The sequence below is a fragment of the Campylobacter sp. JMF_06 NA1 genome (assembly GCF_027737785.1).
Lineage (GTDB): Bacteria > Campylobacterota > Campylobacteria > Campylobacterales > Campylobacteraceae > Campylobacter_B.
In genome coordinates, this window is sequence record NZ_JAOVUA010000006.1 from 56,888 (window position 1) to 110,631 (window position 53,744).

General features: G+C 42.0%; 38 protein-coding genes (1 of these 38 cut by a window edge). 20 read left to right on the plus strand and 18 right to left on the minus strand.

Annotated elements, in window-relative coordinates; translation table 11 throughout:
* On the minus strand, nt 1–590 hold the 5' portion of the coding sequence (locus tag OFO07_RS07015) for a DUF4198 domain-containing protein (RefSeq protein ID WP_270871434.1). It extends 166 nt beyond the left edge of the window; 590 of the gene's 756 nt are visible here — the first part of the coding sequence; it begins with the start codon at nt 588–590; the stop codon falls past the left edge of the window.
* Between the two features lie 166 nt (nt 591–756).
* Between OFO07_RS07015 and serS the strand changes: the two genes are divergently transcribed.
* The 3 genes from serS (at nt 757) to lepA (ending at nt 11,353) form a co-directional block, all read left to right on the plus strand.
* Entirely contained in the window at nt 757–2,010 is a 1,254-nt protein-coding gene (gene serS, locus OFO07_RS07020) for a serine--tRNA ligase (RefSeq protein ID WP_270871435.1), read from the plus strand.
* 748 nt (nt 2,011–2,758) lie between these two features.
* Nucleotides 2,759–9,463, plus strand: a complete 6,705-nt coding sequence (locus OFO07_RS07025) for a hypothetical protein (RefSeq protein WP_270871436.1) — start codon at nt 2,759–2,761, stop codon at nt 9,461–9,463.
* 99 nt (nt 9,464–9,562) lie between these two features.
* Nucleotides 9,563–11,353, plus strand: a complete 1,791-nt coding sequence (gene lepA / locus OFO07_RS07030; RefSeq protein ID WP_270871437.1) for a translation elongation factor 4 — start codon at nt 9,563–9,565, stop codon at nt 11,351–11,353.
* A gap of 298 nt (nt 11,354–11,651) precedes the next feature.
* Here the strand turns inward: lepA and OFO07_RS07035 are convergent, their stop codons facing one another.
* The 3 genes from OFO07_RS07035 to OFO07_RS07045 form a co-directional block, all read right to left on the minus strand.
* On the minus strand, nt 11,652–12,461 hold the full coding sequence (locus OFO07_RS07035) for a transporter substrate-binding domain-containing protein (RefSeq protein ID WP_270871438.1): 810 nt from the start codon (nt 12,459–12,461) through the stop codon (nt 11,652–11,654).
* A 132-nt stretch (nt 12,462–12,593) separates the two neighbouring features.
* Nucleotides 12,594–13,523 carry a ribose-phosphate pyrophosphokinase gene (locus tag OFO07_RS07040; RefSeq protein ID WP_270859651.1) on the minus strand — a complete coding sequence of 310 codons (930 nt, stop codon included), beginning with the start codon at nt 13,521–13,523 and terminating at the stop codon, nt 12,594–12,596.
* A 57-nt stretch (nt 13,524–13,580) separates the two neighbouring features.
* Nucleotides 13,581–15,335, minus strand: a complete 1,755-nt coding sequence (locus OFO07_RS07045) for a DNA polymerase III subunit gamma/tau (RefSeq protein WP_270871467.1) — start codon at nt 15,333–15,335, stop codon at nt 13,581–13,583.
* 94 nt (nt 15,336–15,429) lie between these two features.
* Between OFO07_RS07045 and OFO07_RS07050 the strand changes: the two genes are divergently transcribed.
* From OFO07_RS07050 to OFO07_RS07075, 6 genes are all read left to right on the plus strand, one after another.
* Nucleotides 15,430–15,975, plus strand: coding sequence for a YajG family lipoprotein (locus OFO07_RS07050; RefSeq protein WP_270871439.1), 546 nt, complete (start codon nt 15,430–15,432; stop codon nt 15,973–15,975).
* A gap of 7 nt (nt 15,976–15,982) precedes the next feature.
* Nucleotides 15,983–16,594: a ComF family protein gene (locus tag OFO07_RS07055; protein ID WP_270871440.1), complete on the plus strand. Its 612-nt coding sequence runs from the start codon at nt 15,983–15,985 to the stop codon at nt 16,592–16,594.
* A 79-nt stretch (nt 16,595–16,673) separates the two neighbouring features.
* Complete coding sequence (gyrA, locus tag OFO07_RS07060) at nt 16,674–19,325, plus strand: DNA gyrase subunit A (RefSeq protein ID WP_270871441.1); 2,652 nt, start codon at nt 16,674–16,676, stop codon at nt 19,323–19,325.
* Nucleotides 19,318–20,349 carry an aspartate-semialdehyde dehydrogenase gene (locus tag OFO07_RS07065; protein WP_270859647.1) on the plus strand — a complete coding sequence of 344 codons (1,032 nt, stop codon included), beginning with the start codon at nt 19,318–19,320 and terminating at the stop codon, nt 20,347–20,349. Before gyrA ends, OFO07_RS07065 begins: the two co-directional genes overlap by 8 nt.
* 77 nt (nt 20,350–20,426) lie before the next feature.
* Nucleotides 20,427–21,452, plus strand: a complete 1,026-nt coding sequence (gene hemE, locus OFO07_RS07070; RefSeq protein ID WP_270871442.1) for a uroporphyrinogen decarboxylase — start codon at nt 20,427–20,429, stop codon at nt 21,450–21,452.
* Nucleotides 21,449–22,342 carry a radical SAM protein gene (locus tag OFO07_RS07075; RefSeq protein ID WP_270871443.1) on the plus strand — a complete coding sequence of 298 codons (894 nt, stop codon included), beginning with the start codon at nt 21,449–21,451 and terminating at the stop codon, nt 22,340–22,342. Before hemE ends, OFO07_RS07075 begins: the two co-directional genes overlap by 4 nt.
* 106 nt (nt 22,343–22,448) lie before the next feature.
* Here OFO07_RS07075 and OFO07_RS07080 read toward each other — a convergent pair whose 3' ends face one another.
* Nucleotides 22,449–23,552 (minus strand): MBL fold metallo-hydrolase, encoded by a 1,104-nt coding sequence (locus tag OFO07_RS07080; RefSeq protein WP_270871444.1) that lies wholly within the window; start codon nt 23,550–23,552, stop codon nt 22,449–22,451.
* Between the two features lie 100 nt (nt 23,553–23,652).
* On the opposite strand from OFO07_RS07080, the gene OFO07_RS07085 reads away from it, so the two are divergent.
* Nucleotides 23,653–24,855, plus strand: coding sequence for an NAD(P)/FAD-dependent oxidoreductase (locus tag OFO07_RS07085; RefSeq protein WP_270871445.1), 1,203 nt, complete (start codon nt 23,653–23,655; stop codon nt 24,853–24,855).
* 57 nt (nt 24,856–24,912) lie between these two features.
* Here OFO07_RS07085 and OFO07_RS07090 read toward each other — a convergent pair whose 3' ends face one another.
* From OFO07_RS07090 to OFO07_RS07150, 13 genes are all read right to left on the minus strand, one after another.
* Nucleotides 24,913–25,599, minus strand: coding sequence for a tetratricopeptide repeat protein (locus OFO07_RS07090; RefSeq protein WP_270871446.1), 687 nt, complete (start codon nt 25,597–25,599; stop codon nt 24,913–24,915).
* A gap of 75 nt (nt 25,600–25,674) precedes the next feature.
* Complete coding sequence (locus OFO07_RS07095) at nt 25,675–26,157, minus strand: TlpA family protein disulfide reductase (protein ID WP_270871447.1); 483 nt, start codon at nt 26,155–26,157, stop codon at nt 25,675–25,677.
* Nucleotides 26,147–26,815 carry an ABC transporter ATP-binding protein gene (locus OFO07_RS07100; RefSeq protein WP_270866803.1) on the minus strand — a complete coding sequence of 223 codons (669 nt, stop codon included), beginning with the start codon at nt 26,813–26,815 and terminating at the stop codon, nt 26,147–26,149. Before OFO07_RS07100 ends, OFO07_RS07095 begins: the two co-directional genes overlap by 11 nt.
* 1 nt (nt 26,816) lies before the next feature.
* Nucleotides 26,817–27,953, minus strand: a complete 1,137-nt coding sequence (locus tag OFO07_RS07105; protein WP_270866804.1) for an ABC transporter permease — start codon at nt 27,951–27,953, stop codon at nt 26,817–26,819.
* On the minus strand, nt 27,940–29,184 hold the full coding sequence (locus OFO07_RS07110) for an ABC transporter permease (RefSeq protein WP_270871448.1): 1,245 nt from the start codon (nt 29,182–29,184) through the stop codon (nt 27,940–27,942). The genes OFO07_RS07105 and OFO07_RS07110 overlap by 14 nt, the downstream gene beginning before the upstream one ends.
* Complete coding sequence (locus tag OFO07_RS07115) at nt 29,184–30,566, minus strand: Fe-S-containing protein (protein WP_270871449.1); 1,383 nt, start codon at nt 30,564–30,566, stop codon at nt 29,184–29,186. The genes OFO07_RS07110 and OFO07_RS07115 overlap by 1 nt, the downstream gene beginning before the upstream one ends.
* A 539-nt stretch (nt 30,567–31,105) precedes the next feature.
* A complete protein-coding gene (locus tag OFO07_RS07120) occupies nt 31,106–31,627 on the minus strand; it encodes an iron transporter (protein WP_270859954.1) in 522 nt (173 codons plus the stop codon).
* Nucleotides 31,624–33,642, minus strand: coding sequence for an FTR1 family iron permease (locus tag OFO07_RS07125; RefSeq protein ID WP_270871450.1), 2,019 nt, complete (start codon nt 33,640–33,642; stop codon nt 31,624–31,626). Before OFO07_RS07125 ends, OFO07_RS07120 begins: the two co-directional genes overlap by 4 nt.
* A gap of 243 nt (nt 33,643–33,885) precedes the next feature.
* Nucleotides 33,886–34,911 (minus strand): c-type cytochrome, encoded by a 1,026-nt coding sequence (locus OFO07_RS07130; protein WP_270871451.1) that lies wholly within the window; start codon nt 34,909–34,911, stop codon nt 33,886–33,888.
* Nucleotide 34,912: 1 nt separating this feature from the next.
* The gene (locus OFO07_RS07135) at nt 34,913–36,172 is read right to left on the minus strand and encodes a cytochrome b (RefSeq protein ID WP_270871452.1); all 1,260 of its coding nucleotides are present in this window, start codon (nt 36,170–36,172) and stop codon (nt 34,913–34,915) included.
* A 10-nt stretch (nt 36,173–36,182) separates the two neighbouring features.
* Nucleotides 36,183–36,698 carry a ubiquinol-cytochrome c reductase iron-sulfur subunit gene (locus OFO07_RS07140; protein WP_270871453.1) on the minus strand — a complete coding sequence of 172 codons (516 nt, stop codon included), beginning with the start codon at nt 36,696–36,698 and terminating at the stop codon, nt 36,183–36,185.
* Nucleotides 36,699–36,878: 180 nt separating this feature from the next.
* Nucleotides 36,879–39,992 (minus strand): cytochrome c biogenesis protein, encoded by a 3,114-nt coding sequence (gene ccsA, locus OFO07_RS07145; protein WP_270871454.1) that lies wholly within the window; start codon nt 39,990–39,992, stop codon nt 36,879–36,881.
* 470 nt (nt 39,993–40,462) lie between these two features.
* Entirely contained in the window at nt 40,463–40,945 is a 483-nt protein-coding gene (locus OFO07_RS07150) for a CreA family protein (RefSeq protein ID WP_270871455.1), read from the minus strand.
* Nucleotides 40,946–41,019: 74 nt separating this feature from the next.
* Here OFO07_RS07150 and OFO07_RS07155 point away from each other — a divergent pair, with 74 nt between their 5' ends.
* The 10 genes from OFO07_RS07155 to OFO07_RS07200 all read left to right on the plus strand — a co-directional run.
* Nucleotides 41,020–42,384, plus strand: a complete 1,365-nt coding sequence (locus OFO07_RS07155; RefSeq protein WP_270871456.1) for a phosphomannomutase/phosphoglucomutase — start codon at nt 41,020–41,022, stop codon at nt 42,382–42,384.
* Complete coding sequence (gene cmeU, locus OFO07_RS07160) at nt 42,384–42,620, plus strand: CmeU family protein (RefSeq protein WP_270871457.1); 237 nt, start codon at nt 42,384–42,386, stop codon at nt 42,618–42,620. Before OFO07_RS07155 ends, cmeU begins: the two co-directional genes overlap by 1 nt.
* A complete protein-coding gene (locus tag OFO07_RS07165) occupies nt 42,613–43,623 on the plus strand; it encodes an alanine racemase (RefSeq protein WP_270871458.1) in 1,011 nt (336 codons plus the stop codon). Before cmeU ends, OFO07_RS07165 begins: the two co-directional genes overlap by 8 nt.
* Nucleotides 43,620–44,339 (plus strand): LemA family protein, encoded by a 720-nt coding sequence (locus OFO07_RS07170; RefSeq protein ID WP_270871459.1) that lies wholly within the window; start codon nt 43,620–43,622, stop codon nt 44,337–44,339. Before OFO07_RS07165 ends, OFO07_RS07170 begins: the two co-directional genes overlap by 4 nt.
* Nucleotides 44,340–44,948, plus strand: coding sequence for a hypothetical protein (locus OFO07_RS07175; protein ID WP_270871460.1), 609 nt, complete (start codon nt 44,340–44,342; stop codon nt 44,946–44,948).
* Nucleotides 44,945–45,757, plus strand: a complete 813-nt coding sequence (locus OFO07_RS07180) for a TPM domain-containing protein (protein ID WP_270871461.1) — start codon at nt 44,945–44,947, stop codon at nt 45,755–45,757. The genes OFO07_RS07175 and OFO07_RS07180 overlap by 4 nt, the downstream gene beginning before the upstream one ends.
* 48 nt (nt 45,758–45,805) lie before the next feature.
* Nucleotides 45,806–46,402, plus strand: coding sequence for an IMPACT family protein (locus OFO07_RS07185; protein WP_270871462.1), 597 nt, complete (start codon nt 45,806–45,808; stop codon nt 46,400–46,402).
* A gap of 96 nt (nt 46,403–46,498) precedes the next feature.
* The gene (locus tag OFO07_RS07190; RefSeq protein ID WP_270865166.1) at nt 46,499–47,065 is read left to right on the plus strand and encodes a PAS domain-containing protein; all 567 of its coding nucleotides are present in this window, start codon (nt 46,499–46,501) and stop codon (nt 47,063–47,065) included.
* A gap of 850 nt (nt 47,066–47,915) precedes the next feature.
* A complete protein-coding gene (locus OFO07_RS07195; RefSeq protein WP_270871463.1) occupies nt 47,916–48,209 on the plus strand; it encodes a GIY-YIG nuclease family protein in 294 nt (97 codons plus the stop codon).
* 546 nt (nt 48,210–48,755) lie between these two features.
* Nucleotides 48,756–53,744 (plus strand): hypothetical protein (locus OFO07_RS07200; protein ID WP_270871464.1); only part of this gene is annotated, 4,989 nt, incomplete at its 3' end.

Consider the following 53,744-nt stretch of genomic DNA (forward strand, 5'->3'; position numbering starts at 1 on the left):
AGGGCCTGCGTGATATGGTCCTCGCTAGGGGCTTTTAAGCCGCTTTTATTATAGTGCTCGACCTCGACTTCTACCCCTTTTGCGGGCTCGTTTTTGTATAATACTGTCCCGCAAAACGAGTTGCCCGCATACAGCCCAAATGGGCGCGTAAGTGGCACGATTTCGGCTTTTAGCCCCACTGGCTCGTCCCAGCCCTCGCCGTATCCGTAAGCGTCGATTATGGTTTTTGTCTGGTGGCGGATGAATTTTTCCTCGGCTGGTTCAAAGTAAGGCTTCGGATCGAAGTAAAATTGATAAACGCCCGGTTCTTTTACCTCAAATTCGGCTGTGAAATAAGCGTTTTCGCCCTCTTTTTGCGCTTTTAAATTTTGCAAAAACGGCTTTTTCTCGCCATTTACCCAAATTTCAGCCACATTTGGAATTTCTAAATTCATGCGATTTTGCTCGAAAGGGTGAGTGAATTCATAAACCAAATTTAGCTTGTTTTTGCTCTCATCTTCGATAGTATCACTATCTGCCAAAACTACGCCAAAGTGCGCAAATGACGCTGTTGCGGCGCAGGTTAGAAGGGATAAAATTTTAAATTTCATATTCGCTCCTTGTGAAAAATTTTAGTTTCGTAATATTACAGAATTTTGCTTAAAATAACACTAAAAATTTTTAGATATTATAAAATTTCGCTTAAATTTGCCCACTTTATATTTTTAAAGTAAAATTTCGCTAAAATCCAAAAATTTTTATTTCACGGAGAAAGATATGATAAATTTACGACTAATCGAAACAAATTTTGACGAATTTAATAAAAAACTAATCGCCAAAAAAGTCCCCGCAGACACTCTAAAAAGCCTACTTGACGCTTATAATGAGTTAAAAGAAAAAAAGACAAATTTAGAAAATTTGCAAGCCGTGCAAAATGCCAAAAGCAAAGAAATGGGTATCATAGCGAGACAAGGTGGCGACATGAAAGCCCTAAAAGCCGAACTTGACGCAAACAAGGCAAAAATCGCAGAACTCAGCGCAGTGGTTGTCGAGTGCGAAGAAAAGCTAAATAGTGTGGCAGCCGTCGTGCCAAATATCATCGATGATGATGTCCCATTTGGCGCAGATGAAAACGAAAATGTATGCGTAAAAACCGTGCTAGAACCGCGTAAATTTGACTTTACGCCAAAAGAGCATTTCGAGCTTGGCGAAAGCCTTGGTTGGCTAGATTTCGCTCGTGGCGTGAAGCTTAGTGGTAGCCGTTTTACCGCACTTCGTGGCGTGGGCGCGAAGCTAAATATGGCGCTGATAAATTATATGATTGATTTTAACAATAGTCGTGGTTTTGAGCTTGTAAATATGCCGTTTTTGGTGCGCGATGAGATACTTTATGGCACGGGACAGCTACCGAAATTCAAAGACGACCTTTACAAGGTCGATGATGACGAGCTAAATCTGTATCTCATACCTACGAGCGAAGTTACGGCGACGAATTTATTTAACGATGAAATCATCGAAAGCGCGAATTTGCCGATAAAGCTTACGAGTTACAGCCACTGCTTCCGCAAAGAGGCAGGGAGTGCTGGGCGCGATACTAGGGGTATGATTCGTCAGCACCAGTTCGAAAAGGTCGAGCTTGTGGCGATTACACGCCCACAAGATAGCGAAAAAATGCTTAATGAAATGGTAAGCTGTGCTAGTGATTTGCTTGCGTCTTTGGGCTTACCACACCGCCACATGGTGCTTTGTAGCGGGGATCTTGGTTTTAGTGCGGCAAAAACGATTGATTTGGAGGTTTGGCTTCCAGGACAAAACAAATACCGAGAGATTAGCTCGATTTCAAATTGTCGTGATTTTCAAGCAAGACGCGCGAAAATTCGCTATAAAGATGAAAATAAGAAAAATGCTCTCGTGCATACGCTAAATGGCTCATCTTTGGCGGTGGGTCGGACATTGATAGCTGTCATGGAAAACTACCAACGCGCCGACGGCACTATCGAAATTCCAAAAGTTTTAGAAAAATATATGTAGGTTTTGGCTTTTCGCAATGACACATAATCTGTCACCCTGAAATACTGCGCCGAAATCTTATCGACATTGTAAGCGAAGTAAAATTTACTTTATTTTGTCATTGCGAGCGAGTGTAACGACGAGGCAAAACAAGCGTAGCGCTCGGCGTTAGCCGATGTTTCCTTGAAAACAAGCGTAGCGGTGGCGTGCGTAGCTGGGCAGGTTTGGACGAGCCGTAGGCGAAGTCAATCTACGACTTAAAATTACCGAACGCTAAATTTGCTGTCATTGCGAGCGTAGCGAAGCAATCCAGGGAAATTCAAATAAATTTTAATTCACAGAAAAATTTATTGAAATTTAAAATTCATAAAATTTTTGTAATTCTCCATAAATTTTACTGGATTGCTTCGACGGCGTTGCCGTCTCGCAATGACACGAATTACAGCGTCTGGTAGTTTATGCTCGTAGATTGCTTCGATTTTCTTACGAAAATCTCGCAATGACAGATTAAACAAATTTTACGCTCGCTATTGTCATTGCGAGGAGCAAAGCGACGAAGCAATCTACGAATTCAAATCACCGAACGCCAAATTTGCATTTTTTCGTTTGTAAATTTGCGCGCAAATAAATTCGCCCAAATAACAAAAATAAAAAATCCGCTAAATGCCTTGATTATTCACATTTTTAAAGGTTAAATTTATATTTATTTTAAGCGATTTAGTAATAAAATAGAGAAAATTTTTACACATAAAATGATGGAGGTCATATTATGAAAAAAGAAAAGGTATTTAGCAGGGCGTTATCTGCTATGTTGATTTTGTTTGGAGTTAGCGTTGGCGCGTTCGGTGATGATATTAATTTGGACGAGTTAGATGATACGCACTATGCCAAGGAATTTCCTGTTGATGTTAAAACAATCCATCCAGTTATTCCAAATAATGGCAAGATTCCTTCTGATGCCGCTGGTGAGCATATAGGTATCATACTATACGGCGGAAGGGGAACGAGAGTTGAAAGGGAGCCTACTAGGGATCCAAATAAAGATAAACCTACACTGAAAGATACAACATTGTTTGGTGGTATTTTGCCTTGTGATACCGATTTTAATGGTGCATATACAAGAGAAAATGGCAAATGTAAGGGTTCTAACCAAAATGATTGGTATGGCGAAAATGGTAAAAAGCAAGTAGTCAATTTCTCCACTATGGAGATTGGCTCTTATGATATTAGCCACACTCAGCAGTTAAGGTTCGGTGGAGCTGGTTCTTATGTATTTGGAGATATTGTTACAGCAGGAAGTCCTGTTTTAGAGCCTATGAAGCGACCATTTATTGCTCTAAAAAGCGGCGATATACTTGATCCCAAACCTGATAATTCATGGAAAGCCAAGTTTATTAATGATGGTGCAGTGCCTGGAACTAAGGGAAGCAACAGCACCACAGATACTATTAAACTTCCAAAAGGTGTTAAAAAAGAAGACATAACCTTTGCTCGACTTTATTGGTTTGGCAATCTATTTCCAGACAATAGTTTGACAGATAGTTTTGGTAATATGAATTGTGATGAAAACGATAAAGCAAAAGCCGCAGGAAAAGGGAAACCTTGTAATAGACTGCCAAAAGTTCTTGAAATTGATGAAATAAAAGGTTACCAAGATGTAAAATTAAAGGTCGGAAACAAAGTTTATGATCTTACTGTCGATAAGACACAAAAAGACAAGATTAATGCAATAGAAAAAAATGGCGGTGTTTGCCAAGGAATTTTTTCTTATAACTCATCTTTTTTTACCACACATGCTCAAAACCAAAGATTCAATATGAACTATATCTGTGCTATTGATATCGTTAATGAAGTAAGGGAAAATTTCATAGACGGCACTACAAATCTCGATATCAGTGTAGGAAATGTAAGAGCTACGAATATCAATCCAACTCACGATTATCCAGGTGATCAATCTGGTAACCAAGTGTGGTCAAGAGCGGATGCTAACGATGCCCATACTTACGAAGGTGGCTTTATGGACGCCATGCAAGCTAACCACCAGTTGCCTTTTGGCGGTTGGTATGTAGCGTTAGTCTATGATAAGACTATGAAAGCCAGAGAAGAGGCAAAACAAACAGGGTTGTTGACGCAAAAAGAGCTGGATTTGTATTACAAAGCTAAAAATGTTACTTTGTATGATGGCTATGGGGAGATTCAACCAACTGGTGATGTTCCAGATGTTACGGTCGATTTTACATTAAGTGGTTTTTATACTCCGGAAAGTGGTCCGGTGCAAGGTAAGATAATCTGGGCTTCTGGTGGTGCTGAGTGGGGTTATATGGATGACGAAGAGAATGCGATAAAAGAGGGTTTATATGTATCAAGAGAACCAGGTAAATTTAATATGGAGGATAAGCCTGAATCAAGACTAAGAAATCCGTCTAATCCGTTTAGAGGAAGTCCGCTTAACGGAACAAAATCAAAGTATAATGTCGGCGATGATGGTAAGTATGTATTTGAGGGTTATACGATTGAAGATTCAACTTCTGGCATTAAAAATCGTAATGGAAACTATAATCAAGGTTTCGATTTAGATGAATACGATATTTCAAGCACTAGCGAGAGTAAATTTCTTAAAAATGGACAAAAATCTTTGTCGTTAAGGGCATATGTAAGAAAAGTCAAATTTCGAGGAAACAGTGGTTGGCACGAACGCGCCTTTATCCCGTTTATCGGAATGTCTGTTGATTTATATATTCCACAACTATGCTATGAGCAAAAAATGTATGATACGGCTGGTTGGCTGGGATTTTATAACGAAGATGGCACACCTAAGAATAATGTCGGAAAAGTAGAGGATGTAACTGTCGTAACTGGCGAGAATTTGTATTATAGAACCGAGATTAGAAATAAAAAAAGTGATGAAGGTAATGTTGCAAAAGGTGTATGGGTGAGAGTAGATACTGGTAGAAGCAATACCTATGTGCCAAATTCATCTGGTATAAACAATGTCCCAGTAGAAGGTGCTAGTCTAGATGGCAGAAGGGAGTTTAGGTTCTTGCAAGATAATACACTTGGTGCATACTCTACTCAGGCAAAAAGAGCTGCTGGTGGAACCCCTGATGTAACTGATACGGTATATGCAGGAAAACAGCTAAATTCTTTAAGAGATAATCAGCTTAAATTTTATGTAGGTCGTGGCGCTGGTAGTTTATCAGGAACTGAGCCAGTCGGTGGTGAGCTAAAAATAGGCGAATCTGTATTTTTGGAATACAATGCTACGGTTGGTAGGACATTTACATATACGCCTATCCGCTATACAGTGGGATATACTATGGAGATAGCTGGTCAGCCAGTAGTAGGACCTACTGCTATAATGAATCGTTGCAAAGAGGGAGAAAAAAATGTAAAAATCGTGCTTCTAAATGGTCTTAAAGTGGTAAATCAAAATTTCAAAGATCATTGCGAGGGCAAAGATAAGTGCAGTGATACTGATAAAAACAAAACTCTCGCCCAAGACGATAGATTATTTACTCAAATAGCCGAGTCGCCATTTAAAGTAAATATGATATTTAAGCCAGATATCAATGATATCTTTGATGAGTATTGTGTCAGCAAAGACGCAGATGGTAAATGTAACTATGAGTCAAAGGATTTTGATATATGTGCGAACTACGAGAAGCTTTTTGAAGAAGTTAATGGTAAATGCCGCGCAAGGAGGTATAAAAAAATAGGTAATGTATGGGGAATGTGTGTGCCAGGAGATAAGCCTGGTGAATGTAAGACTGGTGATCTTGACGGTAGCTTGCAAGACTTCGAGCTTCCTGGTGATTTGTATCTTTCGGCTATCAGAACTGGCAGTGGTTGTAAATACATAACCGATAATGACAAGTTACCATTTAAGGTAAATGGCGAGAATGAAAGGTTATTTAACTACAAAACAGGATTTAAAGAGGAACAAACAAGAACAGGGAAAAAAGTAGTTCCACTCGAAAAAATTGAGTTTGAAGATGCTTTCGGTGGTGTTACATTTATGTTTAGTTATAGACCTAGGGGTCTAACTCTTAACAATGACTTTGATAAGCTCGATATGAATGCTACTGCACTATATAATTATAATCCAGTAGATAATCCAAATGCCGAAGCTGAGCTGATAACAAATTCAACAGAGTATTATAAGAGATATCAAATCGAGAGCTTGTATGAGAAATATATAGATAAAGATGCGAATATACCTGATAGTGTCAGGGCTATTTTGGACGAGTATAATTTAGATAGATTTAGGATTAGGCTATCTGAATATCGTGCTAGGACAGTAGAGGAAGCCCAAGCTAAAAAACGCAGATTAGAGTTAGCGTGGCTTGCGGATACTATGACAGGCAATACTCCGAGCGAGGAAAGAGCAGAATTTGAAAAAGAAAAAAATGCTGTTGTAGCTGAGCTGGATAGTGCGAGATCATATTTCGGAACTGAAATGTCGCCAGATGGGTCTTTCCATGTATGCGATAGTGATCACTTTGTAATCAGACCTGCATATTTCGAAGTCGATATGGATAAAACTAGCAAATATGCTAAACTGGTCGATCCTGATAAAGACGGTGATATCACTGAGGCTTTGGCTGGTAGTCACACTAGTGATTTACGCGTAGGTGGTAAATATTCAGATAATGATGATGTATTAACCGAAGTATTTTATGCAAGAAGCTATAAAGGTAACCCGGTGCCTAACTATAATGCAGTCTTAGGTGGCAATTTAGGCGAAAAAAGATTTGCTCAAAGAAACAGCTATACGATTAAATCATTAAGCGTAGATGAAGCAAATGCAAATGTGGCATTTAGAGAGCAAAAAACATACCTAAAACCGTTTATCTCTAATGATTGTTATGGAGTTGTATCTGGTCAGGCTTACTATGTAGAAAAAGAATTGCAAGATAGAACCGGTGTCAAATCTACACTTGGCACAGAGTGTAATACTCGCTCACTTTACTCTGGCTTCAAATTTGAGGACGGAAAATATACGATAGATGATTTGACTATGTTGGTGAAAAAACAAAAAGAGACTGACGAGATAGATAATGATTTCGGTAAAATAGATACTGGTTGTAAAGTCAATGGCAAAGATTTTTATACTAATTATGACAAAATTTGGGATAAAGATGCTATTTCTTTGCTTGCAGATTTTGGTGTAAAAAGTGTAAATCTCTCAGAGGGTGCTGCTAAGATAGAAAGCAGATTTGGCACAAATGATTTAATAGTGCAAGGTAAATTGGCGCCAAATGAAAAAGCAGATGTAGCGGCAGTATTGACTACCGAAACGCTATATTCTGATGCAAGTAAATCTAGCCTAAAAGGTCAAATTTTTAACTACTACAATGTCGGTGATGTGCTAGTAAATGTTTATGACAACTCATGGACTGATAAAAATGGTGATCAAACCTATGATGAGAGAAAAGACGGCGATGATAAGTATTGGGGAACTAAATGTATCATCGACTCTGCTACAAATAAACCTGATAGCACAGGTAGAGTAGGTTGTGATATCAGTATAAAACGAGCCGAGAAAAAAGATAGCAATGAGAGCTTGGGATTGGTTTTGAGATATAAACCAGATCGCATTGAGATATCATCTATCGGATTGCAAAACGGCTTAAATGGAGCTGGTTGGAAGTTTGTCGAAGATGGTGAACTCAAAAATGCAAGTAGCTACGATGCTAACGCTTCTGTGCTTGCAGGTAATTATACAAATGGTGTTGTTTCAAACCTAAATCAAACCCGCTTTACATACTTTAACTCAGTAGAAGTTGAAGATGATGTAACGATAGATTATTATGGTGATAATAATGTCACTATAACCCTTGCGGACTCAGATAAAAACAAAGCTGTTACTAGCCAGTTGAGCGAGTTGGCTATGATAAAGGCAAATGCTAAGGTATATTTGAGTGATGAAGTATATAGCGATGTCATTGCTACACTTTATGACGGAAGAGCATACGAAGCAGAATCAGGAAAGGCCATGCAGCCATTGTGTGGTTTCGCTAGCGATATGGAGCTTAGTGTAGGATTTGATTACGATTGTGCTACAAACTCTACCGATGCTCGTTGTATCAAAGGACAAACCGCATTGACTACTCCTAGCGAGATAGATTATAAACCATATCCAGACAAACCTAATTTTGAGGTCAAAATTCCTAGTGGAACGCAGTATTTTAACGATGATGTTTGTATAGCTAGCGCAAATTATGATAGTAGATGTTATAAATTTAATACCAAAAGTCAAGGCGCAGCTGGAACGAGATCAGAAGACGCTACTGATAGAAAAGCATTTCCTTTAAGTGCTGCGATTAGCTTCTATACTGATAAGAGTTTAAATAGTGGTTTTATCCACAAAAAAGATTCTAATGGCAATAAAACTGGCGTGTATTTGAATCCAAAACAACCAGATTTCATCTTGATGTCTCGTGCGTTTAAAGAGGGTCAAACACCTAGTGCGACTATCTTTTTTAACTTCGATAGAATGCAAAAAAGTCCGCATTTGCCTTTGGTGATTTATCCGACTGATTTTAGTCTAAGCAATTTTAAATTTATAGATGATAAAGCATCTATGTTGCCGGCTAAATTCAAGAAAGATTATGCAACTATACCTTATGCAACTACCGAGATTTCATCTGCTAAACAGCCAATGGGTGGCGTTAGAGAGATGAAAGTCGAGAATTTCGCTGATTATGCAAAAAGTCTTGGTGGTGTTGCAGCCTTGCCTAGTGGAACTGGCACCTATGCATATTTCATATATGGCAAATCATACGATGTAGATAATGGTAGCGCTATCAAACGCCCATCAGTAAAAACTAATGAAAAAATAGATATTAAAGAGGCGTTGTATTGTCCTAAGAGCGAAGGCGATTGCTCTACTTTACTAGCTCCTAATACTACTTATGAGCTTTTAAAACCTAGCAGCAATATATTTAAAGCCCTTAAAGATGCGAACGAATATGAAACTATGGGGGGAGGTTTTGTTATAAACAAGCTTTCCACAATTGACGCTAGCAATATAGCCGATGTTTTTGTGTCTAGGTATGCTACTAGTAAGGCAACCATAACACCTTCTGGCAAAAATAATGGAGAAAAATTTAAAGACGGAGTTCAGACTATATCTGTTACTTCTGCTACCAGAGGAAGCGATACGATTAGGATACTAACAAATCCATGGCTTATTTATACGCCAGATAATGGAGTTCATGGCTATAAAGTATATATAGATGACGCACCAAGCGATTCAGAGTATGCTTATAGATATAGTGGTGTAAGACAATACTATAATCCTATCGAGGTTAGATTTAGACTTGATGGCACTTGGGGCGGTGAAGGCACTATCAAAGGTGGCGAAGATAATGTAGGTAACTTCGTCGGTGGTAATGATACTAGTGCTTCTGGAGATAGCGTCGAAAGTAATGATGAAGGACGATCATACCGCAACAACCGCATTAACTGGTAACTTTCACACCAGTTAAAATTTAAAGCCTAGCCTTGGTGCTAGGCTTTTTTAAATTTAATCAAATTTAAAAAAATAGTAAAATTTAAATTAGGAAGACATTTGAAAAATATACGAAATTTCAGCATTATTGCCCACATAGACCACGGCAAAAGCACCCTTGCAGACAGACTAATCAGCGAGTGTAAGGCGGTCGAAGATCGTCAAATGAGCTCGCAAATCATGGATACTATGGATATCGAAAAAGAGCGCGGTATCACTATCAAGGCCCAATCCGTGCGCCTAGAATACGAGCTTGGTGGCGAAAAATATGTCCTAAATCTCATCGACACCCCAGGCCATGTGGATTTTAGCTACGAAGTGAGCAGAAGTCTGGCTAGCTGCGAGGGCGCGATACTTGTCGTCGATGCCAGTCAGGGCGTGCAGGCTCAAACTATCGCAAATGTCTATATCGCACTCGAACACAACCTAGAAATTATCCCTGTGCTAAACAAAATCGACCTTCCATCGGCAGATCCTACGCGCGTCAAGGACGAGATCGAGCATATAATCGGACTTGATTGTTCAGAGGCAATCGAAGTAAGCGCGAAGACTGGGCAGGGCATAAAAGAGCTATTAGAGGCGATTATCACGAAAATCCCAGCCCCTAAAACCGATGAAAACAAGCCATTAAAAGCACTTATTTATGATAGCTGGTTTGATAACTATCTTGGCGCACTCGCCCTTGTGCGCATTTATGACGGAGTGGTCAAAAAGGGCGATGAGGTCTATGTCATGGGCACTGGCGGTCGTCACGAGGTGCTAGGGCTCATGTATCCAAACCCTCTTGCGCCGATTAAAACAAACGCCGTGCGAAGCGGTGAGGTCGGTATCGTAGTAATGGGGCTAAAAAATGTCAGCGATGTGCAAGTCGGCGATACGATTACGCTCTATCGCAACCAAGCTTCCCAGCCAATCGGTGGCTTTGAAAAGGCAAAACCTTTTGTGTTTGCTGGAATTTACCCCGTCGAAACCGATAAATTCGAAGAGCTACGCGACGCGCTAGATAAGCTCAGCCTAAATGATAGCTCACTTAGCTACGAACCTGAGACCTCGCTTGCGCTTGGATTTGGCTTTCGTGTGGGGTTTTTGGGCTTGCTTCACATGGAGGTTGTCAAAGAGCGTTTGGAGCGCGAGTTTAACCTCGATCTCATCGCTACTGCGCCGACTGTTACTTATGAGGTCTATCTCACAGACGGCTCTATCAAGCGAATCCACAGCCCTAGCGAACTGCCTGAGCCAAACTATATAGATCATATCGAAGAGCCTTATGTGCGCGCTACAATCATTACGCCGAGTGAATTTTTGGGGAATTTAATCACGCTTTTAAATTCTCGCCGTGGCGTGCAGACCAAAATGGACTATATCACGCCAGAGCGTGTTTTGCTCGAATACGATGTGCCGACAAATGAGATTATTATGGATTTTTACGACAAACTCAAATCCTGCACCAAAGGCTATGCTAGTTTCGATTACGAGCCTAGCGATTATAGGCGCGGAAATTTGGTCAAACTCGATATTCGCGTCGCTGGCGAGGCTGTCGATGCGCTCTCTATCATCGTGCCGGTAGAAAAGGCGCAGTCTAAGGGCAGGGATTTGGTAAAAGCGATGAAGGAAATCGTCCCGCGTCAGCTTTTTGAGGTGGCGATTCAGGCTAGTATTGGCAACAAAATCATCGCCCGCGAAAATGTCCGCGCCATGGGCAAAAATGTAACCGCCAAGTGCTACGGTGGCGATATCACGCGCAAGCGCAAGTTGCTCGAAAAGCAAAAAGAGGGCAAAAAGCGCATGAAGGCTATCGGCAAGGTGAATTTGCCTAGCGAGGCGTTTTTAAGTGTTTTGAAGATTGATTAAAATTTGGCTCTTTGAGGAATACTGCCCCGGATTTCGCCTAATTTGTCATGTGGGAATTTTGCGAGGGTAAAATTTGTTTGAATTTCCCTGGATTGCAACGCTGGGCTCACAATGACAGCAAATTTGGCGCAAGGAATTTTAAAGTCGTAGATTGCCACGCCGTGCAAGCACGGCTCGCAATGACAAATTAAAAGTCAATGAAAATCCCATGGATTGGCATGTTAGCTGCGTTTGCTTGCAAATGACAAATCAGGGAAATTTATAAGCCCAAATTTGGACTTATAAAGTAGAATTTAGCTTAAAAATTGCTAAGGAAATCGTCTAGCAGAAGGTATTTTTTATCGATACTGCCTTTGTAAAATTTCTCGAAAGTATCGGTGTATGCGTGTTGGAAAAACTCCGCCTTTGTTAGCTCAATAATCGCGTTATTTACGAAATTTACAAGCTCTGCGTTGCCTTTTTGCGCGCCCACACAGATATAATCTATCTCGCCTACGCTTTTGACGCCAGTTTCTAAGCTAGGATTATTCATCACAACTGCGGCGGCTGTGATATTTGTGTGCATGTAGCCATCGACTTCGTTTGATAGCATTTTTTCCGCGCACTCTACGCCATGTTCGCAGTAAGAAACATCAAAACTATATTTTTGTGCATTTGTTTTGAGCCAATCATCGCTTGTGGTACCCTTTTGGACTATGATTTTTTTGCCCTTTAAATCAGATAGTTTTGTAACTCCGTCAGCTTTTCTGGTGACTACGACTTGCACATCTGCTAGGTATGGCACTGAAAAATCCACTTCCTTGGCGCGCGCTGGTGTGGCAGAAAAGTTGCCGACCACTAGGTCTAAATCGCCGTTTTTAAGCATAGGAAGTCTGTCTTTTGCCTCGATGACTACTAAGTCGATTGAGCCGTCGCTTCCTACTAGCTTTGTGCCGATTTCTTTGGCCAAAGATACCTCGAACCCCTCGCTCTGCCCATTTACTTGCGAACTAAATGGAGGCAGATTTTCTCGCACACCGATTTTAACCTTTTTGCTTGATTGAATTTCTTGCAAAGAGGCACCAAATGCACATGCACAGCCAAGTGATAAAAGTAAAAACTTTTTCATTATATACTCCTATAAATGAAATTTTAGTTTTTTTTAAAAAGATATTAGGAGTAATTTTACCGTGAAATTTTAAAATAAAATTTAAATTTCACGGCAAATGTGGGTAAATTTAAAGAATTTCTAGTATAAATTTTAACCAAAAAGGCTATTTACGCTCTCGTCGTGATATACGCGACGGATAACCTCGCCAAATAGCGATGTTACCGAGATGACTTTGATTTTATCGCACTCTTGGCGCAACGGAATCGTATCTGTGACGATTAGCTCATCTAGCGCGCCCTCATTTAGCCTCTCATAAGCTGGTCCGCTTAAAACCGCGTGTGTGCAAAACGCCATAACGCTAGTAGCACCCCTTTCTTTAAACGCAGCGGCGGCTTTGACGATAGTGCCGGCTGTATCGATCATATCGTCGATTAAAATCACATCTTTGCCATTTACATCGCCGATGATATTCATAACTTCGCTTTTGTTGGCTTCTTCGCGTCTTTTATCTACAATAACCATATCCAAATTTAACTTTTTAGCAAAGGATCTTGCGCGCGCCACACCGCCGACATCTGGGCTAGCGATGATAGGGTTTTTTAAATTTTTGTTTTTGAAATAGTCCAAAAACGCCAAAGATCCATATAAATTATCTACTGGAATATCGAAAAATCCCTGAATTTGCCCAGCGTGCAGATCCATTGTCACCACTCTATCAATGCCCGCTGTTTGCATCATATTTGCGACGAGTTTGGCGCTGATTGGCACTCTTGGGGCTGCCTTGCGGTCTTGTCTAGCGTATCCGAAATACGGCACCACGGCTGTGATTGATCTAGCGCTCGATCTTTTTAGCGCGTCGCTTAGGATTAAAAGCTCCATTAAATTTGAGTTAGCCGGAGCGCAGGTCGGTTGTATGACGAAAACATCCTTACCGCGCACACTTTCGCCGATTTGCACGCTAATCTCGCCGTCGCTAAATGTCTTGATAGAACACTCGCTAAGTGGCAGGGATAGGTATTTTGAGATTTTTTTTGCGAAGTCAGGATTGGCACTTCCTGATACGATTTTATAGCCACGCATATTTTGCCTTTGTGATAAGATGAGCCCTAATTTTACACCAAAGCTGATAAATTTAAGCTAATTTTCTACGATTTTACTCGGTTCGCCGAAAAGATTTGCAAGCTCAGTTTTTAAAATTTCTTCTTTGCTCACAGCCTCGCTTGCAAGTTTGGCAAGCTCGTTTTTAGTTTTTTGCATATCAGGCTTGGCTACTTCGGTGCTGATTTCGTAATTGCTCAAATTTGTCTGATTTAGCAAATTTGGCTTGGGTAAATCCTTTGGCGGGGTTGCCAAATTCGGCTTTGGCTCCGCCTCGCGAAGTGGGGCATTTTGGGTGATTGAAATTTTAGCATTTTCGCCAAAAGTCATTTTCAAAACGCTATTTATCGCCTTTGACGCGGCGCGCAAATACTCTTTGTCCTCGTTTTTGGCGCGAGAAATCAGATACAAAGTGGAGTTTTCGAATTTGACAAATTCAATGCAATTATCAAATTTCTCGCCCAGCTCGTAGCTTCTATCGTATAAATTTGAGAGAAATTTATCATACGCCGAATTCGCACTTAGCGTATCTGCGCCTGTTTTTTGCGCTACTTTTTGCTCTAAATCGTTTAAATTTTGGCTAGTGCTGTTTTTCGCAGGGGCTGGATTTTGCGCTGAATTTTGCGTTAAATTTGGCGCATTTCGTGGTGCGCTGAAATTTGCATTTGCCTGCGCGCTTTTTGGCGTAGCAAAATTTGGCGCAGAGCCCAAATTTGCCCCGCTTGCACCGCTATCACCAATGGATTTTGAAATTTCGATTAACTCGTCGATTTCTTGCAAATTTACAGCTTCCATCATCAAAAATATCATCATCAAAAGCGAGTAAGTATTATCCGAACTCACGCCTAGCATGCTTTTTGCGCCGGCTAAAATTCGGAAAAATCGCTCATAAATTAGCATGCTAAATTTGGTATCATTTCGCAAAAATTTCTCTTTTAAATTTGCAATCATTTCGTCGATTATGGTCTCGGCGTTGTAGTTTTCGATCTCTTTGACGATTTCGATAGCGCCCACGCGGTCTTGGCGCAAAACGATTTCTAAAATTTCATTGATTTTGGCGGGATCTAGGAGCCCCAGCATATCGGCTACTGCGGTTTGCGTGACATTTTCTTCGCTATAAATTATGGCTTGATCTAAAAGCGTGAGAGTATCCCTGAGTGAGCCAGAACCGCTTCTAGCTAGGATTTTGAGCGCGCCGTTTTCGTAAGAAATACCCTCGTTTTGCAAAATCGCTTCAAGGTGCGAAATAATCGCTAATTGGGCGATTGGTTTGAAGCGGAAGTGTTGCGTGCGCGAAAGTACGGTCGCTGGTAGTTTGAGCGGGTCTGTGGTGGCTAGGATAAATTTCACATACGCAGGCGGTTCTTCAAGCGTCTTTAAAAGGGCGTTTGAAGCCTCTTTGGTAAGCATATGAACCTCGTCAATGATAAAAATTTTAAATCTCGCACTAGCCGGGGAGTATTTGGTCTGCTCGATTAGCTCCCTGATATCGTCGATTTTGCGGTGGCTTGCGGCGTCCATTTCGATGATATCGATATGGCGACCCTCGTTTGCCATGATGCAGTTATCGCAACTCTCGCAAGGCTTCGAAGTGGGTCCGTGATCGCAAAGCAGGGCTTTGGCGAAAATACGCGCGGTCGAGGTCTTGCCAGAGCCTCTAAGTCCGCTAAAAAGATACGCATGCCCTAGTCTTGCACCATCGAGTGCGTGCGCTAGGGAGCTTGCGATTGCGTTTTGTCCGATTAGGGCGTCGAAGTTTTTGGGTCTGTATTTTAGTGCGAGTGCTTGCAAAATTTCTCCTTGATTTAAAACCTTTAATAATACAAAAAAAACTATAAATTTAAAATTTATCGCTATATTACGCCAAATTTTTCAAAAAAGGATCAAAATGAAATCAATTTTTGTCGCAATCTTTGCACTTTTAATCGCAGGGTGTTCGAGCAATACGCCTGTTTTGGGGCTTAGTCCATATATTTCTGCTGCTGCGCCAGCTCCAAAAACCAAAAGCGCTGGCGAGCTAAATATCAAAGACTCTCGCCAAAATACCCTAATTATCGGCACAATCAACGATAATAGCGGAAATTTAATCGACGAGGTTTTGCTTAAAACAGATTTGAGTTCGTGGTTCGAAAACGCCCTTAAAACTGAGCTTGGCGCGCGTGGCGTAGCCATAGGCGCAGGTGGGGCTACAATAAGCGTGGATATCAAAACCCTAAATGCTGCAATCGAGGGGTATTCTAAACAAAATATGAGCGCAAAAGCCGAAGTTTTCATCACTATCGTAAATGGCACCAGAACGATTACTAAGCGCGTAGCCCAAGATCAAAGCGAGTTTGCAGCCCTTCGCAATGCCCGCACAATGGAGCCTTTCGTCGAAAGTATGCTAAGAGATATCATCAAAAAATCAGCCGATCAAATCGTCTCTTCGCTATAAATTTTAAATGCGTTGCATTAATTGTGGCGCATTTTCCTTGCGCCTTTTTTGCGCCTCTTGTGCGCACACCCTCTCGCAAAACCGCCTAAACGCGCGTGTGGTGGAGGATTTCGTAGTATTTTATTATTACGGATACTCGGAGGTTAAAAATTTAATCCTCTCCAAGCACCATTTGCACGGAAGCGCGGTTTTATCGCGCTTGGCTAAATTTAGTCTAGCGAAATTTCCAAATGAATTTAAGGCTTTTTTAGATGAGAATTTGCCAAATATCACGCGCGAAATCCCAAATTTCAAATTTCAAGCCGTTCCGCTAGATGATGATATCAGCTCGGGTTTTTCGCATACTGCCGTTTTAGCCCGCGCGCTAAAATCGCGCGAAATAACGCCAGCTTATGGCGTGATTAAAGCCCAAAACAAGGTCAAATACGCAGGTCAGTCCTTGGAATTTCGCCTAAAACACAGGCGCGATTATAAAATTACAAAAGAGCCAAAATTTCCTGTGATTTTAGTCGATGATATCGTTACAACCGGGCTTAGTATGTTGGAGGCTAGGGAGGTTTTAAAAAAGGCTGGATTTAGAGTGGTTTTTGGCATAGTTTTGGCAAATGCACAAATTTAAGCAAATTTACGCGAATTTTAGGTTACTCAAAAGGTTTTTTTGCTAAAATCAAAAGTTTAAATTTGCAATAAGGAAAGATATGCAAGAAAGTATTTTTGACACACAAGAAATCATAGACATAGATGTTGAAGAATCAATAAAAACAAGCTATTTAGACTATTCGATGAGCGTTATCATAGGTCGCGCCTTACCTGATGCCAGAGACGGCTTGAAGCCCGTGCATAGGCGAATTTTATACGCTATGAACGACCTTGGAGTTAGCTCTCGCCAACCATATAAAAAATCAGCGCGTATTGTAGGCGATGTCATTGGTAAATACCACCCACACGGCGATACAGCGGTGTATGATGCGCTAGTGCGTATGGCACAAAGCTTTTCTATGAGAATTCCAACCGTCGATGGTCAGGGAAACTTCGGCTCGATTGACGGCGATGGCGCGGCTGCTATGCGTTATACAGAGGCTAGAATGACGCCACTAGCCGAAGAGCTTTTGAAAGATTTAGACAAAGAGACGGTTGATTTCATACCAAACTACGATGAGAGCCTAAGTGAGCCTGATGTGCTTCCTGCGCGCGTGCCAAATTTGCTTTTAAACGGATCGAGCGGTATCGCTGTGGGTATGGCGACAAATATCCCGCCACACAGCCTTGATGAGCTTGTAGATGGGCTTTTGCTTTTAATCGACAATAAAAACGCAAGCCTTGAAGAGGTCATGCAATACATCAAAGGTCCAGATTTCCCAACTGGCGGACTTATTTTTGGCAAAAAAGGCATAATTGATGCTTATCGCACTGGGCGTGGTAGGATTAAACTGCGAGCCAAAACGCATATCGAAAAAAAGGCCAACAAAGATGTCATCGTCATCGACGAGCTTCCATATCAGACAAACAAAGCCCGCCTTATCGAGCAAATCGCGGATTTGGTCAAAGATAAGCAAATCGATGGTATCAGCGAAGTGCGCGATGAGAGCGATTTCGAGGGAATTCGCGTCGTAATCGAGCTCAAACGCGACGCTATGAGCGATATCGTGCTAAATAATCTTTTCAAACAAACCACTATGGAGGGCACTTTTGGCGTAATTATGCTCGCAATTGACGGCAAAGAGCCAAAGGTATTTTCGCTAATCGAGCTACTTAAACTTTTCTTAAATCACAGAAAAACCGTCGTTATTAGACGCACGATTTTCGAGCTTCAAAAGGCGCGCGCTAGGGCGCACATTTTAGAAGGCCTTAAAATCGCGCTTGATAATATCGACGAAGTGATCGAAATCATTAGAAATTCAGCCGATACTGCGATAGCTAGGGAAAATTTAATGGCTAAATTTGGCCTAAGCGAGCTTCAATCAAACGCGATTTTGGATATGAGGCTAAGCAAGCTAACTGGCTTAGAGCGCGAAAAAATCGAAAACGAGTTAAAAGAGCTTTTGGTCGAAATTTCACGCCTTGAAAATATCCTAAAATCCGAAAATTTAATCGAGCAAATCATCAAGGACGAACTACTTGAAATCAAAGACAAATTTAAATGCCCGCGCATTACTGAAATCGTCGATGACTACGATGATATCGATATCGAGGATCTTATACCAAACGAAAATATGGTCGTAACTATCACGCATAGAGGCTATATCAAACGCGTGCCAAGCAAGACTTACGAGAAGCAAAAAAGAGGTGGCAAGGGCAGGGTAGCAGTGACTACATACGACGATGATTTCATCGAAAATTTCTTTACTAGCAATACCCACGATACGCTTATGTTTGTTACAGACCGCGGACAGCTTTACTGGCTCAAAGTCTATAAAATCCCAGAGGGCTCACGCACAGCCAAAGGCAAGGCGATTGTAAATTTAATCAAACTCGTAGGCGATGAAAAAATCATGGCGATAATCCCGACTACCGATTTTTCAGATAGCAAATCGCTAGTATTTTTCACCAAAAATGGTATCGTAAAACGCACAAATTTAAGCGCGTTTTCAAATATCCGCTCACTTGGCGTAAGGGCTATTAGCCTAGATGATGATGACGCGCTAGTAACCGCGCTAATCGTGCCAAATGAGGCAGGCGAGAGCGCACCGATTGAGAGCGATGATGAAAATGGACAAAATTTAGAAATTTCGCAAGAAATCGAAGAAGTTGAGAGCGAAATTTTAGATGAAAACAGCAGCGAAATCAACGAAAATATGATTTTCATCGCTACTAAAAAGGGTATGTGCGTTAAATTTAAACTTGGCAAGGTTCGCCAAATGGGACGCGTAGCCAGAGGCGTGAGAGGGCTTAAATTTAAAGAAGCTGGCGATGAGGTGATTGGTGCGACATTTATTTTAAATGATAATTTAGAAATTTTAAGCGTGAGCCAAAAAGGTATTGGCAAACGCACCACAGCTAGCGAATATCGCCTCACAAACCGCGGTGGCAAGGGCGTAATCTGCATGAAGCTCACAAACCGCACCGGCGATTTGGTAGGCGTAGTAATGGTCGATGAGGAAATGGATCTCATGGCACTAACCACAAGTGGCAAGATGATTCGCACAGATATCCAAAGCATACGCAAGGCCGGACGCAACACAAGTGGCGTCATCGTGGTAAATGTCGAGGGCGATGATGTGGTAAGCATCGCTACTTGCCCGAAAGCAGAAAGCGATGATGAGGGCGAAGTGGGTGAAGAAAATGGTGGCGAGAGCCTAAATTTAGAAAATAGCGAAAATCAAATCATACAAGGAGAGGGTGATGAATAGATATAACATCGCAATCGTTGGCGCAACAGGCGCTGTTGGCGAAGAGATACTTAGAGTTTTGTCTGAGTTAAATTTCCCAGTAGCAGATATTTTGCCACTAGCTAGCGCACGCTCGGCTGGCGAGGTCGTAGAATTTGAGGGCAAAGAGTATGTGGTAAAAGAGCTTACCGATACTACATTTGAAGAAAACGAGATTGATATTGCGTTTTTTAGCGCAGGTGGCAGTATTTCAGCGCATTTCGCACCACTTGCAGCAGCTAGTGGCGCAGTGGTAATCGACAATACTAGTCATTTTAGAATGCAAGATGATGTCCCTCTCGTGGTGCCTGAGTGCAATCCTGGCGATATCGAGCTATGGGAGCAAACAGGAATCATCGCCAATCCAAACTGCTCAACTATCCAAATGGTGCAAATCCTAAAACCACTAAACGACGCATTTGATATCGAGCGCGTAGATGTGAGCACATACCAAGCCACAAGTGGCGCAGGTAAAGAGGGTATGAGCGAGCTAGTCGAACAGCTTCAAGCGTTTTTTGCCTTTAAGCTTGATGAGTGCGAACCAAAGGTTTTCGCTCACCAAATCGCAATGAATGTAATCCCTCATATCGATGTTTTCAACGAAAATGGCTTTACCAAAGAAGAGCTAAAAATGGTAAATGAAACACAAAAAATCTTGCACAAAAACTTCCCAGTAGCCGCCACTTGCGTGCGTGTGCCTGTCATGAGAAGCCACAGCGAGGCGATTACGATTAAATTTAAACAAGATTTCACGCTTGAAAAGGTGCGCGAAATTTTAGCAAACGCAAAAAGCGTCGTGCTTTGCGATGATCCAAGCGAGAAAAAATACCCTATGCCAATCGTCGCTACCGATACGAACGAGACTTTCGTAGGTAGGATTCGCCGCGATATTTATGATGATAAAATCTTGCACCTTTGGTGCAGTGCCGATCAAATCCGCGTCGGAGCGGCTACAAATGCCGTTAGAATCGCGCTTGATTGGATTGAACTTCAAGAAAACAAATAAATTTACGGGCGCAAATTTAAAGCGCCCATTTTAAATTTTACAAATTTTACTAAATTTAGCCTATTTAAGGAGCAATGATGATTTTTATCGACGCATGTTTGAAAAAACCGACACCTTATACGCCTGTGTGGATGATGAGACAGGCTGGGCGTTATCTGCCAGAATACATGGCAGTGCGAAAAAGCGTGGGCGGATTTTTGGAGCTTTGCAAGGACTTTCGCAAGGCTAGTGAGGTTACGATTCAACCTGTGGAGATTTTAGGCGTCGATGCGGCGATATTATTTAGCGATATTTTGGTTGTTCCGCTTGAAATGGGCTTAGAGCTTGAATTTGTAGCTGGGGAAGGTCCAAAATTTAAAAATCCTTTGAAAAGCTTAGAAGATTTAAAGGCTTTAAGTCCCGAAAAAGCCGTGAAAAATCTGCAATATGTCTATGATACGGTTGCGCTAACAAGGCAGAATTTAAGCGATGATAAGGCGCTAATTGGCTTTTGTGGTTCGCCTTGGACGGTGGCGACATATATGATCGAAGGCGGCACGACAAAGACTTACGCGATTTGCAAAAAAATGGCGTATTCTAACCCTGAGCTTTTGCACGAGATTTTGCGAAGCGTAACCGAAGCGACCAAACTTTACCTTGAAAATCAAATCAAAAACGGCGTAAATGCCGTGCAGATTTTTGATAGCTGGGCGAGTGCGTTAGAAGAAAGCGCGTTTTTCGAGTTTAGCTGGAAGTATATTTTAGAAATTTGCGACTATTTAAAGGCGAAATTTCCGCAAATTCCGATTATTGTCTTTCCAAAGGGCATTAGCGGATATTTGGATAAGATTAGCGGTAATTTCGATGTTTTTGGCGTGGATTGGAGCACTCCGATAGAGTTAGTTGCGGCAAAACTTGGGCAGAAATACACGCTTCAAGGAAATATGGAGCCAACCCGCCTTTATGACAAAAATGCCATAAAACAGGGCGTTTCGCAGATTTTGGAAGTTATGAAAAATCGCCCACATATTTTTAATCTGGGGCATGGAATTTTGCCTGATATTCCTGTGGAAAATGCGAAATATTTCATAAATTTAGTGCATGAAATGAGCGTGGGAAAATGAAATATATTTTCGGTCCTGTGAGTTCTCGCCGTTTTGGGCAGAGCCTTGGGATTGATTTAAGTCCAAATTCGAAGCAATGCAACTTTAACTGCGCTTATTGTGAGCTAAAAGCCAAAAAGCCTATTTCGCAGATGAGCGAGATTTGCGATATTTCGCCCGTGCTTGATGAGCTAAAAACGGCTTTGGCTAAATTTAAAAATACCCAAGTCATCACGCTTACGGCTAACGGAGAGCCAAGTCTGCACCCTAAATTTGGCGAACTTGTAAGCGAGATTAAGGCGTTAAATTTGCCACAAAAACTGCTAGTTTTATCAAATTCAAGCAGAATTTCGCAAAATTACGAAGCGTTTTTGAAATGCGATATTTGCAAATTTTCCCTTGATAGCGTGGTTAGTGAAACTTTTAAAAAAATCGATAATCCGCATAGCAGTGTAAATTTGGACGAAATTATCTCAAATTTGATTAAATTTAGCTCTGAATTTAGGGGTGAATTAGTTATTGAAATTTTGGTTGTTGCAGGACTAAATGATACTGCCAGCGAATTTGAAGCTCTAAATTCGGTGCTTGAAAAAATAAATCCCGCTCGCATTGATTTAGGTACGATTGATCGTCCGCCTGCGTTTAAAAACGCTAAGCCAGTAAGCTTGGAGAGGCTAGAATTTTTAAGCAAATTTTTGAAAAATCAAAGTGTAAATATAGTCGCAAAACCAAAATATGATAACGAAAAGCTCGATTTTAGCGAAGATGAAATCCTATCAATGCTAGTTCGCCGTCCCCAAAGCCTAAGCGATGTAGAGGCTAAATTTAGCGAACTCTCAAAGGCAAATTTAGCGAATTTGCTAAATTCTCAAAAAATCACCCTAAAAGACGGATTTTATAAAATTTCATAAATTTTGCAAAATAATGCCTTGAAATTTGCTTGTTATTGTCATTACGAGGCGTAAAACGACGAAGCAATCTAGTAAAATTCAAAGCGAAATTTAACGCCAAATTTCGCTATTTTACACTCTCCCACCATCTGTTTTGCGGTAAATTTGACAGGTTGAAAACTTCCCCCACAAGCGGTGTTGTGATAGTGTATTTCGCCCCAGCTTCCTTACTAGCGCGCACCAATCTCTCCATAGGCTCGCTCCATTTATGATACGCCAAATCAAATTTCGCCCAGTGTATCGGCAAAATCGCGCGCGCACCAAGCACGCTGGCGTTTTTCGCGCTTTGCTCTGGCATGGAGTGGATCTGCGCCCAGGCGCGGTTGTAGGCGCCGTTTTCTAGCATGGCGATATCAAAGCGTCCGTATTTTTGCGCGATTTGCGCAAAATGCTCGCCATCTCCACTATCGCCCCCGTAAAAAATCCTAGCCCCATCAGCGATAATCGCATATGAGCCCCACAGCGTGGTATTTCTGTGAAATCTACCGCTAAAATGCCTAGCGCGTTCGAGCGTGAAGCTCACGCCATTTACGCGCGCACTCTCTTCTAAATCCAGTTCCGTGATTTTCTCGTCATTTACGCCCCAGCGAAGCAGGTGGGCGCGCACGCCAAGAGGCACGATATAGCGCTCTGCTTTGGCGTCAATCTCCCTGATAGCGCGCATGTCGAGGTGATCGTAGTGATCGTGGCTGATTACCACGCATAGCTTATCTGGCAGGTCCGAAATCCTAGGCGTTATCTCATACGCAAATGGCGCGCCACCCACGAAAATCGGCGAGGCGCGGTAAAATACAGGGTCGGTGATGATATTTAAATCATTTATGCGAAATAGCACACTCGAATGCCCAAACCAGACAAAATCGCCGTTTTTGAGGGTGCTAGGCTCGAATTTCACGCTAGGAAGCGCGCGCGATGGGTTTTTGCCCTTTGGGGTAAAAATCATATCATAAAGCCAGCTTAGCATGCTTGGCATTTTATCGCTGGTCGCTAACACCGTAGGCTGGGCGTTTTCGAAGGTTTTGCCGTTGTATGCCTTGCTGGCGCGGATTTTCGCCATAGAAATCTCATCTGGCACTCCGCCAAAAACAGGGTGAAATTTCACGAAGCAAAGCACGAGCGCGCCCAAAAACAAAACCGTAGCAAAAAACCAAAAAATCGATTTTAAAATCATTTTTTCCCTTTGAAATTTTTGGTTTATATTAGCGAAATTTTGAAATTTTGCTTAGACAAATTCTCCAAATTTATTGCCCAATTTTGCAAATTTTAGTAAAATGCGCCCAAAAATAGGAGAAATTTTGATTTACGATGCGGTTATTGTGGGCGCGGGTGCGGCTGGGCTTTTTAGCGCGATAAATTTGCGTGCAAAAAGCGTTTTGATTGTGGAGAAAAACGCCTTAGCAGGGCGCAAAATCTTAGCCAGCGGTGGTGGGCGGTGCAATATCACAAATGCAAATTTAAGTGTGAAAAATTATTTAGGAGATGAAAATTTTATCTCGCAAATACTGCGCCGACTAAGCGTAGATGAGCTTTTGAGCGTGTTTGCGCCTTTGGAATTTTCGCTAGAAAAAAACGCTCAGTATTTTTGCAAAAACCACTCGCGCGCAGTATTGCAAAAACTACTATCTATGGCGCAAAAAACCTGCGAAATTCGCACAAATTGCGAAATTTGCGAAATTTCAAAGAGTGGCGAAATTTTTAATTTATTTAGCATTAAAGGCGAGAAATTTTGCGCCAAAAATATCATAATCGCCACTGGCGGGCCTAGTTTTAGGGCGCTTGGCGCAAGTGATAGCGCGCTAAGCTTTGCGGAGAGTTTTGGCATAAAGTGCGAGAAATTTCGCCCAGCCCTCGTGGGGCTTTGCGTGCAAAAGAGCGAGTTTTGGTTCAAAAATCTAAGTGGCGTGAGCCTTGGTGTGCGCGCAAAGCTCGCAGGGCGCGAGATCGCAGGCGAGGCGCTATTTACACACAGGGGCATTAGCGGACCTGCGATTTTAAATGCGTCGCTGTTTTGGAGAAGTGGCAAAATCACTCTAAATTGCGCTCCAAATCACAATATGCAAAGCCTAGAAAAAACCCTAAATGGCGGGAAAAAACAGCTTTCGAGTTTGCCGTTTTTACCAAAACGCTTTGTTTTGGAGTTTTTGCGCTCGCAAAATTTACAGGATAAAATTTTCTCAAAATATAGCCCCGCAGAGCTAGAAAAAATCGCGCGAATTTTTTCTTACGAGTTTGCGCCTGCTGGCACTTTTGGCTTTGAAAAGGCCGAAATTAGCGCGGGTGGCGTTTGCACGGACGAGCTAGGCGCGGATTGTGAAAGTAGGAAAATCCCCGGGCTGTATTTTGCAGGCGAGTGCATAGACGCATCTGGTATGCTAGGGGGATATAATCTGCATTTTGCCTTTGCTAGCGCTCTTTGCGTGGCGCGCGCGATAAATTCTAAACTTAGCGCGCGAAATTTGGCTAAATTTGGCTAAAATTTGCAAATTTGACAAATTTTAAAATTCGCCAAATTTCGCAAATTTAGCCCAAAATTATCGCTCAATTTTTTCGATTATGATATCGCCTGATTTTAGGCCTTCGAGCGTGGTTTTGGCCTTTTCGTCGTCTTTAAACTCGGCGCAGTAAATCTCCAAATACTCAATCCCTTTGGCGTTGTTTTGATTCATTAGTTCGATTGCTGCGAGTGCTAAATACGGGCGTTTTGCGCCAAGTTCGGTGGCGCGAGATAAAATTTCTTTTGCCTTGTCTGTGCGAGTGGAATTTAGCAAAAACTCGCCATAAGTGGTTAAAACCTCGGCGTTTTGGCTATCGCGCGCTAGTATCCTCTCATAAATCGCGTCGGCTTTTTCCTTGGCTCCCAGCACATCGAAATTGTGCTGGGATACATAAATTTGGGCGAATTTCATATCGAATTGCGTGCGGTCTTTGGCGTCGATTTTATCGGTGATAATCTCTTTGTTTATGTATTCAAAAACGCTCGCCATAAGCACGGAGTCGTTGTATCCTTGCTCGGCTTCGTCCTCGCTGTCAAATTTCAGCGGATACTCGCAGGCATGCTTGCACAGCGCGTCGGAGTATTCGTAGAGTTTGGTGATGTCGAGGTTCGCACCACCATTAGGATTTTTTTTCATTATAGCGTCGTTTGAATACGCGCTATACGGCTCGGCGCAAAGTGCGCTAAATAGGGCGAAAATCGCGATTAGTATGCGGTTTGTCATTTTCTTATCCTTAAATAAAAAAGTTACTAATTCTAGTGGAAAAATTTAAATAATTACTGAATTTAGGCTAAATTTTTAAATTTCATTTTCAAACGCACTTTTTGGATACAGGCCGATTAGTTTTTTTACCATTTTGCCGTTTTTATCATATATAAGCGAGGTTGGCGTGCCAAATATCCCACCAGCGACATTTGATAGGTATTTCACAGAGGCTGGCGCGCTAAGCGTAGGGAATTTTACCCCTTTTTCGCGCGCGGTTTTAAGATCTATTTCTAGCTCACCGCCACCGCCTAAAACGCCGATTACAAGGGCTTTTTGCGAGGCGTGGATTTCATTTAGGATAGGGGTTTGCGCCCCACATGCCCCGCACGAAGCCGTGAAAAAAAACAAAATCACAGGTTTGTCGTTTTCGCCGACTATAAAAGAGCGAGTTTTAGGATCAAATTTCGTCGCGATACTCTCGCCATTTAGGGCTAAATGGCGTTTTTCGCCATCACATGCACCAAGCATTAAAGCGCACGCTAGCCCTAGCGCAAATTTTAAAATTTTAAATTTCATTTAAAACCTCGATCTTATCTAATTTTCCGTGCCTTAAACGCACGACTTTATCGGCGTATTTGCCTAATTCTTCATTGTGCGTAACGAGTATGAGGCTCTTTCCCTCGGCGCGCAGTCCCTTAAAAAGCTCCAAAATCACAGCCTCGTTCGCCTCGTCTAGATTGCCCGTAGGCTCATCTGCGATGATGATATCAGGCTCGTTGATTAGGGCGCGCGCGATACAAAGCCGCTGCTGTTCGCCACCACTCAGTTCGCTTGGTCTATGCGCCAGCCTGTGCGCTAGGCCGACTCTTTCGAGCGCGCTTTTTGCACTTTTTTCATCGACACAGGAGTGGTAGTATTGATTTAGCATGACATTTTCAATGGCGTTTAGGTATGGTATGAGGTGGAATTGCTGAAAAACAAGGCCGATTTTTTTACGACGAAATTCTAAAATTTGCGCTTCATTTAGCGAGCTAGCATCATCTCCGCCTAGCAAATACTCGCCCTTTGTGGGGCTATCCATCAAAGAAAGTATATTTACAAGCGTGCTTTTGCCACTCCCGCTTGGACCCATTATGCTCACCCACTCGCCCTTTTTCGCGCCAAAGCTAATGTCATCTAGCGCTTTTACATCGCCAAAATATTTACAAATACCATTAAATTTTAAAATTTCCATATTATTCCTTTAATAAATTTGCCAAATTTGGATTTAGCGCCCGTTTTATGGGATAATAACTCGCACTAAGCGCGAAAATCAATGATAAAATCACCGCCATTACAAGCCCTATAAATCTAAAATCCACTCCGCTAGAAAATAAAATTTGACCCAAAATTATGGCTAAAAAATACCCGATTATCGCGCCAAATACTGCCCCGCTAACGCACAAAAGCAAAATTTCGCCCAAAATTATGTGAAAGATATTGGCTCTGTTTGCGCCGATTGCGCGAAGCAGGGCAAATTCTTTAATGCGAGAGAGTAGGACTTGGCTAAGGCTTGTATTTATGCAAATCGAGGTTATGGCTAAAATCGTAAAACCGCTTAGTAGCATTAAAAGCTTGATTTTATCTAGGATTATGCCTTGTGTTTTGGATACTTTGCCCACGACATTAAAGCTCATTTTCTCATCGCTCAAATTTTGTGAAATTTCGCTAAGACCCTTAAAATCGCTATCTACAATCGCTTCGGCGTAGTTAATTTCGCCTTTGGCGTTAAAGATATTTTGCGCCAAATTTAGCGAGATTAAAAGCAAGCCATCTTCCTTGCCTCCGTCAAAAACAATGCCCTTTATGCGGACTTTGTGAGTGAAATTTGCGCTCCCAGAGTGCGGAGAAATGCCGATTTCATCGCCAAGCTTCACGCCTAAAATTTTGGCTAAATCCTCGCCGATTAGGGCGTTTTTATCGTCGAAATCCACTCTGATTAGCTCGCCCTCTTTGAGTTGCAAAAATGGCATTGTTTTTGCTAAATTTGAAAACTCCACGCCCATTACCACAGCCGAATTTACCCCTAAATTCGCACTTTTAAACAGATAGCTATTGTGCGCTTTGAGATTTGGAATACTACGAAATTTCGCCCTTAGTTCATCTTCGCTAATGATAAAATTCTGCGAGGAATTTGGCGAGATTATCAAATTTGCCCCATAAGAGTTTAATTCTCCTGCGACTTTTTTGTCGATATCTGCCCAGATATTCACAAACGCCGCGCAAACTGCCGAGCCAAGGGCGATTGCGATAAAAATCACAAATGAGCGCAAAGAGTTGGCAAAAATGCTTTTTAAGACTATCGTGCGATAAAATTTATTATTTTCTACCATATAAAACCTCCGCTGGTGGCAGTTTTAGCGCGCTACGAAGTGGCAAAACCGAGCCGATTAGACAGATTACAAACCCAAATGCAATGCTTAGTGGCAAAACTAGCAGAGCAAAGCCCAAAAATGAGCCAAAGATTTGCTGTGCGATAATTTGGCTTGCTAAGTATCCCGCGCTCGCCCCTAAAATCGAAGCGAAAAGGCACACGACGAGGGTTTCGGCGATGAATTGCAAATATATAGCCAAACCGCTTGCCCCAAGCGCCTTTAAAAGCCCGATTTCCTTTTTGCGCTTGAAGGTTTCGTTGCTAAGCAAGCTTGCAATGCAAATGCTAGAAATGATGAGCGAGAGGATACTCACCACGCCCATTAGGCCTTGGATTTTTTTGGTGATTCCGCTCTGGGCTTCGCTCACGCTAAGGACTGCTTTGGCGCTTGCGTTTGGGAAATCCTCGGCGATTTGGTATGCTATGGAGCTAACATAGGCTGAGCAATACCAAGTATCGTGCTCCACGGCGTCTAGGCTGTCTAAATTGCGCCTAGCTTTTACCGATAAATCATCTTCTGGGATTGTCATTGCAGATACTTCTGCTTTGGCGATTTGACCCTCGCGGTGAGTGAGCTTTTGCACGAAGGCTAAATTTGCGATGATTTTACCGCTGTATTCCTCCGCATCGTGCAAAATCCCCACCACGCGCACAGTGTAAATGCCTAGATCAATCTCATCGCCGATTTTTAAACCCAGCTTTTCGCCTGCGATGACTTCATCATCTGCGCCGTCCTTTGCCCACTCGCCCTCCACGCGCCAAAATGGATAAAGGTGCCTTACCCCGACCCTAAAATCAGGCTCATCGCTCACTCCTGCGGGTCTGTCGAAGTATGTCCCAACGACCTCGAATTCATCGATTTGCTCGGATAAAAACGGCGCGTAGCTTGTGATATTGTTGCGCCAAAAAATCTCTTTGATTTTGACTAAATCGCTTTCGGCTAAAAAATCATCGTTTGCAAGTGGCGAAAAATCGCGCCCTGCAATTTCGATATTTAGGTTGGCAGATCTGGGCAAAACCACGATATTTGCGCCATATCTTCCAAGCTCACTTGCTAGTTTGTCGCCGATTTTAAGAGTGATATTTAGCATGCAAGCGATTAAGCCAACCGATAAAAAAATCGTCAAAAACGCTAAAAATTTCGACTCCTTAGCCCCAAAAATCGAAGCTTTTAAAATTCTAAAAAACATTATTTAAGCTCCTTTAAAGTGCCGTTTTCATCGACGAAATTTTGCGGATTTTGAGTAAAAATTTCTTCGTTTTTTTCGTTTTCGAAAAAATAAATCCTGCCATAATACAAATAGCTAAATTTTGATGAATTTGAAATTTGTGCGCGCGAAACGGGGTCGATGACCTGTTTTTCGACGATTTCGCTAAAATAGCTTGCCCCGCTTAAAATTTCGCTAAGCGCGATTTTTACGCGCTCGCCGTCAAAGTCAAATTTCATAGGGATTGGGTTGCAGCCACCCATTTTACCCACACTTGGCAAGAAAATTCGCACATTGCACGCTATGCAGATTAGCTCATCGCCCTTTTTGACATAGCCCATATCCCCGCAAATCGAGCACGCGTCAAACACCGCAACCGGCGAGAGATGAGTGCTAAATTTATTTAGCAAAAAAAAGCGGATTTTATGGCCGTCGTCGCTGATATAGGCGTATCTGTGCAAACGGCCGTCTTGCAAAGCCTGCGCGTCAAAGACAAACTCGCCATTTACGGGCTCTACGAGCGTAGGTGTATCGATCGTAGGCGGGCGAGAGGCCACTAGCAGATAATACAAGCTAGTGGCGCAAAATAGGGCGCAAAGTGCGAGTGTGCAGAGGAAAGTGCGCCAAATTTTAAATCTTGCACTTTTGTTTATGCGCCAAGCGATGATATTTTCATCTCGTGCTAGTTTTTTGGGGGCTAAATTTAGGTAGAAAATCCCCATAAATATGGCGATTGCGCACAAAATCAATATTAAATGCTGGTTGTTATGGTAGATGATTTTGGCGATTATGCTTAGAAATTCGCTCGAATTTATAAATTTAAGCGAGGCGTAATTTGCGAAGTATCCGCCCTGCCTAATCCCTAGCCCTACAAATCCGAGCTTAGCGATGAATAAAACGGCGCAGGTTAGGGTAAGGGCGACAAAATTTGCGCGCGCGCGATTTTTTAAAATTTCGCTATAAAGCAGGTAAAATAAAACTAGGCACGAAAGAGCTAAAATCACCATAAAAAGATTGAGAATCGCCCCGCTATCAAGGAGTTCGGTGCTAAAAATTTTGAAATTTGCGCTGATTAAAAAATACTCAAAACAGGCGCAAACGCCAAGGGCAAAAATGCAAAATTTGGCAATTTTTGAAAGGCAAAATTTAGCGCAAAATGGCAGTAAAAATAGCGCAATCAAGGCCAAAATATCGAAGAAAATTTTGCCCTCTTGCGCGATTAGACTATGATTTAGCGCGCTAAAACAGGCACCCCCAAACACTGCACCAAAAAAGGCAAATGCAAAATCTTTTTTGCCAAAGTGCGCGGCGATGATAAATAGTGGCAAAAATGCCAAAACAAAATGGTAAAAAAATATCGACAAAACTGCAACCTAAATGTGAAATTTTAGAGCTGTTTGAAATAAATGCAAATTTAAAATTTAAATTTTGTCTAATTTGTCATTGCGAGAATTTTGCGTTAGCAAAATTCGTGGCAATCTACGACTTTAAAATTCCTTGCGCTAAATTTGCTGTCATTGCGAGCGAGTGTAACGAGCGTGGCAATCCAGTAAAATTTAAATTCAAAATTCAACCTAAATTTTGCATTGAACGAACACTGAAATTTTAGGCGAAATTTTGCTTTTCTCGTAAGGGGGAAGGGAGCCAATTACTCTGCTTCGCTTCGCTCGCAAGAAATGCCGGCTGTCGCCGTCGCTACGCTCATTTTGCGAGGTCGCGCCCCTTCCCCCTTACAAACCCCCAACCCCCGACGACGCTTTACAAGGTGGCTAAATTTAAAGCTTCGCTTTAAATTTAGCTGGTTTTATTTTTACGGAAATGCTTCGCATTTCTCACAACGCTAAATTTGCAAAATTCTTTTTCAAACACTTCTAAAATTTCACCCAAAAAGGGTGAAATTTCGTTATTCTTTTGGAGTTCCAGTGTATGCAAATGTGTATTTCACATCAAATGCGCCCCACCATTTGCCCACGCCTGTGGCTTTGTCAGCGTGGCGACCAAAGCCGTTTGCGCCTGGGTTTTCGATATGGAAAATCAACTCATAATTTCCTACGCCATTTTCCATTTTGACATTTGCGCCATAGTGTGGGCCGTCGCTTGCGACCATTGGCATGAAATTTCCCTTTTGGATTTTGCCGTTATCTAGGTTTTTTAGCTCGTAGCCGATTTTTAGGTATGGGATCCACTCGCCCTCGCCAAAGCCGTTTGCATTGCCCTCGATCGCGTGGATATCGGCCTCTAAGTGAATATCAGCTAAGCTAGGGGCTAGATCAATGCCCTTTGGCTCCATATCGATTGGTTGTAGATACACAGCGGCGATCTCCATGCCGTTCATTTCGACTGGTTCGCCGATAGGTTGCTCGCCAGCGAAGGCGATACTTGAAGCAAGGCTTAAAGCCAAAACTGATGAAAATAATTTTTTCATAAATTCTCCTTTGAAATAGATTTGTTTTTTTGCTTAATTATCAAAATTCCAACTATTAAAGCCACGATTAGCGCAGCTTGCGGGATTAGGCTCTCTTTATAAGGGTAAAATCCTAGCCATGTAATCGTTGGCAAGCCCTCGATTATGGTTGGTGTAAATACCTTGCCCTCGACTAGCTCCATTATTCCCTTGCCGACAAAGACAATCGACATATAAAAAATAATCGCCGAAGTTATCATAAAAAACGGCTTGATTGCGATACGAAGCGAGAAATTTTTGATTAGGATATAAACCACGAGCAGTGCGATTACGCCTACGACAAATCCTGCACCCACCATACCTAGCGCGCTCGGAGTTTTAGCGTCAATTATGAGCGCTAGATAAAATAGCACCGTCTCGGCTCCCTCGCGATATACCGCTAAAAAGACCATCCACCATAGCATTTTGCCGTCTTTTTCGCTCAGGCTTTGCGAAATCGCGCCACTGATATATGCGCTCCATTTTTTCGAATTTGCGTTTGAAAGTAGCCAAAACCCGACATAAAACAGCAATCCTACGGCTACTAGCATGACTGCGCCTTCTAGGATTTCGCGACTTTGACCTGCTTTTGCGGCACCAAAAATCGCGCTTATGCCCCACGCTGTGGCAAAACTAAGCGCAATTGCGACCGCAAGCGCGCTATAAACGATTTTTAGTTTGCCCTCGTTACCTGATTTGATAAGTAGGGCGATGACGGCAGCCACGATGATTAGGGCCTCCATACCCTCGCGCAAAATAATTATGAGTGAGTATAAAAACAGATCCCATGCGCTAGAATTTTGCGTCAAATTTAGGCTCTCTTCAAGTTGCGCGAAAAGCTCGTTTTGCGCTGCGATAATCTGCTCTTTTGGCGCGCCAGAGCTAATTAGGGCTGAAATTTTATTGAAGCTAGCCTCGGTGTCAAGTTTGAGTTGGGAGTTTTTCGCCCCCACGAGGGCTTCCATGCCACTTTCTTCGTATTCGTCGAAGTAGATATTTCCGCTCTCATCGATTGCCTCATCGGTTTTGCCAGCCTCATACAGGGTCAAAACCTGCGCCATTTTGGATTTTATGTTTGCTACGGTTTGGCTAAAATCTGCATTTTGCGCCACTTCGCTTTCGCTAGCCTCTTGCGCGCTTTGTGGGGCTAGGGCGTAAGTTTGGCTAGGCAAATTTTGCGTGGCACTAAGAAGCAAATCGTCTAAATCTTTTAGAGATTGGTTAAATTTCGCTTCGCCCGTATTTAGGCTATCGCGCAATAAATTTGAGATAATTCGCTGAATCATTTGGTCGTTTTTGCTAGAAACATATTTTCGCACGACCTCTTCGAATCTAGTGTTGCGATAAATGTCAAATTTAGCCTTGTTTAGAGCCGATTTTAGCGCGGTTTCGTCTTTGTTATCAAAGGCAGTTTTTGCATTATTTAGCTCGGTGATGAAATCATTATAAACGCTAAGCCATGGAGAATTTGGGTCGGAATTTGGGGTTTGTTTTGCCGAATTTGCACCTGAATTTGCACCCGAATTTGCGCTAGAATTTTGCGTGGTGTTTGGGGCAGAATTTTCGCTTTGATTTGCGCTAGTTTGAGGCTGTTCTTCGCTCTCGTTTTGATACTGGGCGACTAGTTTATGACCGCTTTCGATGACTGGCAAAATTTCAGTGATTTCGCTATTTAGCTTCGCTATCATAGCCTCGATTTCGCCTCTTGGAGTGCCTGCTTTAAAGGCTTTGCGGATATTTCCAAACTGCTTTTCCATAGCGTAGGATTTTTTTTGTCCTAAATTTATGCGGATTCCAGCTTCTAAATTTTCAAAATGGCTAAAATACGCCTCTTGGGTTAGTTTGCGCGCACTAGCGCTATCGCCGCTATCATACGCGCTCAAAGCCTGCTCGAATTTAGCCTTTATCGCCTGGGCTTCGGCGTGGTAATCTGCGCCAAAAAGCGATGATAAAAACAGAAAAATCAGTAAAAAAGATGATTTTAGGATAAATTTCATAACCTGCCTTTTTGCTAATTGGTTTCAAAATCAGTTTGGGATTATACAGCAAAATACTTAAACTATAATAAAAATGTTTATCAAAAACAAGGCTAAATGATAGCCGAAATTTAGCCAAATTTAAGGCAAAATTTATGCGAATTTGAAATCGAAATTTAGTGAATTTTAAAGGTCAAATTTGAGAAAATTTATTGAAATTTAGGGGATAAATTTAAAAGTAGTCGGCGAACCGACTACTTAGTTTTAGTGTAGTTTCGACCAAACTTTGCTTTTCCAAAGTCCAGCAAAAACTGATAAAATCGCGAAATATAGCATTATGTAAAGTGCTGTTTTTTCGCGCTCATCTTTTTTGCTATCGCCGACTTCTTCGAGGTAGGCGACGACTTGATTTTCAGCTTCTTGTGTCAAGCCAACGCGAGGCATAGATGTGCCTGGGAGTTTCTTTTGTGTATCGTTGATAAACTCGTGCAAATAATCAGGCAATTTCGAGCGAATCATCATTGATAAATCTGGCGGAGTAGAGCCCATGTAGGCTGCGACTTTCTCCATATCGCTTGTGACTTTGCGACCAGCATATTTGACATCGTGGCATCTTTGGCATGAGTCCTCGAAAACCTGCGCGTTTTCCATTGCGCTTGGTGCGATTGAGCGTAGATATGCTACGATATCTGCGATTTCTTGGTTTATATCATCGCCAAGTCCGTAAAATGCTGGCATCGGGTGCGGATTTTCATCGCCAAATTTATGATCTAGCTTCATCGCCATTGTAGGGTCTTTGATAAGAGCGGCTAGGAATTTTGGTGAGTATAGATATCCTGCACTGCTAAGATCTGGCGGATTTACACCATAAGCTTCGCTAGCGCTTGTCGCGTCCATTGGAGCGTCCATGCCAAGCTTGTTTACGCCGTGGCATGCCACACAACCTGCGTTCATAAAGGTATCAGCGCCTCTTGTGGCGTCACCTTTGATAATGTCGATTTTATTAATCTCGTCCCAAAATAGCGTAACTTTGTCTTGTTGGTTTTTCGCGTCTTGAAGCGTTCTTGTCGCACTTGCGATCATACCCTCATCACCTGAATTTTGGGCTGTTTCTAGGGCTTTTTGCGCCTTTTCTACATTTGTAGTAGCAAGCGTGATATCCTCGGCTGCAAAGTCATAATTAGCAGGATCGACATGCGGGCTAAGTCTAGTATGAGCAAAAGGCTCAATCATCCAGTATAAAACCGCTACTAAAACAACGAGTATTGCTAATGTTTTTATCTCTTTCATCTTAACCTCTTTTCTTTCTTTCTGCGATTGTTATCAAAGGCAAGACAACTACTATCAATGCGATATAAAGTATCGATAAAATAAAGCCCCAATATGTATTTGGCAAGCCAAGCTCTGCGCCGTCTGCTGGGAGTTTGCCAAATAGGCTTAAAAGTATCATATCGATTAGTAATACCCAAAACCAGATAAAATATGCTTTGTTTCTGTGAGCTGGGGCTACGACAGAGCTTCTATCCATCCATGGAACTATCATTAGTGAAACGCCAGCGAACGCAAACGCCATAAGTCCGATATCTGCTGCCTTTAATGGTCCAACATCAAAGAAAAATCCGCGTAAAATTTCATATTGCCACAAGAAATACCACTCTGGGTAGATATGGTTTGGTGTTTTGAGGCTGTTTGCAGGGTCGAAATTTATCGGATCCATTGCGAAATTGAATTGAAAGCCAACTAAATAGAAGAAAAATATCATAAAGATTGAGAGATATAAGAAGTCTTTTGATAAAAATCCCGGCCAAAATGGGATAACTTTCGCATTTTTTGTATCGCCGCTTAGGAATTTTTCGCTCTCTACCTCAAAATCGATTTCTTCGCCGTCTAGATTATTGACATGAGGGACGCGAAGCGCATAGAAGTGAAGCGCGATGACAGAGATTACGACTATCGGAAGCAAGCAGACATGAAGCATAAAAAATCTTGTCAAAGTCGGATCGCTTACAGCGTAATCGCCTCTGATCCACTCTACCACAGCTGGTCCGATAACTGGAATTCCACCGAATAAATTTGTAATAACCATAGCCGCCCAGTAGCTCATTTGTCCCCAAGGAAGCATATATCCGCTAAAAGCTTCGGCTGAAAAAAGTATGAAAAGTAGCATACCGCTGACCCAAATCATCTCTCTGCCTTGCTTATATGAGCGATAGTAAAGTCCTACAAAAGTGTGGATATAAATCACCAAAAATACGACCGAAGCAGCCACTGCGTGGATATGTCGCCATAGCCAGCCATATTCTACCTCTTGCATGATAGTTTTATTTACGCTATCAAAGGCCAAAGCAGCGTCTGGTTTGTAATACATTACAAGCATTAAACCGCTTACGAAAAGCACGATAAATAGCGTCATCAAAATAACGCCCATAGCCCATAAAAAGCTGATGTTTTTCGGAATCCAATACTCCGTCATCATAACTTTCATAAATTTATTAACAGCAAGTCTTTGATCTAACCAATCCAAGATGCCTGTTGATTTTCTTACATGCATATCAATCCTCCTACGCTTTGCCCATTAGAGCTTGATATTCAGGGCCCTCTTCGCCAAGGACAAGTTTAGTTCCGTCGATTTTAAACGGAGGTATATCCATACCGCGTGGTGGCGGACCAAACACAGCTACGCCGTCAGTGTTGAAAACGCCTCCGTGGCATGCGCAAACGAATTGTTTAGAAGCTGGTTTGTAGCTAGGGATACAGCCCAAATGCGTGCATAAACCGATACAAAGCGTGTATCTAGCACCATCTACGACGACATCTCGTTCATCGTTTTTGCCCATATCGGCTGTCTTTTTGAGAATAAATATTGGCTTTTTGCGCCACTCTGTCCTGTATAGCTCTCCGTCTTTAATCGGGCTTAAATCCACAGTCGTTACGCCGGCTGCTTTGACGCTAGGAAGCGGATCCCAGCTTTTTTTCATACCGCCTAATGCAAATACGCCACCCACAGCAGCGACCGCACCAAACGCAAGTCCGATAAAGCCTCGTCTATTTTCACTAAAATCAGATTTAACAGACATCTTTACCCTTTCTTTTTGTGAAATAAAAGGGTAATTCTAGCCAAATAAATATTAAATTTAATTGATTTGAGTTAAGAATTTTGGCTTAAAATGCCTATTTAAGGGAATTATTTAATGAAATTTTAAAATTTAGAGTTTGAAATTTTATTTTTACAAACTCTAAATTTCATATAATAAATTTTACAATCTAGCCGATTTTCCCGAGCGAAAATATGCAACGATTGCCAAAATAAACATAAAAGCTGTCATTATATACGCCCAGCTTGGCACAGGGATTTTTTCGCCCGCTGCGTAAGAGTGCATACCTGTGAGATAAAAATTTACTCCAAAATATGTCATTATGACGCTAAAATACGCAAACATCGACGCTACGGCGAAGGCAAATTGTGAATTTAGCTTCGGCATAAATCTAAAATGCACCACAATTGCATAGACAAAAATCGTAATCAAAGCCCAAGTTTCCTTTGGATCCCAACCCCAATACCTACCCCAGCTCTCGTTCGCCCAGACGCCACCTAGGAAGTTTCCAGCTGTTAGCAAACAAAGCCCAAGGATCATCGACATTTCATTGATTCTAGTGGCTTCTGTGATATTGCGCGCGATTTCTGGGTTATTTTTGCCGAAGCAAAACATCAAAAGCGTGAAAATTCCAAGCAACATACAAAGCCCCAAAAATCCGTAGCTTGCGGTGATTACAGAGACATGGATTGTCAGCCAGTGGGATTTAAGGACTGGTTGTAGGTTTGTGATTTGCGGATCCATATCGCTTAAATGCGCCACCATTAGCGTAATTCCCGCCATAATCGCCGTTAGCGCCAAAGAAATTGCAGATTTGCGCGAAAAGAAAATTCCGCTAAGCGCTAATGCCCACGCGATATAAATCATCGACTCATACGAATTCGACCACGGCGCGTGTCCCGATACATACGCTCTAAGCGCAAGTCCGAAAGTGTGGATCAAAAACGCCACTACATTTACAAACCAAACTAGATTAAACGCCCATTTCAAGCCCAAATTTGGCTTCATCATACGGATAAAAATAAAGATTAAAAGCAAAAATCCAGCGATTGTATAAATCGAAAAAAGTCGCTTGAAAATATGCGCGTTGTTGTATAAAATTTCATATTTTATCGCAGTATCGCTAGGCGCTAATTCGCCACCATTTTTGATTTGATAATCCTTGATAATGCTTAGCATTTTGTTTGCGCTTTGCCAGTCGTTTTTGTTTTGGGCATAAATCACAGCTGTGGCAAACATCGCGCTCATATCGCGCACCTTATCGCGCTCGCTCTCGCTTAGCATTTCAAGGGTTGCAAACGGCGAAATCCAGGTGCTATCGTTTGACTTTCCGGTAGGGATTATGCGGAAGTATTCGCCCATAATCGCGCCGTAAAACACATTTACTCTCTCATTTACTTTGATGATTTCTTTATCGAGCGTAGAGCGGTTACCAAGGGGTTTGCGGTTGATTTCCTCGCTTAATTTGTCAAGCTTATAAAAGCTCTCATTATCCTTCATTTCGAAAAAATCCATCATCGAAGCGTATTTTTGATTTTCATCTAAACCCAAAATTTTGCGTAGTTCCTTATCGCCCACGCGTATGATTTTAGCGGTGCGCCAATAATCTTGATTTAGCATAAACGAAAGCAAGGCTTCGTTGTGATTGAGCGTAATCCCGTCCTCGCCCTTGTAGGTTTCGCCGCGGTAAATTTTGTGCAAAATTTCGCGCGAAACTGTATCAAATGGCTCCATACGGCCATTGAAACCTTGCACGACTAATTTGCCTAGTTCTTTGCTAAATTCCTTATCAAAATTTGGCAAATTTAGCTTGATTTCATTTAAATTCACACTCTCATTTCCCTCTGCATGGGCTAAATTTGGCGCAACACAGGCGAAAATTACAGCCAAAATCGCCACGCTTTTTGCAAGGTGAGTGTTTTCGCTGATGAGTTTAGAAAGCTTGAAAAAGCGCGAATTTGGGTTTAAAAAGTTTAAAAACATGCCAAGGCAGAGCAGAAAATATCCTAGATATGTCGGGAATTTGCCCGGGTCGCGATTTACAGATAGCACGGTGCCTCCTTCGTCCCTATCATACGAGCTTTGGAAAAATCTGTATCCGCCGTGATCTAGGACATGATTCATATAAATATCGTAATCATAGCTGTTTGCGCCGTCTTTGACTGTAACTTCGCTTTTGTATCCTGAGGGCGAGTTTGTGCCTGGATAGCGATCCATGACAAAATCTCTTAGGGCTAATTTAAATGGCAAATTTACCATTTTTGGCCCCAAAAGTGTGATAAAATTTGCGCCGCCGACTTCGTATTGAAGGCCTTTTTCGCCCTGGATTACTAGCACCTCTTTGCTTTCGTTGTTATAGCTAAGATCTGCGATGATTCCGCTCATACCGGCTAAATTTTCCTCGACCCTAACAAATTTTTCCACAGCTGAGCTTAGCAGGCTAACTGGGGCGAAATTCGTCCCCTCAAAGCTATAAAGCGATAGATCATCGATTAGATTATCCTCGTTTTTATTTAGTGCGATTTTTTCGCTAGTGCCCATTTTAGTAGCATTTATGTCGAAATTTGAGTTTATATAGAATTTATCGGCGTCGTTTTTGACATAGATGAAATATTTGGTTTTTGGCATGGTATTAAAGCTAATGCTAACCTCGCCTAGCTCGATACTTTGGCCAGAAAGTAGCGAAAGGGGCTGTTTTTGGGTATCGTTTGAAAACAAAAACTCGATTCTAGCGGGTGCGCTTTTGCTCTCGTCTTTGACCCATTTTAGCTCGCCGTGCGGGATAAATTCTTTAAATTTCAAATTTGCGTTTTTGCCATTTACATCTAAATTTAGATCAAATTTCATCTTTCCTACGCCGCTTAGGTAGTTTTTTTCATCGGCTGAGATGAAATTTTTATCCTCGCTTATGCTGATTAACTGCACGAATTCGTCCTTGGTGCTAATTAGCGAGCTTTCCTCTCCCTCTCTAATGTGCAAATTCCCCTCAAACCCAAAATATCTCGTAAGCCCAGCACCAAGCAAAATAAAAAGAAAGCTTAAATGAAATATAAAGGTCGGAAGCTTTTTGATATCGCCGAGGCGATAGCGGTAGATATTGTAGGCCAAATTTAGCCCCAAAAGTAGCATTATCAGCCCGAACCACCACGCATTATACACACTCGCCCACGCTACTGGCGTGCCAAATGCAGTCTCCACAAATGTCGCCACCGCGCACGCGATAGCCAGCAGGGCAAGCATAATGCTGGCAGATTCCATGCTAAAAATAGATTTCATATTTTTCCTTGCTAAATGATAAATTTTATTAAGAGCTGGGATTTTATCAAAAAATTCTTAAAAATTCGTTGCGATAAATCAATAAATAAATCATCGCAAAAAGCGTATCGATACCAATGCAAAATTTAGCGAAATTTTGCATTAAATTTTACCTATAAGCATAATTGCAAAGAATTTTGCGAAGCAAAATTCTATAAATAAGCGCGTGCGTAGCACGCCACTTTGCAAGCGTCGTCGGGGGTTAGGGGGTTGGTAAGGGGGGAAGGGGAGCGACATCGCAATTCAAGCCCCCTTCCCCCCTTACAAAAAATTTAAAAAAATTTTAAAATTTTATAGAATTTAAAATTTTAAAATTTTTTGCCATTTTGGCGGTTGGTAATTTAAAATTTGGCGATTGCTTCGCTTCGCTCGCAATGACACTTAAAAGCAAAATTTCGGGTTAGTATTTCATGCTTGCGGACAGTGAAATTTTATTTTTTATATGCAAATTCGCACACCTTGCCTACGGCTTGATTGCACGGAATTGCCGAGATAGAATTATCTGGCGAGCCGTCGATGATTTTATCTGAATACACTAGATAAATTATGCTCTGACTTGCTTCGTCAAACATACGCACGACATGGGTTTTTTTAAAGATTAGCGAGGATTTTTTCGCAAATATATCCTCTTTTTTAAGCTCTTCTTTGATTATGATTTTTGGGGCTGTTTGGCTGCATGAAACAGAGGCTTCTGAGCGGTCTTCTTCGACGCCAACAATCTCTTTGGCGCCACCTTTTTTGGCGTATGAGATGAAGCATGTAACCCCGTCGATTTTAGGGTCGCTGACGCTGATAACCTCGATTCTATCGTTTTTACCAAAAATTCTAAACGAAGTATTTACACTATCAATCACCTCATAATCCTTAGCGAAAACTGCGCCCAAAATCGCACAAACAAGAAAAAATTTTTTCATTTTGACTCCTTAAATTTGACAAATTTTAACATTTATAATTTAAAATATCGTAATTTTTTTTGTCAAGGAATTTTATGATTGAAGATATTTTTAGAGAATACGATATCCGCGGAATCGTGGGCGAGGATCTAAACGAAGAGAGCGTTAAGGCGATTGGTTTTGCCTTTGGTATGCATTTGCGCCATTTAGGCCGTGAGCGTATCAGCGTAGGCTATGATGCGAGACTAAGCGCACCAGATATGTTTGAATACCTAGTAAGTGGGCTTAATTACGCTGGGCTTAGGATTTTTGATATCGGCCTTTTGCCTACGCCTGTGGGGTATTTTGGCGTATTTACGCATAAATTTGACGCAAACATTATGATTACAGGCTCGCACAATCCGAAAAATTATAACGGCTTTAAAATCACAATTGGCACGGATAGCTTTTTTGGCGCACAGCTTAAAACACTCGGTCGCCAAGTGGCTGAATTTATGGCTAGTGGCGTGGAAATCCCAACAAATACATTTTGCGAAAAATATAATATTTTGGGCGAGTATTTGGATTATTTCGAAAAAGAATTTGCAAATTTGAAAAATTTCAAAACACCATTTGTGATTGATTGCGCAAACGGCGCAGCAGGTGTTACGGCGTGCAAAATCGTGGAAAAACTAGGCTTAAACGCTAAAATTTTATTTCCAGAACCTGACGGAAATTTCCCAAACCACCACCCAGATCCAAGCGAAGAGAAAAATTTAGTCGATTTAAAAAATGCAATTAGCGAAAATGGGCTAAATTTGGGTTTTGGTTTCGACGGAGACGCCGATAGAATCGCTGTGCTAACAGCGAAGCGAAATATCAAAGGCGACGAGCTAGCCTGTCTTTTATCATTAAATATGAAAGAGCCGAAAATTTTGGGCGAGGTGAAATGCTCGCAGGTAATGTATGATGAGATAAACCGCCGTGGCAAGAGCTTTATGGGCAAAACCGGTCATAGCAATATCAAAAAGGCTATGAAGGAGCTTGGCATTGATTTGGCTGCTGAGGTGAGCGGGCATATATATTTCAAAGAGCGATATTTTGGCTTCGATGACGGCGTGTATGCGATGATGAGAGTGTTAGAACTCGTCGCAAAGGGCATTGATTTAGACGCCGAGCTTGACGCGCTTCCTGTAATGCACAGCACCGATGAGATTAAATTTAAAACCACTGATAGCGCAAAATTTGAGATAATTGAAAAATTTAAAAATTTAGCCAAAAACGGCATTTCTGGGTTACCAGCCGTGCGCGATATGATAGAAATCGACGGGGTTAGATTGAGGTTTGATGATGGTTGGGCTTTGGTGAGAGCTAGCAACACCACACCGATAATCGTAACGAGATTTGAGGCAAAAAGCCCTGAATTTCGCGATGAAATGCAAAGGGTGATAATGGGCGCATTAGAGGAGATTGCAAAATAATGGAAAAAGAGCTAGTCGAGCAAAATATAAAAGAGCTTCTTTGCGCTAGGGCTGAATTTTTCGCGCTACTAGATGAAAAAGTGCCAAAAATAGCTGGGACTGATGTTTTTGATTTCGCAAACGCAAAAGAGGCAAATTTAAAGGAAATTTATGCCAAATTTTACGGCTATGATTACGCTATTCGCAAGCTTTTGCCGTATTTATACAAGGCGTATGGAGTGAGCTTTAATGTCTGAAATTTTGATTGATAAATCAGCGTATTTTCACAATCTTTCGCAAATTTCGCAAAAAGTAGCCAAAGAGCGCATTATGCTGGTGCTCAAAGACAACGCTTATGGGCATGGCATGCGCGAAATCGCGGGTTTGGCGCGCGAGTTTGGTATCAAAAGAGCCGTTACTAGGACGCTAGATGAAGCGCGCGAGATTTCGGAATTTTTCGAGGAAATTTTGATTTTATCGCATATTCCAAACGGAAACGAAAATCCAAATTTTATTTATGCCGTAAATGATATGAGCTATTTTTCGCGCCTAAAAACAGGCACAAATATTCATATTGTCGCAGATACAAATATGCATAGAAATGGAATTTGCGCCTATGATTTGGACGAAGCACTCGCGCTTTGTAAAAAACACTCGCTAAATTTGCGCGGATTTTTTACCCATTACCGCGCCAGCGATGAGCTAAGCTCTGATTTTTACGCGCAAAGGCAAAATTTCGCCGAATTTAAAAAAATCGCCAAATTTAAGGCAAATGAGGCTGGATTTAATGAGCTTATTTTCCACTCCTCAAATTCAGCCGCGATCGAGCGCAGAGCGGGGTTTGATGATGAGTTTGTGCGCGTGGGTATGGCGCAGTATGGATACGCTCAGTTTGATGATAGCCTAAATTTGCGCCCTGTGCTTAGCTTGTGGGCTGATTTAATCAGCCACAGAGTGCTTAAAAAAGGCGAAAGGGTAGGCTATGGCGGGGTGTTTTGTGCGCCGTGCGATATGAAAATCGGCACCTATGATTTAGGCTATGCGGACGGACTTTTGCGATACGCTGGGCTTGGGGATTTGCGATTAGCCAGTGGAGAAAGGCTACTTGGCAAAATGTCTATGGATAGCTTTTGTGCTGAATTTGGCGGAGAGCGGGTGTGCGTGATAAACGACGCCAGAGAGTGGGCGAGATTTTTTGGCACGATTGAGTATGATGTGTTAGTTAAACTTCATGAAAAAATATCAAGGAGAGTGGTATGAACGAGTTAGAAAACCAAAATGGCGCCGAACAAATTGGCTATGACGGCGCAAAAGGTGCAAAAGGTGCAGAGCAAAGCCGAACCTACAATGGCTCTGCTAATGTCGAAAAAAAATCATCAAAAGGTTGGCTAAAATGGCTGATTATCGCTGGCATAATTTTGGCTGTGTTTGCGATTTTCGCCGTGCCTGTGTATAACAAACTGACCCTAAAAGACGAAGATGTCAATGCGGCCTGGGCGCAGGTGCAAAACCAATATCAAAGGCGCGCTGATTTGATCCCGAATTTCGTCGAAACCGTCAAAGGATACGCAAGCCATGAAAGAGGCACCTTAGAGGGCGTAATCGAGGCTCGCGCGAAGGCAACGAGCGTGAAAATCGACGCAAACGATATCGCAAATAACCCAGAAGCCTTTACTCAGTTTAACAACGCACAAGGCGAGCTAAGCTCGGCTCTATCGCGCTTAATGTTAGTTGTAGAACGATACCCTGAGCTAAAAGCAAACTCAAATTTCACGGATTTGCAAAATCAGTTAGAGGGCACCGAAAACCGCATAGCTGTGGCTCGCAAGGACTATATCGCTGTGGTGCAAGAGTATAACAAGATGATTAGGGTTTTCCCTACAAATATCATCGCCAAACTCGTAGGCAAAGGCGGAGCTAAGCCTGTATTTAACGCAGGCGAAGCCAATCAAAACGCGCCAAAAGTTTCGTTTTAGATGATTGAGCAAATTTACAAAGACGCCATAACGGATAAAATTTCAAAGGCCGAAGATGCGAGCGACGCTGAGATTATCTGCGTGCTAAGTGGCGAGGCTTTGGACTTAGAGCCCCTTAGCTGGGGCGTGGCTTGCACGATTGCCTTTGTAGTGGGGACTGCGCTGATGTTTTTCCAGCAAGTAGGCAAAGTAGGCGCGTTTGAGTTGATTGCGATTGTATTTTTGCTCTTTAAATTTCTATTTTCTAAATTTCCTAAATTTTTAGAATTTTTTATCCCTAAATTCTTTAAATTTAGGCTTACTTACGACTTTGCCGTGAGTAAATTTGAGCTGTTTGGATATGACAAAATCCCAAACGCTGTGATTTTTTGCGTTTGCAAAAACGAAAAAATCGCGCACATAGTTTGTGGCGAAAATATCAGCGCGAAGATTGATAATTCTGAATTTTTGCAGATTGTGCAGGAATTTTGCGTTCAGGTAAAAACTGCGAATTTTGGCGAGGCTGTGAGCGTGGGTATAGATAGGCTTTGTGCGCTAATAATGGCGAAAATCCCCCATGAAATGGGCGATAAAGATGAAATCAAAGAAAAGATTGTGGAAATAAAATGAGAGGAATTTTACTTTTTTTATTTTTAGCTTTATCTTTTTCACAGGCTAAAATTTCAGACTATTTAGCCTCGCCAAACGACACGGCTATTATCGACGAGGCGGGTATTTTGCGCGCCTCTACGGCTGGTGCGTTAAATGAAATTTTGCTTAAATTTGACGAAAATTCCACCAATCAAATCATGGTCGTAACCCTAAAAACGCTCGGGGATTACTCTATCGAAGAGGTTGCGAACGAGCAGGCTAGGGCGCTTGGCATAGGGCAGAAGGACTATGATAACGGCGTGCTTTTGCTCGTCGCGCCAAACGAGCGCAGGGTGCGTATCGAGGTCGGATATGGCTTGGAGGGAGTGCTGACTGACGGCGTCTCAAAGCGCATAATCGAGTATAAAATTTTGCCACATTTTAGGGCTGGGGATTTTGAGGGGGGAATAGTTTCTGGGGTGCTTACGATCCTCGATTTTATCGAGAGTGGCGACATAAAATTCGCCAAAATCGAGCGCGCTCAGGGCGAGGAAATCGACATAGACTTCATAATCTTTATGCTTTTCTTTTTCTTCGTATTTTTTATGATGATGAGAAACAAATCACGCTCGCACGGGGATTATGGCAACACTATCATTTTAGGCGACGGGCTTGATGAAATTTTGCGCGGTGGTTTTGGCGGCTCTGGCGGATTTGGCGGTGGTTTGGGTGGCTCGCGTGGCGGTTTCGGCGGTGGCTCTGGTGGTTTTGGGCGCAGTTCGCGAGGAGGTGGCTTTCGCGGTGGTGGAGGCGGATTTGGCGGTGGCGGTGCCAGTGGCGGGTGGTAAGCCTGCAAATTTCAAATTCAAATTTTAAATTTAATCAAAAAGGCGAAAATGTATATCATACAGCGCGAATTTAGCGCGAATTTAGAGGTCAAAAAGTCAAATTTCATCGCGCATTTGGTGCCGTTAGCTGAGTTTGAGCGCGTGCGCGAACGACTAAAAGACGAACACCCCAAAGCCCGCCACATCGTCTGGGCGTATCGAGCGCTAAATGAGTATTCCCAAATCGTCGAAAACCAAAGCGACGACGGCGAGCCCAAATCCACGAGCGGGCCATCGTGCCTAAATGCGCTTCGTGGCGCAGGTCTGATTGACACAGCTGTGCTTGTGGTGCGGTATTTTGGCGGGATCAAGCTAGGCACTGGCGGGCTCGTGCGCGCGTATGGCGGGGCTGTAAATTTGGCGATAAATGCGAGTGAGCTAGTATTATACGAGCTCAAAAAGCCTTGCGAATTTTTCGTGCCGTTTGCGCAAATTGCGAAATTTGAGCACTTTATGAAAAAGCAAAATTTCGCTTACACGCTAAATTTCACCGACACAGGGGCTGTATTTTCGTGCGCTCTTTCTCAGGCGCAAACAGCGATTTTTACGGATTTCGCGCAGGGTTTCATCGCGCCATTTGAGATACTCAAACTGCCTGAATTTTAAATTTTCCACATAATATTATTGTTATTTTTTTATTTTAAGTTAAATTTTATAAATCACTTTGTAAAATTGAGAGAAATTTTATCGTAAAGGAAAAAAATGCCAAGACCAACCCCTAAAAACAACGAAATCAAGCTAGATCCGGGCAGATATATCGTCTCGCGCACCGATCCTAAGGGTATCATCACATTTGGCAATGTGTATTTTTGCGCTATTTGCGGTTATAGCGTCGAGGAGCTACTCGGTCAGCCACACAACATAATCCGCCACCCAGATATGCCAAAAATCGCGTTCAAGCTCATGTGGGATACGATCCAAAAGGGTCGCGATTTCGTCGCAGTCGTCAAAAATATGGCCAAAGACGGCAGTTACTACTGGGTCATGACCGAATTTATCCCTAAAAAAGACCCCGCCACAGGCGAGATTGTCGAATACACAGCTTACCGCAAGGCCCCGCCACGCGCTGCTATCGACATCGTCGAACCGCTGTATAAAAAGCTTTGCGCCGCAGAGGAGCAAGGCGGTATGGAGGCTAGCGAGGCGCTTCTAAACGAGTATCTCAAAAAACAAGGCGAGACTTATGAGAGCTGGGTTGTGCGCATTACTGGCAAGTCAAACCCGATTACTGCGCTGTTTTTCAAGGCGATGAGAAAGCTTTTTGGCTAAATTTGGCTTGAAATTTGATGATTTAAATTTGCATGGATTGTGAATTTTGATTGTTTAAAATTTAGTTATTTAAATTTTGATTATTTAAATTTTTGTTTTAAATTTTGGTCATTTAAATTTATGATTGAAATTTTGATTACTTGAAATTTTGTTTAAATTTACGATTAAAATTTTGGGCTCATAGCTTAAAATTTTACTTGAAATTTAAATTTCATTTCCCCCTTTTGCCTAGACCTTGCGTCTAGGCTTTTTTATTTCGCATTTTTTCCGCTAGCGCAACTTCTAAACACTGCCCCGAGATTTTTGTATGCTATTGTCATTGCGAGGAAATTTTCCATCGATTTGTCATTGTAAGCGTAGCGAAGCAAATTTGCCTTAATCTGTCATTGCGAGGAGCGAAGCGACGAAGCAATCCAGGGAAATTCCGATAAATTTCAATTATCAAATAAATTTTATAAATTTCGAATTCTCTCTAAATTTTTCTGGATTGCTTCGCTACGCTCGCAATGACAGATTAGGCGAATTTTCGCAATTACACTCTTTTTTGTCATTGCGAGGAGCGAAGCGACGAAGCAATCTACGACTTAAAAATTCCAAACACTAAATTTGCAAATTTAGCGACATTAAATTTTTCACTCGTAGATTGCTTCGGTGATAAATCACCTCGCAATGACAAATCTAGTAAATTTTTTGAAAAAACCAAACTTTAAATTTTTCACTCGTAGATTGCCACGCTCACTGCGTTCGCTCGCAATGACAGATTTGGCGAATTCTCGCAATGACATATCGAGTAAAAATTTAAAATTTATGTTAAAATCCCAAGCAAATCATCATTAAAAGTAGGTATTTTATGGCAAATCAATACTTTGTCTATATTTTGTTTAGCAAAAAGCACGGCACGCTGTATGTCGGTGTTACAAATGACTTAAAACGCCGAATTAGTGAGCATAAAAGCAAGATTATCGGAGGTTTTACGGCTACTTATGGCGTGGATAAGCTTGGGTATTTCGAGGAATACGATAGTATCGAAAGTGCTATTTTGCGCGAAAAACAGCTAAAAAATGGAAACAGAAAACAAAAAATCGCTTTAATCGAAAACAAAAACCCAACTTGGATTGATTTGTATGATGAAATTTTGTTTTGATTTATCTCGATTTGTCATTGCGAGGAGCGAAGTAAATTTGCCTCTATTTGTCATTGCGAGCGTAGCGAAGCAATCTACGACTTTAAAATTCCAAACGCTAAATTTGCAAATTTAGCGACATTAAATTTTTATTTCGTAGATTGCTTCGGTGATAAATCACCTCGCAATGACAAATCTAGTAATTTTTTTGCAAAAAACCGCACTTTAAATTTTTCACTCGTAGATTGCCACGCTCACTGCGTTCGCTCGCAATGACAGATTTGGCGAATTCTCGCAATGCTAAAATAAACGACACGGCGACCATTGTCATTGCGAGGAGCGAAGCGACGAAGCAATCTACGACTTTAAAATTCCAAACGCTAAATTTGCAAATTTAGCGACTTTAAAAATCCCCAAATTTCCCCCAAAAACGGCGCAAAAAAAAAACGGCGATAAATTTTATCCTTTACAAATGTGTAATTAAACTTCGTTTAATTTTTAAAGAGTTAAAATACGGAGTTATTTATCACATTTTGCGATTAAGTTCGCAGAAAAAAGGAGTTTTTCATGAACAAGGTCTATAAGCTCAAAAGGAGCTCACACGGCGTCAAGGTCGTTAGCGAGATCGCTAAGGGACACAGTGGCGAAAAAACTGTGCGCGAGGGGTTCGGTAGCACGATTTTTTCAAGCATTGGCAAGATAGCGAGCGCGCCTGCTCTGGGACGGCTGGCTATGTCGCTAGCTACGATAGTGGCTATTAGTGCGCCATTTATGCCAAGCGAGGCAGAGGCTGGTTTAGTGTGCAAAAACACTACCACAAACGCATTGTATTATGAGACAGGAAATAGCTGTCCTGCTGGTTCCGAAGTAGTAACAACAGGCGTATCTTTGGGTAACTCGGTCGCCACTGGTGACTATTCTGTTGCTTTTGGTCTTGATTCTCATGCAAACGCATACAATTCGTTAGCACTTATGGGCGGAACTGCAAACAAAAATCACACCTATGCTATCGGTGTCAATGCGCTGGCAAACGCAGATAACACTATCGCATTTGGTAACCACTCTGGTGCTTTGGGCGCAAGTGGCGTTGCTATGGGCAATACCGCAATAGCAAAATCTGATAATTCTGTCGCTATTGGCACAAATGCTTCTGCTGGTTTGGATAAGACACGATTAGTGGCTCAATCTTCTCGCATAAATAACGGCGACCATTTTCAGCTAGAAACCAAAGCATACAGGCCAGACGAAATGGCGGCTATGGGTCTAGGTAGCGCGACAAAACAATATCATTATGTAGGCTATCAGTCAGGCAATCAATTTATCAAAATTGGTGGTTTAGCGACAGATGAGAGCTTGTATGCGTATTATCAGCTAGAAGATGATGGTGTTACTCTTAAAACAGACGCTAATGGAAACTGGATTTTGGCTACCAATGCAACCCCTGATGATAAAAAGAAAAAAATGCAACGCCCTGATGTATTTAGGGTGTATAAATACCGCCCTAATGAAGATTATGATAAGGGCAATAATTTTTACGACGAAGATGGTGATTTAGTAAATTTAAGAAGGTATTGGGTAGGAGATGATACCGAAGAAGTAACTAGCAATATTGACAAGTTTATAGACAATAACAAAAAAGATATTAGAGTTATTGCTTCTGATGGAAAAGACAAACAAATAGCGATTGGTCAAAATTCTTTGGCTGTTAAAACCGCTGCTGTGGCTATCGGCAATAATGCAAATGCGATAGGAGATGATACTATTGCCATTGGTAGAAATGTGCAAGCTGCTGTTATTAAAAATGGAAATGCTGGTAATATCGCCATTGGCTCATACGCTAAAGCTGTCGAAAAAAATGTGTATGACCCAGAGGATAGACCAGGGCAAAGTATTGCCATAGGTTATAAATCAGAAGCAACGGGTGGTCAAGCAATGGCTATCGGTGCAAACGCCATAGCTAGTGGATATGGCTCTATCTCAATCGGTGGTGATGATATAGGCAATGTAGCGAGTGCTTTCAAGGCTAAGGCTATTAAAGAGTATATGGATGCTATTGGCGATATGAGTGCGGTAAGCCGAAGGACAAAAATGCTTTATCAAGCATTTGGTGGAGGAAATATGAACGAGCCTTGGGTTGGTAGTGTTGGCTATATAGCTACCAAAGCCGATGGCTTGGGCTCTTTGGCTGTTGGACAAAGCTCTATCGCTAGCAATACATTTTCTTCTGCATTTGGTTTTACAAATACAGCCAGCGGTGTCGCTTCTACCGCTATTGGTTTGACTAATATCGCAGATGGTGCTATATCTACTGCAATCGGTGCAGAAAATAAAGTTTATGATACAAATTCTACCGCAATCGGTGTATCAAACTATGTAGATAATAAGTCATCAAACTCAATGTCTTTGGGTAATGGTAATAAGATTTCAGATAGTGATTTTTCTATCGCGGCTGGTTACTATAATGAAAACCACGCCGATAATACTATCACAGTCGGTCTATACAACGACGCAAACAAGACAAATGCTGCTGCTGTGGGTCTAAACAACTATGCTCTTGGCAAAGGCTCTATCGCCGTGGGTGGTGAAAATAACGCCACAGGAGCATATTCAACTGCATTTGGTTTGCGAAACCAAGCTGATAAGGATAATACCCTAGCTATCGGAACTTTAAATAATGCTGAGGCTGAAAATTCTATGGCTTTGGGTGCTGATAACAACACCACAAAACGATACTCTGTCGCTGCCGGTATGAGCAATCTAGCCGAGGGCGAGAAATCAGCCGCACTTGGTTTTGGCAATACCGCAAGCGCTGATAGGTCTTTCTCGGTCGGTATGGACAACAATGTAACCGAAACAGGTGTCGAGAGTATCGCTCATGGTTATGGCAACATAGTAAAAGGTAAAAATTCTATCGCTATGGGAACCGGCAATACCGTAACTGGCAATCGCTCAGGTGTGTTTGGTGATCCAAGCGTGATTAATAGTAATGATAGCTATTCTGTGGGTAATAATAACAACATAGCAGCAGGAAATAATAGCGTATTTATCTTAGGAAACAATGTTACTAACACTTTTGCAAATTCTGTATTTCTTGGCGATAGTGCAGCGTATGAGACAGGAAACACCACAGGCGGTATGAGTGCTGTAAATAGCGCAAATGTCGGGGGTGTTACTTATAGTGGTTTTGCGGGTAATACACCTGTGGGCGTAGTAAGCATAGGCAAAGAAGGCTCTGCGCGTCGTATCCAAAATGTAGCAGCAGGCTTGATAAGCAAAGATAGCACAGACGCTATCAATGGAAGCCAGCTATATGCGGTTTTGCCTACATATACCACAGCTGATGTTAATGGCAATGTTTCAAATGTGAAAATCGGAGATAAGACCTATAATTTCCAAAATTTAAAAGCCGGAACAAACATAACTATTCAAGATGACGGCACTATTAACGCTGAAAATCCGAACCCAACAACAACTTTAAAGAGCGATAATAGAGTTGTAAGGATTTCTACCGATGAAATTCAAAGCCCACTATTACATATAAATGGCGTCGCTGACGCAGATAAAGAATCAGCGAAGGCAAACGGTGTGAATGCTATCGCTATGGGCAAAGACGCCTTTACTAGTGAAGGATTAGATACAGATGAGGCAAAAACAAAAGCATACGATACTTATGCGACTACCATAAAAAAGAATGGTAATCTGAAAAACGATCAGCGAATTAAAGATGCAGACAACTATGATTCTATGATAGGTGCCTTAACAGAGATTATAGATGAAAACAAAGATTTTGGAACAAATGCAACCAAAGAAAAGATATACAAAGCTGCTACAACTCAAATAAACAATCTAATCAGTCAATACAAACTTACAAACGCACCATCAGACAATGCTATCGCTATAGGCACAAGTTCTATGGCATCTAGCAACTCTTCTATCGCTATGGGCGAAAATGCTTGGGCATTAACTCCGTATGCTGTCACTATCGGCTCTGGCAGCAGAGGAAGTCAAGGACTAGGCGGTAGAACCGCCGGTGCTTTGGATACGCCTGATGCTGGTGGCTATTCGATAACTATCGGACACAAAGCCTCGACTTTCCTAACTAATGTAAAAGCCCCTGGAACATCATATTATGCCAATACGAAAAACTCTACCGCGATAGGCACTGCTGCTCATACTCACGCAGCAAATGCTCTTGCTATCGGTTTTAGCACGGATGCTACGGGAGAGAGATCTTTTGCACTAGGAACTGGTAGCACTAGTTTGCCAACTGGACAAAATCATTCAGGTTCGCGTGCTGGTGGTCAAGGCTCTATCGTCATCGGCGACCAAGCGACAGCTTTTCGTTATGCAAAAGAAGAATTTGTAGGTGGCGATTTTGAGCGTTCAGAAGCCGGTGCTGACATAAATGTAAATGATGCTGTTGCCATAGGCACAGGTAGCTTTGTAAAATCGCAAAATTCGGTAGCTCTTGGTGGCGGTATATCATATACTTATCATCTTAGAAATGATGATAATACAAGCGTAAAGATAGAAACCAAATATTATGCTGATGATGACAAAAAATGGCAGAAAGACGCTGAGGGTATCGGTGCAGAAGTCGGTATCGGTGCAACAGGCGCCGTAGCAATAGGTGGAGCAAGTGCTGATATAAGCGGAGCAGATAATACCTACTATCCTACCTTTGATGAGAACAACTTAACTATCGCAAACTATACTAGTGCTGCAAAGGTAGCGCAAAACGCAGCAAAAGCTGTCGCTATCGGTAGTGGTTCAAACGCTAATGTGAAAAATGGCGTTGCTCTTGGCTCATATAGCTTAGCCAATAGAGATAATGAAAGTAATGTAGCCACTAAAATATTCAAAGGCTACGATATGCAAACAAACACAAAAGGTGCAGCCAATACCGCAACGCCAGATGATCCTACCTGGATCGCCACACACAATGCAATCGCAGTAGGCGCAGTAGGCGATGATATAGATAAAAATATCACTCGCCAAATCACAGGCTTAGCCGCTGGTAGCGAGGACACTGACGCAGTCAATGTTGCTCAGCTAAAACGAGCAGTGGGTGGCACGGTCTGGTCTGTGGGTATAGACAAAGATGGCACTGGTACAAACAAAGATGGAACGCTTACATTTGGCACGCATACAGTAGGCACCAAGGACTATAATAAAACTGGTCTTGACTTTATCGCTGGGGATAATGTAGATATCTCGTATGTCGAGCTAAGCACGGATAATAATAAAACCGATAGTGCTTATGGCATTAAATTTAGCGCAAAAGATACAAATGTAACTTCTAAAAACGGAAGCGTAATCATCACTAGCGAATACAATGCTGATACAATGACTACTGGGTATGATCTAAAAGTCCCTGTTAAACTAACCGATAACAATGGAACTATTAAACTTGTAAGTTACGGCATAGACGGAGACGAGAATTCAAGCAGACCAGTCAAGATTACAAATTTAGCTCCTGGTGAAGCTGATACAGACGCTGTAAATGTATCTCAACTAAAAGAAGCAGCCGAGGGTAATAGAACTTATCTTACTGTC

Excerpts from the sequence above, each read along its gene's own strand:
- gyrA (WP_270871441.1), top strand. The coding sequence starts at position 16,674 with ATGCAAGAAAGTATTTTTGACACACAAGAAATCATAGACATAGATGTT.
- OFO07_RS07075 (WP_270871443.1), top strand. The coding sequence starts at position 21,449 with ATGAAATATATTTTCGGTCCTGTGAGTTCTCGCCGTTTTGGGCAGAGC.
- OFO07_RS07180 (WP_270871461.1), top strand. The coding sequence starts at position 44,945 with ATGAGAGGAATTTTACTTTTTTTATTTTTAGCTTTATCTTTTTCACAG.
- OFO07_RS07100 (WP_270866803.1), bottom strand. The coding sequence starts at position 26,815 with ATGGAAATTTTAAAATTTAATGGTATTTGTAAATATTTTGGCGATGTA.
- OFO07_RS07195 (WP_270871463.1), top strand. The coding sequence starts at position 47,916 with ATGGCAAATCAATACTTTGTCTATATTTTGTTTAGCAAAAAGCACGGC.
- OFO07_RS07080 (WP_270871444.1), bottom strand. The coding sequence starts at position 23,552 with ATGATTTTAAAATCGATTTTTTGGTTTTTTGCTACGGTTTTGTTTTTG.
- OFO07_RS07140 (WP_270871453.1), bottom strand. The coding sequence starts at position 36,698 with ATGTCTGTTAAATCTGATTTTAGTGAAAATAGACGAGGCTTTATCGGA.
- OFO07_RS07165 (WP_270871458.1), top strand. The coding sequence starts at position 42,613 with ATGTCTGAAATTTTGATTGATAAATCAGCGTATTTTCACAATCTTTCG.
- cmeU (WP_270871457.1), top strand. The coding sequence starts at position 42,384 with ATGGAAAAAGAGCTAGTCGAGCAAAATATAAAAGAGCTTCTTTGCGCT.
- hemE (WP_270871442.1), top strand. The coding sequence starts at position 20,427 with ATGATTTTTATCGACGCATGTTTGAAAAAACCGACACCTTATACGCCT.
- OFO07_RS07025 (WP_270871436.1), top strand. The coding sequence starts at position 2,759 with ATGAAAAAAGAAAAGGTATTTAGCAGGGCGTTATCTGCTATGTTGATT.
- OFO07_RS07185 (WP_270871462.1), top strand. The coding sequence starts at position 45,806 with ATGTATATCATACAGCGCGAATTTAGCGCGAATTTAGAGGTCAAAAAG.
- OFO07_RS07095 (WP_270871447.1), bottom strand. The coding sequence starts at position 26,157 with ATGAAATTTAAAATTTTAAAATTTGCGCTAGGGCTAGCGTGCGCTTTA.
- OFO07_RS07085 (WP_270871445.1), top strand. The coding sequence starts at position 23,653 with ATGCGCCCAAAAATAGGAGAAATTTTGATTTACGATGCGGTTATTGTG.
- OFO07_RS07040 (WP_270859651.1), bottom strand. The coding sequence starts at position 13,523 with ATGCGTGGCTATAAAATCGTATCAGGAAGTGCCAATCCTGACTTCGCA.
- OFO07_RS07050 (WP_270871439.1), top strand. The coding sequence starts at position 15,430 with ATGAAATCAATTTTTGTCGCAATCTTTGCACTTTTAATCGCAGGGTGT.
- OFO07_RS07170 (WP_270871459.1), top strand. The coding sequence starts at position 43,620 with ATGAACGAGTTAGAAAACCAAAATGGCGCCGAACAAATTGGCTATGAC.
- OFO07_RS07190 (WP_270865166.1), top strand. The coding sequence starts at position 46,499 with ATGCCAAGACCAACCCCTAAAAACAACGAAATCAAGCTAGATCCGGGC.
- OFO07_RS07105 (WP_270866804.1), bottom strand. The coding sequence starts at position 27,953 with ATGGTAGAAAATAATAAATTTTATCGCACGATAGTCTTAAAAAGCATT.
- OFO07_RS07155 (WP_270871456.1), top strand. The coding sequence starts at position 41,020 with ATGATTGAAGATATTTTTAGAGAATACGATATCCGCGGAATCGTGGGC.
- ccsA (WP_270871454.1), bottom strand. The coding sequence starts at position 39,992 with ATGAAATCTATTTTTAGCATGGAATCTGCCAGCATTATGCTTGCCCTG.
- OFO07_RS07120 (WP_270859954.1), bottom strand. The coding sequence starts at position 31,627 with ATGAAAAAATTATTTTCATCAGTTTTGGCTTTAAGCCTTGCTTCAAGT.
- OFO07_RS07035 (WP_270871438.1), bottom strand. The coding sequence starts at position 12,461 with ATGAAAAAGTTTTTACTTTTATCACTTGGCTGTGCATGTGCATTTGGT.
- OFO07_RS07055 (WP_270871440.1), top strand. The coding sequence starts at position 15,983 with ATGCGTTGCATTAATTGTGGCGCATTTTCCTTGCGCCTTTTTTGCGCC.
- OFO07_RS07150 (WP_270871455.1), bottom strand. The coding sequence starts at position 40,945 with ATGAAAAAATTTTTTCTTGTTTGTGCGATTTTGGGCGCAGTTTTCGCT.
- OFO07_RS07130 (WP_270871451.1), bottom strand. The coding sequence starts at position 34,911 with ATGAAAGAGATAAAAACATTAGCAATACTCGTTGTTTTAGTAGCGGTT.
- OFO07_RS07175 (WP_270871460.1), top strand. The coding sequence starts at position 44,340 with ATGATTGAGCAAATTTACAAAGACGCCATAACGGATAAAATTTCAAAG.
- OFO07_RS07090 (WP_270871446.1), bottom strand. The coding sequence starts at position 25,599 with ATGACAAACCGCATACTAATCGCGATTTTCGCCCTATTTAGCGCACTT.
- OFO07_RS07065 (WP_270859647.1), top strand. The coding sequence starts at position 19,318 with ATGAATAGATATAACATCGCAATCGTTGGCGCAACAGGCGCTGTTGGC.
- OFO07_RS07135 (WP_270871452.1), bottom strand. The coding sequence starts at position 36,172 with ATGCATGTAAGAAAATCAACAGGCATCTTGGATTGGTTAGATCAAAGA.
- serS (WP_270871435.1), top strand. The coding sequence starts at position 757 with ATGATAAATTTACGACTAATCGAAACAAATTTTGACGAATTTAATAAA.
- OFO07_RS07125 (WP_270871450.1), bottom strand. The coding sequence starts at position 33,642 with ATGAAATTTATCCTAAAATCATCTTTTTTACTGATTTTTCTGTTTTTA.
- OFO07_RS07110 (WP_270871448.1), bottom strand. The coding sequence starts at position 29,184 with ATGTTTTTTAGAATTTTAAAAGCTTCGATTTTTGGGGCTAAGGAGTCG.